The organism is Actinomadura macrotermitis, assembly GCF_009604375.1.
Taxonomy (GTDB): Bacteria; Actinomycetota; Actinomycetes; order Streptosporangiales; family Streptosporangiaceae; genus Spirillospora; species Spirillospora macrotermitis.
In genome coordinates this window covers 394976-449725 of sequence record NZ_WEGH01000004.1, presented here as the reverse complement: position 1 = coordinate 449725, position 54750 = coordinate 394976, and the positions used below count along the sequence as shown (strand labels likewise).

Here is a 54750-nt window from a genome sequence, read left to right as displayed (position 1 = left end):
CTGCCACTTCCACGGCAGGTAGTTCTGCTGGAGCGACGCGCCGCCGTAGTCGAGCAGGTTGAGGAACTTGCCCCGCTGCTGCATGTAGGTGGCGAGGATGCCCTCCTCCAGCGCGACGACGTCGCCGGCGCCGCTGCCGGTCGCGATCCACTGCTGGATGCGCGGCTTGTAGTCGTCCAGCGTGGAGACCTTGCGCTGCTTGATCGTGACGCCCGGGTGGGACGCCTCGTACTGCTTGTAGAGCCCGTCGTAGCCGAACTCGCCGAACACGTCGACGGTCAGGGTGACGGGGCCGGAGTCGGCGTCCTTGCTGCCGCCCCCGCCGTCGCCGCCGCCGCACGCGGCGGTGGCCGCGAGGACCGTCGCCAGTGCCGCCAGCACGGCGATGCGCGGCCGGTTCCGCCCGTTGTCCCGCATGGCGTTTCCTTCCGATCAGAGGTGTGGGAGCGCTCCCACACAGAGAAGACCGTGACCTGGCTCACTGTCAATCCGTCGCAACGCAACCGTTATCAACCGGTTTGCCGGTAATTGGATCGCGGCTGCGCCGGCGGTAGGGGAGCCTGGGGTCATGGATCACACGCTCGTCCGCGACCACACCGTGCTGGCGGTCGTCGTCGGCTCGCGCGCGTACGGCCTCGCGACCGAGGAGAGCGACACCGACCGGCGCGGCGTCTACGCGGCCCCGGCACCGCTGTTCTGGCGGTTCGACAAGCCGCCGACGCATATGGACGGCCCGCTGCCCGAGCAGTTCTCCTGGGAGCTGGAGCGCTTCTGCCAGCTGGCGCTGTCGGCGAACCCGACCGTCCTGGAGTGCCTGTGGTCGTCGCTGGTCGAGTCGGTGACGCCGGTCGGCGAGGAGCTGCTCGCGCTGCGGACGGCGTTCCTGTCGCGGCACGCGCACCGCACGTTCGTCCGCTACGCCGACAGCCAGTTCCGCAAGATCGAGGGCGACCTGCGCAACCGCGGTGAGATCAACTGGAAGCACGTGATGCACATGCTGCGGCTGCTGGCCTCCGGGTGGCACCTGCTGCTGCGCGGCGAGCCGCTGGTGGACGTCGGCGACATGCGCGAGCGCCTGCTCGCGGTGCGGCGCGGCGAGACGCCCTGGGACGAGGTCGTCGCCTGGCGCGCCCACCTCGCCGAGGGCGTCGACAAGGCCCTGGAGAGCACCCTGCTGCCCGCCGAGCCTGACCGTGACCGCGTCGAGGAGTTCCTGATCTCCGTCCGGCGAAGGAGCCTGGAATGGTGACCCTGCCCGAGGGCCTGCTGGGCCGGCTGGACGCCGAGCACCCCCACCCCCGCGCGTTCGTGACGATCAGCGGCGCGCACCTGTACGGGTTCGCCTCCCGCGACTCCGACGTCGACGTGCGCGGCGCGCACCTGCTGCCGGTGGAGCAGGTCGTGGGCCTGGACGTGGGCCGCGAGACCTTCACCTGGATGGGCGACCACGACGGCGTCGAGACCGACATCGTCACCCACGACCTCGGCAAGTTCTGCAAGCTGCTGCTGAAGGGCAGCGGGGACGTGCTGGAGCAGCTCGTCTCGCCGCTGGTGCTGGCGTCCTCGCCGGTCCACGAGGAGCTGCTGGCGCTGGTGCCGCAGGTGGTGACGTCCAACCACGCCCACCACTACGGCGGGTTCGGGCGCGGCCGGTGGCGGGCGTTCGAGGCCGGAAAACGGCTGAAGCCGCTGCTCTACACCTTCCGCTCGTATCTGACCGGGATCCACCTGATGCGGACCGGCGAGGTGCGGCCGGGCCTGCCGGAGCTGGCCGCCGAGTACGGGCCGTCCTACCTGGCCGGGCTCATCGAGGCCAAGGCGGCGGCGGAGCAGGGCGGGCTGCCGGCGGACGCGCCCGGGCACGAGGTGCTGAGCGGCGACGTCGAGGCGCTGTCGGCGCGGCTGGAGGAGGAGCGGGCCGCCTCGTCCCTGCCGCCGCGGCCGGCGGCCTACCCGGCGCTGAACGACCTGGTCGTCCGCACCCGCCTGGGGAAATGAGTTCTTTTGTCCCGCTTCGCGGTGGGTAGAGCAACGGATGAGCGGCCTTGTCGCCGAACCGACGAGTGGGGGGAACTCATGTCGAAGAAGCACAAGACAGCGGAAGAGAAGATGCGGCAGCACCGGTACAAGTCGCCGTCCCCGGTGAGCGAGAACACGCAGGCGCCCGGTGAGGCGCACAACATCGGCGGCGGGGACGACCCCGGCCGGGCGGGCACCAAGGGGCCCGGCAGCATGGGGTACCGCGACCGCGGCAACGCCATCTGAGGCCGCCCGGGCGCAGGAGGCGGGCCCGCCGCGCAGGCCCGCCTCCTGTGCGATGGGTCACACCCGGGCTCTCCGGCCGCCCTCTGATCGTCTGAAGCAACAAGAGCCGATCCCAGAGGAGGCCCTGTTGAGCACTGTTCAGCCGACCACCGGTGAGCCGACCACCGGTGAGCCGACCACGGGTGAGCCGACCACGGGCGACCGCCCGGCGAGCGACCTCGTCCCGGTCCAGGCCGCCCGGTCGGGCCCGCTGCGCAAGGCGGCGGTCGCGGTCGCCGGCGTCCTCCTGATCCTCGCGGGCATCGTGATGATGGTGCTGCCCGGGCCCGGCGTGGTGGCGATCCTGGCCGGCCTCGGCCTGCTCGGCACCGAGTTCCCCGCCGCGCGCCGCGTCAGCGACAAGCTGAACGGCTACGCCCGCACCGCCTGGCGCAAGGTGCGCCGCCGGCCCTAGCCCGCCGGGGCGAGCGCGGGCTCCTCGGCGGCCGGCTGCTGCGCCGGCTCCCCGGTGCGAGCCGCGCGCCGCCACCGCGTGATGGCGGCGACGACGGCGACCGCGAGGGCCAGCAGGACCGCGGCGACGACCCCGTCGAGCCAGTAGTGGTTGGCGGTGACGACGACCACCAGCACCGTGACGGGGGCGTGCAGCGCGACGGCCCAGCGCCACCGGCTGCGCGACACCCGCAGCACCGCGACCGCCACGACCAGCGCCCAGCCGATGTGCAGGGACGGCATCGCGGCGTACTGGTTGGCGATCCCGCTCGCCGCCTCCGGATAGGCCGACGGGCCGACCGTCAGCATCGTGTCGACCGCGCCGAGCCCGGCCAGCCGGGGCGGCGCCAGCGGATAGGCCATGTGCACGGCCATCCCGAACGCCGTCAGCGCGACCAGCTCGTTGCGCACCCGCTTGTAGGACGCCCGGTGCCGCGCCCACAGCCAGCCGAGCAGCAGCGTCGTCCCGGGGAAGTGCACGCCCACGTAGTACAGGTTGGCCAGGAACGCGGTGTGGTCCCAGCCGAGCGCCCACCGCTGCACCGCGATCTCGTCGGGCAGCCCGAGCGAGCGCTCGGCGCCCCACAGGTCGGCCGCGTTCCCCATCGCCGTGCCGACGCTGCCCTCGACGAGCTGCCGCCCCCACTTGTACGCGGCGAACAGGACGAGCAGCAGGGTGATCTCGGTCAGCAGCGGGCGCGCCGCGGCCAGGCGTCCGCTCCGCCCGGTTGGTAATGCTTCGTTCGCCATGCCGTCCTCCGTGCTCACCCCGTGCCGCCGGAAACCACCCTGTTCGGCATCGGTGCCGTGAGCAGGGCGGCCGGCATCCCAGTCCCGGCGTGATCGGTCTCGTCTTTTTCGCCGGGAGACCCCCATCGTGTCCCGTACGGCGCCCGGGCGGGCCCGAGCGTCCGTCGATCCTGCCATGGCCGGTGGCCGGCCGGGCGGGTTCACCGGGTTGCCGCCGGGCGCGGGCGAGGCGATCGAATTCCGTTACCGGGCGAGGGCGGCGTCGACGGCCTCGGGGGCCAGGATGCGGTCCAGCACCATCGCGGCGCAGCCGATGAGGCCCGCGGCGTCGCCGAGCCGGCTCGGCTCGATGCGCAGCCGGCTGGTGGCGAGGGCGGTGGCGCGCTGGTAGACCACCTCGCGGACGCCCGCGATCAGCGGGTCGTAGGCGCCGGTGAGGTCGCCGCCGAGGACGACGACCGCCGGGTTCAGCAGGTTGACGGCGGTCGCGACGACCTCGCCCAGCCGGCGCCCCGCCTCGCGGATCAGCGCCACGGCCGCCGGGTCGCCGGCCCGGGCGAGGGCGGCCAGCTCGCCGAGGGTGGCGGCGGGGGAGCGGGCGAGCAGGGCGGCGCCGCCCGCGACCGCCTCGACGCAGTCGAGGTTGCCGCAGCGGCAGGGGACGCCGCCGCCCCCGGTGACCGGGACGTGGCCGAGCTCGCCCGCCGCGCCGAGCGCGCCGCGCTGGATCCGGCCGCCCATGACCAGGCCCGCGCCGATGCCGGTGGAGACCTTGACGAACAGCAGGTCGGGGTCGCGGTGCCCGGCGTGGTGCTCGCCGAGCGCGGCCGCGTTCACCTCGTTGTCCAGGTGCGCGGGCACGCCGAAGCGCGCGCGGACGCAGGCGTCGTCCCACTCACCGGGCTGTGCCGCGCCCGGGACGCCGAGGCCGACGCCGCGCACCGCGGCCTGGGACAGCCCGGCCTCGGCCAGGAGCGCCTCCCACTGGTCCAGCAGGCGGGGGAGCGGCTCGCCGGCGGCCGGCAGGTCGGCCTCGGCCTGGGCGAGCAGGGCGCCGGACAGGTCGCAGACGGCGAGCTGGCCGCGCGACTGGCCGAGGTTGGCGACGAGCACGGCGCCGCCCGCGGCGTTGAAGGCCAGCCGGGCCGGGGGACGGCCGCCGGTGGACGGCCCGTCCGCGCGCTCGGCGACCAGGCCGTGCTCGATCAGCTCGGTCACCCGGGCCGCGACGGCCGGGCGGGACAGGCCGGTGAGGCGGCCGAGCTCGGCGCGGGTGGCGACGCCGTCCTCGCGGATCAGGCGCAGGACGTCGCCGCTGGTGGAAGGGCGACGGGGCATCCCGACAGTCAAGCATGCGGCTGTTCGGCACGTCGAGTTGGCTCAACCGGCGGAGTTTTGTCATCAAAGCTTCATAAGTAGGCTTGTCCGGGTTGCCGATCTCGGGATAGTTTGCCGATTCGTCGTCCCCGGCCATGGAGCGTCCGATGACCCACCCCGTCCTCGCGCAGGTGACCGAGCGCATCGCCGCGCGCAGCGCGCCCCGCCGCGCCGCCTATCTGCGGCGCATCGGGGAGGCGCGGACGGCCGGCCCCGCCCGGGGCGGCCTCGGCTGCGCCAACCTCGCGCACGGCTTCGCCGCCTGCGGGCCGCTGGAGAAGCTGCAGCTGCGCGGGAACGCCACGCCGAACATCGCGATCGTGTCGTCCTACAACGACATGCTGTCGGCGCACCAGCCGCTCAAGGACTACCCCGACCGGCTGAAGGCCGCGATCGCGGCGGCGGGCGGCACGGCGCAGTTCGCCGGGGGCGTGCCCGCCATGTGCGACGGCGTCACCCAGGGCCGCGCGGGCATGGAGCTGTCGCTGTTCAGCCGGGACGTGATCGCGATGGCGACCGCCGTCGCGCTCAGCCACGACATGTTCGACGGGGCGCTGCTCCTCGGCGTCTGCGACAAGATCGTGCCGGGGCTGGTGATCGGCGCGCTGGCGTTCGGGCACCTGCCCGCGATCCTGGTCCCGGCCGGGCCGATGGCCTCGGGGCTGCCGAACGCGCAGAAGGCGCAGGTCCGCAAGCGGTTCGCGGCCGGGGAGATCGGCCGCGAGGAGCTGCTGGAGGCCGAGGCCGCCTCCTACCACTCGGCGGGCACCTGCACCTTCTACGGGACGGCCAACTCCAACCAGCTGCTCATGGAGGTCATGGGCCTGCACCTGCCGGGCGCCAGCTTCGTCCCGCCGGGCACGGAGCTGCGCGACGCGCTGACCGACGCCGCCGGGCGCCGCGTGCTGGAGCTGACCGACCTCGGCGACGGCTACACCCCGGCCGGCGAGCTGCTGGACGAGCGCGCCTTCGCCAACGGCGTCGTCGCGCTGCTGGCCACCGGCGGCTCCACCAACCACACACTGCACCTGGTCGCCATGGCCGCCGCCGCGGGCATCGAGCTGACCTGGGACGACTTCGACGAGCTGTCCAAGGTCACGCCGCTGCTCACCCGCCTCTACCCGAACGGCACCGCCGACGTGAACCACTTCCACGCGGCGGGCGGCACCGCGTTCCTGATCGGCGAGCTGCTGGACGCCGGGCTCGTGCACGCCGACGCCCGCACGGTCGGCGGCGCGTCGCTGGCGGAGTACCGGAACGCGCCGGTGCTGGAGGACGGCGCGCTGACCTGGCGTCCCGTCGCGGCCGAGTCCGGCGACACCGCCGTGCTGCGGCCGGTGCGCGACCCGTTCGACGAGCACGGCGGCCTGCACACCGTGAACGGCAACCTCGGCCGGGCCGTGGTGAAGGTGTCGGCCGTCGCGCCCGAGCGCCGCGTCGTGGAGGCGCCGGCGCGCGTCTTCGACTCCCAGGAGGCGCTGCAGGAGGCGTTCGCCGCCGGCGAGCTGGACCGCGACGTGGTCGCCGTCGTCCGCTACCAGGGCCCGCGCGCCAACGGGATGCCCGAGCTGCACCGCCTCACCCCGCCGCTGTCGCTGCTGCAGGACCGCGGACACAAGGTCGCGCTCGTCACCGACGGGCGGATGTCGGGCGCGTCGGGCACCGTCCCCGCCGCCATCCACGTCTCGCCCGAGGCCGCCGCGGGCGGGCCCCTCGCGCGCGTCCGCGACGGCGACGTGGTCCGGCTCGACGCCGACAAGGGCCTGCTCGAGGTGCTGGTGCCGGACGAGGAGTTCGCCGCGCGGGAGCCCGACGGGGGCGCACCCGGCGTCGAGGAGTGGGCCGGCACCGGCCGCGAGCTGTTCCAGGCGTTCCGCCAGGCCGTCGGCCCGGCCGAGCGCGGCGCGGGGGTCTTCGGATGACCTGGCTCGTCGCCGACGTCGGCGGCACCAACGCCCGCTTCGCGCTGGTCGAGGACGGGCAGACGACCCGGGCGGCGTCGCTGCCGACCCGCGCCCACCCCGGCCTCGCCGAGGCCGCCGCCGCGTACCTGGCCGCGCACGCGCCGGACGCGCGGCCGTCCGCGGCGTGCCTGGCGGTCGCCGGGCCGGTCGCCGGCGGCCGGTTCCGGCTGGTCAACGCGGGCTGGGGCGCCGACACCGCCGAGCGCGTCCGCGACCGGCTCGGCCTCGCGCACCTGGAGATCCTCAACGACTTCGAGGCGCTGGCGTACGCCCTGCCGAGCCTCGGCCCCGACGACCTGATTCCGATCGGCGGCGACGCCCTCCCCGGCAACGACGGCACCCTCGCCGTGCTCGGCCCCGGCACCGGCCTCGGCGTCGCGGGCCTGGTCCCCACGCCCGCCGGATGGGTGCCGCTGCCGAGCGAGGGCGGCCAGGTGGACGTCCCGGCCGGCACCGACCGCGAGGTGCAGATCATGCGGCTGCTGCGCGCCGAGCGCGGCTCGGCCGCCGCCGAGGACCTGTTGTCGGGCGACGGCCTGGCCCGCACGCACCGGCTGCTCACCCTGATCCACGGGGCGCCGGCGCGCGAGCCGCTGCGCGCCGCCGAGATCTGCGACCGGCCGGACGACCCGGTCTGCGCCGAGGCCGTCGAGGTCTTCTGCGCGCTGCTCGGCTCGCTGGCCGGCAATGTCGCGCTTACCCTGGGGGCACGCGGCGGTGTCTACCTCGGCGGGGGCATCCTGCCGCGCATCGCGGGCGTGCTCCAGGCGAGCGCGTTCCGCGCGCGGTTCGAGAGCAAGCCGCCCGTGGAGGACTACCTGCGGGCGATCCCGACCGCGCTGATCGTCCATCCCGGCCCGGCGCTGGTCGGCGCCGCCGCCCGGCTCGCGCAGAGCCTTTCCGATCTGGAGCCCGCATGAACGCCGACGAACTGCTGAACCTCGCCCCGGTCGTCCCGGTGGTGGTGCTGGAGGACGCGGCCGCCGCGGTGCCGCTCGCCAGGGCCCTGGTCGCGGGCGGCCTGCCGGTGATCGAGGTGACGCTGCGCACGCCCGCCGCGCTGGAGGCGGTGCGCCGCATCGCCGCCGAGGTGCCGGACGCCGTCGTCGGCGCGGGCACCGTAGTGCGGCCCGAGGACGCCGAGCGCTCGCTGGACGCGGGCGCCCGCTTCCTGGTCAGCCCCGGCTGCACCGAGGCGCTGCGGGCCGCGATGACCGCGACGGGCCTGCCGTTCCTGCCGGGGATCGCGACCGCCTCCGAGGCGATGGCGCTGCTGGAGCGCGGCGTCACCGCCATGAAGTTCTTCCCCGCCGAGGCGTCCGGCGGAGCCGGCCTGCTGAAGTCGCTCGGCGGCCCGCTCCCGCAGATCCGGTTCTGCCCGACCGGCGGGATCACCCCCGCCAACGCGCCCGGCTACCTGGCCCTGGACAACGTCGGCTGCGTCGGCGGGTCCTGGCTCACCCCGGCGGACGCCGTCCGCGCCGGGGACTGGGCGCGGATCGAGGAACTCGCGCGGCAGGCCGCCGCGCTGCGCTGAGTGGAGGCCGTATGAAGGGGACCGGGACCGCCGAGGACGCCGTCGTCGACGACACCGCGCGGCTGCTGGTCGAGGCCGCGCGGCGGCACGGCACCAGCGCGCGGGCGCTGCTGCGCGGCATGCCGGACGAGGTGCTGGAATCGATCTTCCGCCGGGTGCGGGTCAGCGCGGAGCCCGGCGGGCCGCCGCCAGCCGCACCACCCCTCTGACGATCCAGATCAGCAGCGCCACCTGGAACAACGTGAAGAACGCCGCGCCGGGACCGGCGGTGAACGCCACGGCCGCGAACAGCGCGAGCAGCAGCGGGAACGCCGGATGCCGCCGCCCGTGGTGGTGCCGCGGGTGGTGGTGGTGCCGGCGGCCGGGGTGGAACGCCATCGGCGGGACGAGCGCGCGCTCCGGCTCGGGCAGCCCGTTCGGTGCGGGCAGGTCGCGGACGACCTCTTTCAGGTGGCCCCGCGTTTTGGCGGCGAGCACGGAATCCAACCGCTCGTCCAGTTCGGCGGAGTCCAGCCGGCCCTGCGCGTAGTGGTCGCGCAGGGCCGCGGCCACCGCGTCGCGCTCGGCGTCGCCGATGCGCAGATCGTTGGTGGTCATCGTCACTCCTCCGAAGCGTCGCCCGTGGTGGGAGTCGTGTCGTCGTCGGCCAGGAGCCGGTACAGGTCGCGGCGCGCCTCGGCCAGGATGCGCGCGGCCCGCGTGACCTGGTCGGCCGAGCCCGAGTGCACGATCTGCATGACCGCCGCTCCGGTCTGCGCGACCTGCTTGAACAGGTCGGGGACGCCCTCGCCGTACTCGGGCGTCATCTCCGCCCACGGCTCGCGCACCTCCTCGGGGTGCTCGGCGACGTAGGCGCGGCCCTCGTCGGTGAGGCTGAAGACGCGCCGTCCGGCGCCGTCCTCGCCGATGATCAGCCCCTCGTCGGCGAGCTGCTGGAGCGCCGGGTAGACCGCGCCGGGGCTCGGCCGCCAGGCGCCGCCGCTCCGCCCGGCCACCTCCTGGATGATCTGGTAGCCGTTGCGCGGCTCCTCGGCGAGCAGGGCGAGGATCGCCGCCCGCACGTTGCCCTTGCGGGCCTTCTGCCGCGCCCACGGCGGGCCGCCGGCGCCGAACGGGCCGGGCCCGCCGGGACCGAACGGCCCGGGCCCGCCGCGTCCGAAGGGGCCGCCGCCGAACATCCCGGCGAAGTCGCCGTGCGTCCGCGGGCCGTGCGCGTGGGTGTGCGCGTGCCGGGCCGCCTTGGCGCCGAGCGCGGCCGCCGCGAGGGCCCAGCCGAGCTCGGGCCCGTGACCATGTGTGCCTCGCATGTTCGCCACCACCTTCTGAGAGATCTCTTTGACCTCTCGCGATACGACAACGATATATCGAAGACGTACGGTAGGACCAGATGGTTCCCGGGCTCGGGTCGCACGGAGGCAATGAGTTTCATGCGTTCTGTTGGGGTTTGCGTGGTTATCGCGCGCGCCGTCCCTTGATGAACTGGGCGGACGGGTGAAGGGAAGGGCCGATGAACGCAAAGAACAGGTCCGCCGCCGCACTGCTGCTCTGCCTGCCGCTGTTCGCCCTCGGAGCCTGCGGCGTCGGCAGAGAGGACGCGCAGCGGGCCGCCGGGAACGCCACCGCCGCCACCCAGACGGTCACCGAGCAACCCCCGCGGACGGTGACCAAGACGGTCAGCCCGGAACCGGCGCCGACCGTCACCAGGACGCACGTCGACCGGGACCCCACGCCGGCCCCCGCCGACCCCGGGCAGTCCTTCGTCGCCGCCTACGAGAGCGCCGGCATCACCGCGCCGCCCGGCTGGGCCGACGAGACCGCCGTGCAGGTCTGCGACGCCTGGCAGTCGGGGCGCTCCACCGACGACACCGACGCGATCCTGCTGGACGGTGGCATCTACGCCAACCACGTGCGGGTGTTCAGCGACATCATCGAGGCCTGGTACTGCCCCGGCGACCAGCCCTGACCCGGGGTCCGCTCAGCGGCTCGCGGCGGCGAGCCCGTCCAGCAGCGCGGCGACGGCCGGCGGGCGCGGCCCGGCCGGGACGACGGCGGCGACGCGGCGGGTGCCGAGCTCGGGCGCCGGCACCACCGCCACGTCCGGCTCGTGGTGCAGCGCGAATGCCAGGCCGGGCAGCGCGGTGACGGCGAGACCGCGCGCGACGAGGCGCTGCACGGCGACGTGGTCGTCGGTCGCGAACGCGATGTCCGGCGTGAACCCGGCCTGCGCGCACGCGTGCAGCAGATGGCCCCGGCAGCGCTCGCACCCCGACGCCCACGTCTCCCCGGCCAGCTCGGCGAGCCGCACCGACGCCGCGCCCGCCGCCCGATGGCCGGCCCCGACGGCGACGTGCACCGGGTCCACGCACAGCTCGATCTCCCGGAACCGGGCGTCGGCGCCCGGCGGGTCGTGCGGGTAGGCGAACACGACGGCCAGATCGACCTCGCCCGCGCGCAGCATCGCCAGGGCGCCCGGCGGCTCGGCCTCCACCAGCGTGACCGCGACGTCCGGGGCGCGGTCGCGCAGCCCGGCCAGGGCGTCGGGCAGCAGCGCGGCGGCGGCCGTCGGGAACACCGCGACGCGGACCCGCCCGGCGCGCAGCCCGGCGATGGCGGCGATGCGCTCCTGCACGTCGGCGGTCCGCGCGAGGACGTCCGCCATGTGCTCGGCCAGGATGCGGCCCGCCTCGGTGAGGCGCACCCCGCGCCCGTGCCGGATCACCAGCGGCGTGCCCGCCTCGGCCTCCAGCCGCGCGATGTGGTGGGACACGGCGGGCTGGGTGTAGGACAGGGCGCGCGCGGCGGCGGACATCGAACCGAGCCGCGCCACCTCCAGCAGGACGCGCCCGCGATGCAGGTCCAGCATCCCGGCAAGGTATCAACCGTTTTGATGGGGCCGCCAGAAAACAGGACTTTGTCCTATGGGCCGCCGCGTCCGATGATCGAGGGCATGAGCATGCCGATCAGCGCAGCACAGCAGGAGTTCTCCGCCGACGTCGCCTACCTCAACACCGCCACCTACGGGCTGCCGCCGCGCGCGGCGCACGAGGCGATGCTGGCCGCGGAACGCGACCGCGCGGCGGGGCTGCTGGTCCCGGCCGCGCTGGACGAGGCGGTGACCCGGTCCCGCGCGTCGTTCGCCCGCCTGCTCGGCGTCCCGGCCGAACGGGTCGCCGTGGGCCCGCAGGTGTCGTACTTCGCCGGCCTCGTCGCGGCGTCGCTGCCCGCCGGGGCGACGGTGCTGGTCGCCGACGGCGACTTCACCTCGCTGCTGTTCCCCTTCGCCGCCCGTCCCGGCCTGACGGTCCGGTCGGTGCCGCTGGAGCGCATGGTGGACGCGGTGGACGGCGGCGTCGACCTCGTCGCGGTGTCGGCGGTGCAGTCGGCGGACGGCCGCGTCGCGCCCATGGCCGACCTGATCGGCGCGGCCCGCGCGCACGGCGCCCGCACGCTGCTGGACGCCACCCAGGCCGCCGGCTGGCTGCCCCTGGAACAGCCCGACCTGCTGGTGTGCGGCGGCTACAAGTGGCTGCTCGGCCCGCGCGGCACCTGCTTCCTGACCGGCACCGCCGAGGCCCTGGCCGCCCTCCCGGCGATCGGCGCCGGCTGGTACGCGGGCGACGACGTCTGGGACTCCATCTACGGCCTGCCGCTGCGGCTCGCCCCCGACGCCCGCCGCCTGGACCTGTCCCCGGCCTGGCAGTCCTGGGCGGGCCACGCGCCCGCGCTGGAACTGCTGGAACAGGTGGGCGTCGCGGCGATCCACGAGCACGACGTGGCCCTGGCGAACCGCTTCCGGACCGGCCTCGGGCTACCGCCGGGCGACTCGGCGATCGTGTCGGTCCCGGTCCCGGCGGGGACCGCCGAACTGCTGCGCGAGCACGGCGTGATCGCCTCGGTCCGGGCCGGTGCGCTGCGTTGCGCCTTCCACCTGACCACGACCGAAGCCGACGTGGACCGCGCCCTGGACCTCCTCACGGACCGGGTCGAAATCCCTGTCTGACGCAGTCGCGCGATACCTCCGTCCCAGCCGAAGGCGACCCGCACCGAGCCACTGCGAAGCGAGCCCATGAGCGGGGCCGCAGCGAACACGGATGCGGGGCGGGCCTCTGGCCATGATCGCCATCAACAAGGCCGCCGAGCGAGCCCTTGAGCGGGGCAGTGAACACAACCACTAGCGAGGTCCCCGGCCAGGACGTGCCGTTGCGCGGACGCAGGCGCCATCAGCGCAGCCCCGGGCGAGGTGCCTGTGCCAGGGGCCATCACACAGTTGCTAGGTGAGGTACCTGGATCGTGATCGCTATCAACACAGCGGTCGGGCAAGGCTCAGGGCCGGGGTGGGTTCAACGCAGCCGTCGACTGGGTCATCGCTCGGCGCCGAGGACGGGCTTGAGGTCAATGACCGGCGTGCCGTCCAAAGCTTCTAGATTCCGCACGTGAAGCCGGGTTCCCTCGATCGCCAGGATCGTCACGCGGTGCAGCCCGATCGGGTTCGGACGATCGGGGGAGCGGGTGGCGAACACGCCCGTCTCGGGCCGGGACGCGTCGCCGCGCGGGTGCACGGCCAATACGTCACGGCGGGCGCGGTCCAGCCAGGTCAGCACGAGCACATCGGCCCCGATAGCGAGGCCGTGCAGGGCCGCTCGCGCTCGCGGATCGATCACCAGCCAGGCGTCGGGTGCGCCCTCGTCCCCCTGCAGGGGCGCGGCGGCCCGGTCGGTGAGCGGCGACTCGACTCTGCCGACCGGCCGCAGGACGTACTCCTCGGAAGTCGTCATGGTCCCTCTCTACGCGATGTCGGCGGCCGGTGTCACAAGGAGGCGGCCCGGTGGGTCATTCCTGTGACACGCCCCGACGAAGGAAGGTGACCGATGGAGGAGAGCGACTTCCTGGCCGAACGCTTCGAGGCGCACCGGACCCGTCTGCGGACGGTCGCCCAGCGGATCCTCGGCTCGTCCGCGGAGGCCGACGACGCCGTCCAGGAGGCGTGGCTGCGGCTGGACCGCGCGGGCGCGGACGGCGTGGACAACCTCGGCGGCTGGCTCACCACGGTCGTCTCGCGGGTGGCGCTGAACATGCTGCGCTCGCGCGACACCCGCCGCGAGGACCCGTGGCAGGACGGGCCGCCCGGCCGGCCCGACGGCGCCGACCCCGAGGAGCACGCGCTGCTCGCCGACTCGGTCGGGTTCGCGCTGCTGGCCGTCCTGGACACGCTGGGCCCGGCCGAACGCCTGGCGTTCGTGCTGCACGACCTGTTCGCGGTGTCGTTCGAGGAGATCGCGCCGATCGTCGGCCGGACGCCGGCCACGGCCCGCAAGCTCGCCAGCCGCGCCCGCCACCGGGTGCGCGGGGCGCAGGCGCCCGCCGCCGGCGACGCCCGCCGCCGGGAGGTCGTCACGGCGTTCCTCACGGCCGCGCACGACGGCGACTTCGCTGCGCTGCTCGGCCTGCTGGGCCCCGACGTCCGGCTGCGCACCGACGACGCGGCGGCACGCGCGGGCGCGTGGTCGGCATTCGGCGCGGCGGCGGTGGCCGAGGTCTTCTCCGGCCGGGCCCAAGCGGCGCGACCCGCGCTCGTCAACGGCGCCCCCGGCCTGATCTGGTCGCAGCGCGGCCAGACCCGGATGGTCTTCGAGTTCACCATCATCGACGGCCGGATCACCGCGATCGACCTGCTGGCCGACCTGGAGGACGTAGAGGTAGAACCACTGGACACCTGAACCCCGAAGGGAACCGCACACCACGCCCGACCCCCGCCGCACACTGCGCACGTCCCCCTGTGCCCGCCGCGCACGCCCTCTCCGCGCTGTGGCAGTCTCCGTCGTGCGCTGCACATGCCTCCTTCCAGGGAATGGCCGGCCTCCTTCGTGCTTGTGGTCAGGTGGACTGGATGAGGCCGATGGTGTTGCCGTCCCTATGACCCGCGCCACCGGGCGAGTGTGACCGGTCCTCAACGACATGCGACGCCGGTCGCACCGGAAGGTCTGTACCGGGGGGTGACGCGGGTTACATCGCAGGCCGGCGATGCTCAACCCATGGAATCGATCCTCAGACCTCTGGTCATGCCGCTCCCGGTGCCCACGGCCGTTTCCTACAAGACGACCCGCCTCGCCGGGACGAGGATGTGGAGGCATGAGCATCGACCTTGTCGCAGCAGAAGCCTTCATGGCCACGCACGCACGTGTCCTGGACCGTCGCCGCTTCGAGCTGCTGATGAACCCGTCGTCGGACCCCGCCGCCGTGCTGGCGGCCCTGGACGGCTACCGCAATCCCGACGGCGGCTACGGCTGGGGCCTGGAGGCCGACCTCCGTTCCCCGGAGAGCCAGCCGGGGGCCGCGCTGCACGCCTTCGAGGTGTTCGAGGAGATCGCCCCGGCCACCGCCCCGCAGGCGGCGGCGCTGTGCGACTGGCTGGACTCGGTGGCGCTGCCCGACGGGGGCGTGCCGTTCGCGCTCCCCCTGACGATCACCGCGGGTACGGCGCCCTGGTGGCAGGGCGCCGACCCGAAGGCTTCGGCGCTGCAGATCACCTCCGTGACGGCCGCGGCGGCCTGGCGCGTCGCCGCACACGATCCGGCCGTCGCCGCCCACCCCTGGCTGGAGCGGGCCACCCGCTACTGCCTGGCCGAGATCGAGGCGATCGACCGGGCGCCCCACGCCTACGTCCTGGCCTTCGCGATCCGGTTCCTGGACGCCGTGCACGACATCCGCCCCGAGGCGGCCGGCCTTCTGCGCCGTCTCGCCGAGCACCTGCCCTCCGACGGCCGGCTGCACGTCGAGGGCGGCACCGAGGAGGAGGCCCTGCACCCGCTCGACTTCGCCCCTGCTCCCGGCAGGCCGGCCCGAGAGCTGTTCGACGCCGGGCTGGTCTCCGCCGACCTGGACCGGCTGGCCGCCCAACAGCAGGAGGACGGCGGCTGGACCGTCGACTACGCCAAGATCTCACCGGCCGGCGCCATGGACTGGCGCGGCTACATCACCGTCCGCGCCGTCGAGATCCTCCGCGGCAACGGCAGGCTCTGAGGAGGTGACGCACAGCGGGCGGGTGCGGCGCTGGTAGGACCACGCGGCGATGCCGAGCGCGATCCCGTAGGGGCCGAACGCGCCGAGTCCGCAGGCCGCGATGAGCCAGCCGTTCCAGCCGGTGGTCAGGCCGACGTCGGGCAGGTCGGCCAGGCCGAGCACGGGCGGCAGCAGATAGCCGATCCCTGCGATGACCCCGTAGGGAGCGAGCGTCATGGTCCCGAGCCAGGCGGGCGTCAGCGGGAGCCAGCGCGGCACCCGGCGCCCGGTCAGGCCGGGCGCCCAGCGGGGGAAGACCTGCCCCCACGAATGCGTCAGCCCCATGAGGAGGAAGATGCCGAGAAGCGCCGACAAGGTGGTGAAGTCCAGCCCGTACCGCTCCAGCGTCAGGACGAGCTCGGAGGCTCCGTTGCGCTTGAACTCCGCGACGGCCTCATCCGCGGTCACCCCGGCGAAGGAGCCGCCAAGCGCCCAGGTGGACTTCCAGTAGATGTACGGCAGAAACGCCAGCGTCCCCACCCAGGCCGCCCGGCGCACCGCGCGCGGTGCGGGCGCCGGCGGCGGCGCGACCTTCATGGTGCCGGTCTGCGCGTGCACCCGGCCGCACAACGCGCAGGCGCCCGCCGTGCCGCGCTGGAAGGCCAGCGCGGCCCCGGCGAACAGGACCGTGCCCACGGCACACAGGAGCTGCACGGCGAACACCGGTCCGTCATCGACCTCCCCGGCGAACACCAGCATCACGACGTTCATCACGAAGCCGAACGTGCCGACTCCAGCCAGCGCACAGCAGAACCACAGGCCCACCACCGTCCACCGGCGCGGCGGCCGCCGCCCACCCGTCCGCATGCTCGCCACCGCCAGCACCCCGCCGACCGCCAGGAGCACAGCCACGACCCCCGCCAAGCCCCGGCCCATCCGCACATCGCCGAGCGGATATCCGACCTGTCCACCCGCCGCCCAGTACAAGGCCAGGAGAACCCCTGCCGCAGACCAGCCACCCGCCGCATAACCGGCCCACTCGGGCCACCGTCCCGCCACCCTCGCCACCGTCGACCTGTCCGCTACATGCGCGCTCATCGGCACTCCTCTCCGTCGCCCCGACTCTCACGCGCCCGACCCCACCGCCGACTCCCCCGAAGGAGTGATCACCATCCATCCCGCAGGCGAGAGCCCCGCCGTTCCCCACCGAGAAGCGAGGCTTCGGTTGTATGGGCCGTGGTTCGGCGGTGGGAGGCGCGGCGGTGATCGCTTCAGCGGGCATGCCTCTGTGCGCTCGGTCATCGGGTGGAGGGCGGGGTTCAGTCGGCGGTGAGGAGGGCGGCGATCTCCAGGAGGGTGGTGCGCTGCTGGGGGGAGAGGCGGTCGGACAGGTGCTCGCGCACCGCCGCCGCGTGGACCGGGCGGGCGCGCTCCAGCATGCCGCGGCCCTGCTCGGTGAGGACCACGTCCGTGCCGGCGGGGGTCTTCTCCCGGCGGACGAGGCCCCGGGCGGTCATCCGGGTCAGCTGGTGGGACATCGCGCCCTTGGTCAGCTGCATGGAGACGGTGAGGTCCTGCTGGCGCATGCTCCCGCCGTGGTCGTCCAGCCGGTAGACGACCCCGTAGTCGGCGCCGGACAGGCCGGTGCCGGCGGTGATGTCGGCGATGACGCGGCGGGCGACCAGGGTGCCGAGCGCCTTGCAGGCGTGCCAGACCGCGAGTTCGTCGCTGCTGAGCGGTTCCATGGCAGCAGCATAGGTTGTCATGGCAACCCGGTGTGTGCTTGGCTGGTTGTCATGACAACCACGGTGATCGTGACCGGCGGTTCGTCCGGGCTCGGCCGCGCCGTCTGCGCGCGCCTCGGCCGCGGCGGGCTGAACGTGACCGTCGGCTACCTCAGCGACCCGGCCGGGGCCGAGGAGGTCGCGGGGGAGATCGAGGAGGCGGGCGGCGCGGCCATCGCCGTCCGGGCCGACGTCACCCGCCGGGCGGGCTTCGGCGTCCTGTTCGACCGCGCCGAGCAGGCCTTCGGCCCCGTCGACGCGCTGGTCAACGGCGCGGGCGTCAGCGCCGCCGCCCCGATCGCCGACACCGGCGACGCCCTGATCCGCGAGCTGCTCGACGTCAACCTGCTGGGCTCCCTCTACGGGATGCAGGAGGCCGCCGGGCGCCTGCGCTCCGGCGGCTGCATCGTCAACGTCTCCTCGTCGGCCGTGCCCGCGGGCTTCCCCGGCCTCGGCGTCCTGCTGGCCGCCAAGGCCGGGGTCGAGGCGCTCACGCGGGTGCTGGCCAAGGAGCTCGGCCCGCGGGGGATCCGCGTCAACGCGGTCGCTCCCGGCCTGCTGGACACCCCCACCTTCCGCGGCGGCAAGAGCGACCGGGACGTCGAGCGCCTCGCCGCCCAGATCCCCCTGCGGCGCCTCGGCGACCTCCAGGAGGCCGCCGCGGCCGTCGCCTACCTGCTCGGCGCCGACGCCTCGTGGGTCAACGCCCAGGTCCTGCGCGTCAACGGCGGCTTCCTATGACTCCCGCAGGTCCTCGGCGGAGGGGACGGGCCCGCCGCCCTCGGGGATCCAGCGGCCCGAGTCGCGCCACTTCACCGCCTCGTGGAAGCCGTGCTCGGCCGCGAACTCCTGGAACCAGCGGCCCTCGGGGGAGTGCCGGGTGATGCCGTCGAACAGGGTGGCCAGGAGCTGGGTGCCGTGCAGGCCCATGTTGTCGTAGGCCTGGTTGATCATCATCTTCTGCATCGCGAGCTGGTTCACCGGCACGCCGGCGATCCGGTCGGCGAGCCGCTCGACGGCCGCGTCCAGCCCGGCGGCCGGCACCGCCTCCAGCACCAGGCCCCACGCGGCGGCCTGGGCGCCGCTGACGGTGTCCCCGGTCAGCAGCATCCGCTTGGCGCGCTCGGCGCCGAGCCGGTACACCCACATGGCGGTCGTCGGGCAGCCCCAGACGCGCGCCGGCATGTAGCCGATGCGGGCGTCGTCGGCCATGACGACCAGGTCGCACGACAGGGCGATGTCGCTGCCCCCGGCCACCGCGTACCCGTGCACCTTGGCGATGGTCGGCTTGAGGGAGCGCCACAGCGAGAAGTAGTCGTCGGTGAAGCCCTTCATCGCCGCGAAGTCCTTGACGGGATCCCACACCGGGCTCCCGCCGCCCGCTCCCTGGGTGCCCTGCCCGTCCTCGGCGGACACCTTCAGGTCGTAGCCGGAGCAGAACGCCCGGCCCGCGCCCTGCAGGACGATGACGTGCACGCCGGGGTCGGCGTTGGCGCGCTTGACGGCCGCCGCCAGGTCGCCGGGCATGTGGAAGTCGATCGCGTTCAGCCGGTCGGGGCGGTTCAGCGTCAGGTACGCCTTCCGGTCCCTGGCCTCGTACAGCACGGTGGGTTCGCGGTCGTCGGCCATCGGGCCTCCTCAGGGGGTGGACGTCGTCGCGCGCCGCCGCCGGGTTGCCCGGCTCGTGGGCTTCGGGGGGATGTCTGCACCGCGGCGGGGGTCAGGAGCGGGTCAGGCGCTGCGAGCCGGAGACGGTGGTGAAGGACGCCGCGCGAGTGGCGGTGGCGTCGCGGCGGGTGCGGTCGGACACGAAGAACCAGTCCATGCGGGCCCGCTCGCGGCGCAGGTCGAGCACGCCGTAGCCGTGGGAGTCCAGCTCCGACCAGCGCACGTGCGGGTTGGTCGCCGCCAGCACCGCCTCGGCGGCCAGCGACACGGTGCGCGCCGGGACCCTCAGGATGTCGTCGATGTTGTCGCTGGTCACCGAGGGGACGACGAACTCGGTGGCGACCGGGGGCGTGGCCGGGTACCGGCCGGCCCGCAGCGGCACGTCGTTGGCCCAGCTGGTGTGGATGTCGCCGGTGAGGAAGACGGTGTTGGTGATCTTGTGGTCGTGCAGGTGGCCGAGCAGCTCGCCGCGGTCGGCGGTGTAGCCGTCCCACTGGTCGGCGTTGACGGCGAAGCCGCCCGCCGGGACGCCGAGCAGCTTGGCCAGCGGGCCGAGCACGTCGGCGGTGACCGCGCCGATCGCGACCGGGCTGATCATCACCGAGTTGCCGACGAGCCGCCAGCGGGCCCGGCTGGCCGACAGGCCGTCCTTCAGCCAGTCCATCTGGGCGCGGCCGGTCATGGTGCGGGCCGGGTCGTCGACCGCGATACCGCTCGCCTGCTTCGACCGGTAGCTGCGCAGGTCCAGCAGGAGCAGGTCGGCCAGGCGGCCGAACCGCAGCCGCCGGTAGATGCGGTCGCCGGGGCCGAACCGCACCGGCATCCACTCGACGTAGGCGCGGTGCGCGGCGGCCTTGCGCGCGGCGAACGGGCCCTCGGTGGCGGGGTCGTGGTTCTGCGCGCCGTCCGACCAGGAGTCGTTGGCGATCTCGTGGTCGTCCCAGACGATCATCCAGGGGTGGGCGGCGTGCAGCGCCTGCGCCTCGGGGTCGGACTTGTGCAGGGCGTGCCGCTGCCGGTAGTCGGCCAGGCTGAGGATCTCGTGCGCGGGCAGCGTCGGCCGGACGACCCGGCCGCCGGCGGTGAACTGGCCCGTCCCGTACTCGTAGATGTAGTCGCCCAGGTGGAAGACGCCGAACAGGTCCTCGCGGGCGGCCAGGTGTCGGTAGGAGGAGAAGTAGCCCCCCTCCCAGTTGGAGCAGGAGACCACGCCGAACCGCAGCGAGGCGACGTCGGCGTTGTGCGCGGGGGCGGTCCGGGTGCGTCCCACGGGGGAGGCGACACCGTCGAGGACGAACCGGTAGTAGTAGGTCCGGCCCGCCGCCAGGCCCCGCACGTCGACCTTGACGGTGTGGTCGCGATCGGGGCCGGTGGACACGACGCCCGAGCGCACCACCTGGCGGAACCCGGTGTCGGCGGCGACCTGCCAGGTCACCGAGGTGGCGGGGCCGGCGCCGGTGCCGGGCAGCGAGTCGGGGGTCGGGGTCACCCGGGTCCACAGGATGACGCCGTCGGGGAGCGGGTCGCCCGAGGCGACCCCGTGCCGGAAGAACGGTGCGGGCGCGGCCTGCGCGGTGCCTGCGACCACGGTGGCCGCCACCAGGCCGGCGCCGCCGGCCTTCAGCGCGTCACGACGATTCAGTTCGATCACGACTCATGAAAGTATTTCGCGCCGGGCCCCGGTGCCAGGCCGGTCGCCGAACGTCATCCGTTGTTCATGGGAAAGCCCAGGTGGGCCGGGGCCGCGCTGTCCGCTTCAGGCCAGCAGGCCGGCCCTGGCCCAGACGTCGCGGGCGCGGCCGTCCAGGAAACCGACCTCGTCGAAGAACGCCGTGCACTTGCCGAACGCCCACGCCATCGTCGCGCGGCGGTGCGGGCTGCGGGCCGCCACCTGGCGGGCCAGTTTCGGGTCGAGGCCGACGGCTGTGTAGCAGGACGGGTGGACGAACTGCCCCATCAGCATCCGGGTCCCCTGCGCCAGCATGTAGGCGGCCAGCCGCCGCCGGACCGGGGACGACCCGGCCGCCAGCCGCTTCATCTCCTCGCGGGCGTACCTGATGTGCCGGGCCTCCTCGATCACGTGGATGCGGGTGACCTGCCGGACGAGCGGCTGGATCTCCTCGTCGGGGAAGGTCAGCCGCTGGAAGGCGTCGGTGAACTCCTCCACCACCAGCGTCCCGGCGAACATCGGCATCGGGTCGTAGACGACGCCCGCCAGCTTGCCGGCCTGGTACTCCAGGCCGCGCATCCGGGTGGTGCGCAGCCCGCAGGCCCGCACCATCCGGCCGAACATGACCGAGTGCCGGCACTCGTCGGCGATCTCGGTCAGCGCGTACGCCACGTGCCCGCTGTCGTAGCGCTGCCGGTAGGCGTGCTGCACCAGCGCCTGCATGAGCTGCAGCTCCGACCAGATGCCGAACGAGGCGATGCTGCACATCTCCTGCTTGGACAGCTCGACCCGCTGCCGGTGGGTGAGCCCGTCCCACAGCGGCGTCTCGTAGAGCGACACCAGCCGCGGCGGGAGGTAGAAGCGGTCGGGGTCCTGCGGGGCGTCCCAGTCGACGTCCACGTCGGGGTCGAACGAGTGCTTGCGGGAGGTGCGCAGCAGCCGCTCGGCGACGACCTCCCGGTCGGTGAGCTCCAGGGTGTGGTCGCCGTCCTTGCAGCGGACCTGCGCCTGCCAGGTGAGGGGACGGGCCTTCGTCGGGACGGGAGCGGTCATGGGGGTGACTCCTTTGCGCCGGCTGCGCGGGTGTCCTCCGTCGGCACGCACGGACGTACGTTGTACGTCCGACGTACGTTGTACGTACCGTGTCATGGTCCACTTACCGTGTCAATGGGGCCCGTTCAGGTGGCCAGGGGCTTCACCCAGCGGCCCCATTCCGGCTGGCGCCGGTACCCCGCGGCGGCCCAGGCGCGGTGGGCGAGGTCGTTGTCGTGCAGCACCATGGCGTCGGCGCGGAAGGCGCCGAAGCCGCGGAAACGCTGCTCGGCCTGGGCGATCAGCGCACGGGCGATGCCCCGGCGGCGATGCCCGGGATGGACGGCCAGGCGGTAGAGGTGGGCCCGCCATCCGTCCCAGCCCGCGATGAGCGTGCCGACGAGGAGGCCGTCGATCTCCGCGAGGAGCAGGGCCTCGGGGTCCCGTTCGATCAGGGCGAGGCAGGCCTGCGGTGAATCGTGCCGGTCCGTTCCCTCGGCGGCCGACTTCCAGAACCGCAGCACCGTTTCGACGTCGCCGGTGTGCCCGTATCGGATCTTCAGCTCTGTCACGGCGGCCCAGTGTATCGCCGCCTGATCGTCAGTAAGGGTTATAGTTCACATATAAGCCTTACTGAAGGGGGGAAGCGTGCGGATACCTCTTGCCGACCATGTGCCAGGAGCGGTGATGGCGACCGATCTGGTCAACACCTCGCCGACCGTGCGGGGCGAAGAAGCGCTCCCCGACCCGGGCGCGCTCGCGGGTTTCCTGGACGGGCACGGCGTCCACCTTGAGGCCGGAGCGCCGTCCGGCGACGACCTGCACCAGGTGCGGCTGCTGCGCCGCGAGGTGCGCGGCATCATGGAGGCCGGCTCCGAGGAGTACATCGTCGCGGGCGCGTCGGTACTGGTCGGGCGGGCCGGGCGTGGGCCGGTGCTCGGCCGCGACGACGACGGGCGGTGGCGGTGGCTGGTCCCGACCGCGCCGGACGCGCCGCTCGCCGACGAACTGGCCGCGTTCATCGGCATCGCGCTGCTCGGCGCTGTCCGGGCGCTCGGGCATGAGCGCTTCCGCGGCTGCGAGGCTCCGGGCTGCCGCGGCGTGTTCGTCGACATCAGCCGCGCCGGTCGCCGCCGCTACTGCAGCCCCGAGCGATGCGGCAACCGCGTCAACGTCGCCAACCACCGCGCCCGGCTGCAGGCGGAGGTGACCTGGTGAACGCGCCTCCGCTGCCCGGCGCCATCCGGCTCCCCGACGGAACCTGGGTCCGCGGCCGGGGCCTGCGTCATCCGCTGCCGGAGGGGCCGGCACCCGATTTCGGCCTCTATCTGGGGACGGGCCGGCTCCGCGACCGCCACGACGGCGAACTGCGCTGGCCACACGAATGGGTCGAATGGCCCGACTTCCGGCTGCCCCGCGACTCCAGGCTGGCCGCCCGGCGCATCCGCGCGCTGCACGAACGGGCCCAGGCAGGGGAGGCGGTCGAGGTCGCCTGCGGAGGCGGTATCGGCCGCACCGGCACCGTCATCGCCTGCCTGGCCGTGCTGGCCGGGGTGGACCCGGCGGGCGCCGTCGCCTGGACGCGGGAACACCATCACCCCCGGGCCGTCGAAACCCCCTGGCAGCGCCGGTGGGTGACCCGCTTCAGGTGAGCGCCAGGTAGACCGCGTGGCCGAGATCCAGCGCGAGCACGGGGCCGGCGAACGCGAAGGGGAACGCCGCCCAGCCCGTGATCTGTGACCGGCGCGCCGCGACGGCGCAGCCGGCGAGCAGCGCGAGCGTGCCCAGCATGGCCGCGATCCACGCGCCGAGGCCGATGCTGCTCGCCGTGCCCCACGCCGAGCAGCGGCGCTCCCACTCGGCATCGGGCATCGGCATCGGCGCGCAGCCGCGCGGGGTGTTCGCGGACAGCAGGAAGAACAGCGACGCCGCCCCGAGGAACAACAGGATCACCGTGGCGGCCTCGGCCAGCGCCCGGCTCAACTTCGGCGACGCGGAGGCCTCGGCGCCGGGCGCGCGGCTCTCGGACCGCGCGCACAGCAGCACCGCCCCCGCCGCCAGCGCCAGCAGCAGCGTGGGCACCCCGGGAACCCGCCAGGATGGAGGGGCCGAGACGCATCCGAGCACGAGCAGGAGCAGCAGCGCGATCGCCGCGCCGCCGCGCAGCCGGGCGCGGCGGAGGGCGGTCATGGTCGGGTTCATGATCGTTCAGACGACGCCCGCCCGCGCCCGGTCGCACCGTCAGGCGGGGGCGCGCCTGGTGATCTGGTAGGTCTTGCGCAGGGTCTCGTGCACGCGCCAGACGGTCTGCGCGCCCTCCCGCAGCACGCCGAGGGAACCGGGCCCGAGCTCCAGGACGGGCCCGCCGGCGACCTCGACGGTGGCGCGGCCCGACAGGACCGTGAACATCTCGTCGGCCTCGACGTCGGTGACCGTGCCCGGCGTGATCTCCCAGACGCCGCGCTCCACGTGCTCGTCCTCGTACAGGACGGCGGCGCGGGTGGCGGGGGCGCCGGCCAGGATCTCGCCCCCGATCGGGCAGGGCTCCAGCTCGAGCGCGGCGGGGTCGACGCAGAAGGAACCGGCGGGCGGCGAAGCGGGCATGCGGGGCTCTCGTTTCCAGGTCAGCGGCGTCCGCGCCCTGTCGGCGCGGATTCCGGACGCCACCCAACAAGACGCCGGACCACGGCGTCAAGCCGGTCCGGCGGCCCAGTGGCCGGGCGGGGGCAGGGCGCGGCCGGCCCCGTCGGGGCGACGAGCCCGCCGGCCGGGCCGGCGCGCAGTCCGCAGGGCCCGGCGGCGTCCGGGCAGGCCCCTCCTTGTGCTTCGTTATCCGAAGCATTAGCATCGCCGCAATGCTTCTGTTTTCGAAACGCCGGAGGGCTCAATGCCGCGCATCCCCCCGCTCGAACCGCCCTATCCCGCCGAGGTCGGCGCCCGGCTGACCGGCATGATGCCGCCGGGCGTCCCGCCGATCGCCCTGTTCCGCACCTTCGCCCGCAACCTGCCGATGACCGATGCGATGACCGGCTGGGGCCGCTACGAGCTGGGCCGCCGGCTGTCCCTCGGCCTGCGGGACCGGGAGATCCTGATCGACCGCACCTGCGCCCGGTGCGGCTGCGAGTACGAGTGGGGCGTCCACGTGCTGATGTTCGCCGACCGCGCCGGCCTCACCCCGGCGCAGGTCGCGTCCCTGACCCACGGGACGGCGGACGACGGCTGCTGGACCACCGACCGCGACCGCCTGCTCGTCCGCGCCGCCGACGCCCTCCACGACACCGCCGACGTCGACGACGCCCTGTGGGCCCGCCTCGAGAAGGCCTTCGACGAGAAGGAACTCCTCGACCTGCTCCTGCTGTGCGGCTGGTACCACGCCATCAGCTTCGCCGCGACGGCCGCCCGCGTCCCGCACGAACCGGCCGCCCCCCGCTTCGCCGACGTCCTTCCCCCTGCGCCGTCGTGACGGCGTCGGTAGGGTGCCCGGCATGACCGCTTCGCCGCGTGTGCTCGTCGTCGTTCACGTTCCTGAGTTCCGGGACCACGAAGAGGACGCGAAGTGGGAGGGCGACATCATGGCGGTCAGCCACGCGATCGACCGGGCCGGGGTGAACTCCACCGTCGCCTTCGGGCTGTCGGACCTCGCGGCCGAGACGAGGAGCCGCCCCTACGACGCGGCGGTGGTGGACCTGGCGTGCCCGGAGGTCGACGCCTTCGTCACGCGGCTCGTCGCGGAGACCCCCCGCCCCCTGAAGCTCGCCTCGATGCGCTTCTGGACGCCGGTGCCCGACTCCCTTCGGCCGTCATGGGCGATCCGTCACATCGACTACGGCCACGCCGAGCAGTTCGGAGCCGAGCTGCGCGCCCTCGCGGACGCGTGACCGGAGCCGGGCGGCCGGGGTGCCGGTTCATCGAAAAGAAGGCATTCATTGACCGCGGTGACGGAATATGTCGGCCGTCCCGTCATGGTCAAGCGGTTCGGACTCGCGGGTCAGCCCATGGGTTAGGGGAAAGCAAAGTCCATTGACTTCGCCGGGCGGCGGGCGTGGAATTCCTCAGTGTCCGGCTCGCCCGGAACGGTGACGCGCGTCATTCGTCCGGCCGCCATCCGGCCGGCGGGACCGGTCGCCTTCCCGGACGGGCTCCGTTCCGCCTGGAGGGGTCTCGTCGTGGTCGTGTTCCAACGCCGTCAGGAGGATCAGCCGGTCGCCGACCGGCTGCTGCGGGCCGGCCGGTTCCTGCGGCGCGCCGAGACGACGCCGGACCTGCGCGCGGTCTACCGGCTGGACCAGCAGGTGAACGACCGCCCCTACCGGGAGCGGTGGGCGCACGACCGGGTGGTGCGGTCCACGCACGGGGTCAACTGCACGGGCTCGTGCTCGTGGAAGGTGTACGTCAAGAACGGGCTGATCGCCTGGGAGACGCAGCAGACCGACTATCCGAGCGTGGGGCCCGACCGGCCCGAGTACGAGCCGCGCGGCTGCCCGCGCGGGGCGTCGTTCTCCTGGTACACCTACTCGCCCACCCGCATCCGCTACCCGCACGTGCGGGGCGTGCTGCTGGAGATGTACCGGGAGGCCAGGGCGCGGACGGGCGATCCGGTGGCGGCCTGGGCGGAGGTCACCGGCGATCCGGAGCGGCGGCGGCGCTACCAGTCGGCGCGCGGGCGCGGCGGGCTGGTGCGGGTCTCCTGGGCGGAGGCGCTGGAGATCGCGGCGGCCGCGCACGTGCACACGATCGCCGAGTACGGCCCGGACCGGGTGGCGGGGTTCTCGCCGATCCCGGCGATGTCGATGGCCTCGCACGCGGTCGGGGCGCGGTTCATGGCGCTGCTCGGCGCGCCGATGCTGTCGTTCTACGACTGGTACGCCGACCTGCCGGTGGCGAGCCCGCAGGTGTTCGGCGACCAGACCGACGTGCCCGAGTCGGCCGACTGGTGGGACGCCGCCTATCTGGTGCTGTGGGGGTCGAACGTCCCGGTGACGCGCACACCGGACGCGCACTGGATGGCCGAGGCGCGTTATCGCGGCCAGAAAGTGGTGGTGGTCTCGCCGGATTACTCCGACGCCACCAAGTTCGCCGATGAATGGCTGCACCCGCATCCGGGGACCGACGGCGCGGTGGCGATGGCGATGGGCCATGTCGTGCTTCGCGAGTTCTTCGTGCAGCGCCAGGTTCCGTATTTTGTGAATTACGTGCGAAAGTTCACCGACCTGCCGTTCCTGGTCGTGCTGGAGCCGGGCGCGGACGGCGAGCTGACGCCGGGCCGCTTCCTCACCGCGGCCGACCTGGCGGACGGCGCCCCCGCCGCGGACGACCCGCGCCACTGGCAGCCGGCCCTGATCGACGCCCGCACCGGCGCGCCGGTGGCGCCGAACGGCACGCTCGGGCACCGCTGGAGCGCCGAGGGCGCCGGCCGCTGGAACCTCGACCTCGGCGGCGTCGAGCCGCGGCTGACGCTCGCCGACGAGCCGGGCTTCCAGGCGGCCGAGGTCCTGCTGCCCCGGTTCGACGCGCCGGAGGGGACGGCGCGGCGCGGCGTCCCGGTGCGCGAGATCGGCGGGCACCTGGTCACCACGGTGTTCGATCTGCTGCTGGCGCAGTACGGGGTGGCCCGCGATGGGATGCCCGGCACCTGGCCGGAGGGGTACGACGACGCGGCCGGGCCGTGCACGCCCGCCTGGCAGGAGCAGCTCACCTCGGTGCCCGCCGACCGGGTGGTGCGGATCGCGCGGGAGTTCGCCGCCACCGCCGAGCGCACCGAGGGCCGCGCGATGATCGTGATGGGGGCGGGCGCCAACCACTGGTTCCACTCCGACACCATCTACCGGTCGTTCCTGTCGCTGCTGATGCTGACCGGCTGCCAGGGCGTGAACGGCGGCGGCTGGGCGCACTACGTCGGGCAGGAGAAGGTGCGGCCCTACACCGGGTGGCAGCAGCTGGCGACCGCCGCCGACTGGGTGCGGCCCTCGCGGCAGATGCCCGGCACGCCCTACTGGTACCTGCACACCGGGCAGTGGCGGTACGAGCGGTTCTCCGCCGCGGCGATGGCCGCGCCGACCGGGCGCGGCCGGTTCGCCGGGCGGCACACCGCGGACCTGGTGGCGCAGTCGGCGCGGCTCGGCTGGATGCCGTTCTATCCGACGTTCGCCGCCAACCCGCTGGACCTCGGCCGCCGGATCGCGGACGCCGGCGCGGCCCCGGGGCGCTGGGTGGCGGACGAGGTCGCGGCCGGCCGGCTGTCGTTCGCCTGCGAGGACCCCGACGCGCCGCGCAACTGGCCCCGGGTGCTGACCGTCTGGCGCGCCAACCTGATCGGGTCGTCGGCCAAGGGCAACGAGTACTTCTTGCGCCACCTGCTGGGCGCGGACGACAACGCCGCAGCCGAGGAGGCCGCGGCCGGCGAGCGGCCGCGCGAGGTCACCTGGCGGGAGGAGGAGCCGCGCGGCAAGCTCGACCTGCTGATGGCGCTGGACTTCCGGATGACCTCCACCACGCTGTACGCCGACCTGGTGCTGCCCGCCGCGACCTGGTACGAGAAGCACGACCTGTCGTCCACCGACATGCACCCGTTCGTGCACGCCTTCTCGCCGGCGATCGACCCGCCGTGGCAGGCGCGCACCGACTTCGAGATCTTCCACGGGCTGGCCCGGGAGTTCGGCAGGCTGGCGGCCGGGCGCCTGGACACCGCCCACGACCTGGTGGCCACCGCCGCGCTGCACGACACCCCCGGCGAGCTGGCCACGCCCGGCGGGCGGGTGGCCGACTGGCACGCCGATCCGCAGGTCCGCCCGGTGCCCGGCCGCAACCTGCCGGCGTTCACCCTGGTCGAGCGCGACTACACCGCCGTGGCCGACCGGCTGGCCTCGCTCGGGCCCGAGCTGGAACGGCTCGGCATGACGGTCAAGGGCGTCACCGTCCGGCCCGGCCCCGAGGCGGCCTGGCTGGCCGAGCGCTGCGGCACCGCCGCGGACGGGGCGGCGCGGGGGCGTCCCCTCCTGGACACCGACGTCAAGCTGTGCGAGGCGATCCTGGCGCTGTCGGGCACCACCAACGGCCGGATCGCCGCCGAGGGCTTCACCCGGCTGGCCGAGCGCTGCGGCGCCGGGTCCGGGCTGGAAGGGCTGGCCGCCTCGGTGGCCGAGCGCCGCGTGGTGTTCAGCGACACCCAGGACCGGCCGGTGCAGGTCGGGGCGAGCTTCGAGTGGTCGGGCAAGGAGGCGCCCGACCGCCGGTACGCGCCGTTCACCATCAACACCGAGCACGCCAAGCCCTGGCACACCCTCACCGGGCGGCAGCACTTCTACCTCGAGCACGACTGGATCGCCGAGTGCGGCGAGCAGCTGCCGGTCTACCGGCCGCCGCTGGAGATGGCCGCGCTCGGCGAGGGCCCCGGCGGCGCGGAGGCCGGCGTCACCGTCCGCTACCTCACCCCGCACTCCAAGTGGTCGATCCACTCGGAGTACCAGGAGAACCTGCTGATGCAGACGCTGGCCCGCGGCGGCCCGGTGATCTGGATGAGCGTGCCCGACGCCGAGCGCATCGGCGTGGCCGACAACGACTGGATCGAGGCGGTCAACGGCAACGGCGTGGTGGTGGCCCGCGCGGTCGTCTCGCACCGCATGCCGCAGGGCACGGTGTTCATGTACCACGTGCAGGAGCGGCTGGTGAACGTGCCGCGCTCGCAGGCCACCGGGCGGCGCGGCGGCGTGCACAACGCGCTCACCCGGCTGCTGGTCAAGCCGACGCACCTGATCGGCGGGCACGCGCAGCTGTCGTTCGCGCCCAACTACTACGGCCCGACCGGCAACCAGCGCGACGCGGTGACCGTGATCCGGCGCCGCGCCCAGAAGGTGGAGTACTGACATGCGCGTCATGGCGCAGATCGCAATGGTGATGAACCTCGACAAGTGCATCGGGTGCCACACCTGCTCGGTCACCTGCAAGCAGACCTGGACGAACCGGGCGGGCACCGAGTACGTGTGGTTCAACAACGTCGAGACCCGGCCCGGCCAGGGCTACCCGCGCCGCTACGAGGACCAGGAGCGCTGGAAGGGCGGCTGGAGGCTGGACCGCCGGGGCCGGGTGACGCCGCGCGCGGGCGGGCGGCTGCAGCGCTACACGCGGCTGTTCGCCAACCCCGACATGCCCTCCCTGGACGACTACTACCAGCCCTGGACCTACGACTACGAGAACCTCACCGCCGCGCCGCTCGGCGACGACGTGCCGACCGCGCCGCCGCGCTCGCTGATCGACGGCGAGCCGGCCGCGGTGACCTGGGGCCCGAACTGGGACGACGACCTCGGCGGCGGCCCGGAGCACCTGGCCGGCGACCCGCTGCTGCAGCGGATCGGCGACGACGTGCGGCTGGAGTACGAGCGGGCGTTCATGTTCTACCTGCCGCGCATCTGCGAGCACTGCCTGAACCCCTCGTGCGTGGCCGCCTGCCCGTCCGGCGCGATCTACAAGCGCGTCGAGGACGGCATCGTGCTGGTGGACCAGGACCGCTGCCGGGGCTGGCGGATGTGCGTGTCGGGCTGCCCCTACAAGAAGATCTACTTCAACCACCGGACCGGCAAGGCCGAGAAGTGCACGATGTGCTACCCGCGCATCGAGGCGGGCGAGCCGACGGTGTGCTCGGAGACCTGCGTGGGGCGGCTGCGCTACCTCGGGGTGATGCTCTACGACGCCGACCGGGTCGGCGCGGCCGCCTCCGTCGCCGACGACAAGGACCTGTACCCGGCGCAGCTGGAGTGCTTCCTGGACCCGGCGGACCCGGAGGTGGCGGCCGCCGCCGAGCGGGCCGGGATCCCGCACGACTGGGTCGAGTCGGCGCGGCGGTCGCCGGTGCACGCGCTCATCGCCGACTACCGGGTGGCGCTGCCGCTGCATCCGGAGTACCGCACGATGCCGATGGTCTGGTACGTCCCGCCGCTGTCGCCGATCGTGGACGCGCTCGCCGGGACCGGCCACGACGGCGAGGACGCCGCCAACCTGTTCGGCGCGATCGACACCCTGCGCATCCCGGTGTCGTACCTGGCGGAGCTGTTCACCGCGGGCGACCCGGCGCCGGTCGAGGCGGCCCTGCAGCGGCTGGCGGCGATGCGCGCCCACATGCGGCGCGTCAACCTCGGCGAGGAGGCCGACCCGGAGATCGCCGCGAGCGTCGGGATGGGCATCGGGCGGATGGAGCGGATGTATCGGCTGCTGGCGCTGGCCAAGTACGACGAGCGCTACGTCATCCCGACCGCCTACGACGTGGGGGAGCGGGACGGCGCGGCGGACCTGGGCTGCGGGCTGGAGCACCCCGGCGGACCGGGGATGTTCGAGAACATCCCCGACCTCTCCCCGGAGCCGTCGGTCCCGGCGCCCGCGCGCCCGGCGGACGAGCGGCTGCGCGGCCGGGTCAACCTGCTGAACTGGAACGGCCGCGGACGCCCGGCCGGCCTCTTCCCCGAGCCTGGAAAGGACGAGGCGTGAACGATCCGATCATCTGGCAGTCCGCGGCGCTGCTGCTGGACTACCCCGGGCCCGGCTGGCCGGACACGCTCGGGCTGGTCGAGACGGCGGTGCGGGACCGTCCGGGACGGGCCGGCGACCATCTGCGCGCCTTCCTCCAGGAGATGCGGCCGGTATCCGCCATGCAGGCCGCCGAGCGCTACGTCACCACGTTCGACCGGAGCCGGCGCCGCACGCTCTACCTGACCTACTACAGCCACGGCGACACCCGCGGGCGCGGCGAGGCGCTGATCTCCATCAGGGAGCGCTACGCCTCCTACGGGTGGGTCGGCGACGAGGCGGAGCTGCCCGACTACCTGCCGATGATGCTGGAGTTCACCGCCCGCTGCCCGGCGGCGGGCCGGGAGCTGCTGGCCGAGCACCGCGCGGGCGTCGAACTGCTGCGCGACGCGCTGCGCGAGCACCGCAGCCCGTACGTGCGGGTGGTGGAGGCCGTCCGCAGCACGCTGCCGGGACCGGGCCGGGCCACGCAGGCGCTGGTGCGCGGGCTGGCGCGCACCGGCCCGCCCGCCGAGTCGGTGGGTCTGCAGGACGAGGGGACGCGGCGATGAGACACCTGCACGTCGCCCTGTGGGGTGTGCTGCCGTACGTCGTGCTGGTGCTGTTCGCCTCGGGGACGGCGTGGCGGTTCCGCTACGACCGGTTCGGCATCACCACCCGGTCCAGCCAGTTGCACGAGAGCCGTCTGCTGCGCGTCGGCAGCCCGCTGTTCCATACGGGGCTCTTGCTGGTCGCGGGCGGGCACGCCGTCGGCCTGTGCGTCCCGGAATCCTGGACCGAGCGGCTGCACGTCTCGGAGTCGCTGTACCGGCTGAACGCCCTGGCGGCCGGAGGCGTCGCCGGCGTGGCCGCCCTCGCCGGGCTCGGCGTGCTGCTGTGGCGGCGGATCCGGGTGCGCGCGGTCCGCCGGGCCACGCGCCGCGACGACCGGCTGATGTACCCGGTGCTGGCCGCCGCGCTCGCGGCGGGGCTCGCCGCGACGCTGCTCGCCCCGGTCTCGGACGGCTACGACTACCGGCTGGGCGTGTCGGTGTGGTTCCGCAGCCTGTTCGAGCTGAGCCCGGACGTGTCCGCGATGGCGCACGCCCCGCTGGTCTACCAGGCGCACGCGCTGCTCGGCATGGCGCTGTTCGCGCTGTGGCCGTTCAGCCGGCTGATGCACGCCTTCGCCGCGCCGCTCGGGTACGCCTTCCGCCCCTACATCGTCTACCGCTCGCGCGGCCGGGCCGTGCCGCCGCCCGCCCCCCGCTCCCTGACGCGGCGATGACCCGGCTCGACGACCAGCGCACCGCCAGGGCGCCGGGCCACCGCGCCGGCCGGAGGCGGGCCCCGGCCGCGGCCTGGTGCGTCCCGCTGGCGGCGGTGTGCATCGCGCTGCCCGCCGCCCTGGCCTGGTGGCTCCGGCAGCCGCTGGTGTTCCCCTCGCTCGGGCCCACCATCTTCCTCGCGCTGACCGGCTCGGCCGACGTCGCGGCGTGCCCGCGCAACACCCTGCTCGGGCACCTGGTCAGCGCCGCCGCCGGATATTCGGCGCTCGCCGTCACCGACCTGGCCCGGACGCCGCCCGACCTGGCCCACCCCGACGGCCGCCGCGTGCTCGCGGTGGCCGTCGCGCTCGCCCTGACCTGCGCCGGGATGACCGCGCCGCGGTTCCGGCACCCGCCCGGCGGGGCCACCACGCTCATCGTGGCGCTCGGGCTGCTGCGCACGCCCGCGCAGCTGGCGGACCTGATGGCGGCGGTCGCCCTGACCACCGTGCTGCTCGTCCTCGCGAACCGGTCGCTGCGCCGCCCCTACCCTCTGTGGGCGCCGCGCGGCCGTGCGGCGCCCACGGCCGATCTCATCCGGGAGCGACCATGACCACCCTCCCCCCGCCCCCCGTCCCCGTGCCGCGGCGCCGGATGACGGCCGCCTGCGTCGGCGTCGTCGCCCTGGTCGCCGTGCTCGCGGCGCTGCTGCTGAGCGGGCTGGTCCAGCGCCTCTACCGCGACGAGGCGATGATCGCGCTGGAGCAGCGCACCATCACGCTGCTGGACTCCGGCGCCCGCCCCGCCTCGCAGCCGGGCGTCGTGGCGGCCCTGGCCCCCGCCGCCGGCGGACGGCGCCTGGCCGGGGACGTGCCGGGCGCCGCCCCGATGCCCGGCGGGCCGCCGGCGGGCACCGTCGAGGACGGCCAGCTCACCCTCACCGCGCGCACCTCCGCCGCCGGGGTGCTGCGCATCGCCGAACCGTACGCGCCGGTCGTCCGGCGCACCTACGACACCTGGGGCCTGATCTGGACGGGCGTCCTCGCCGCGATCCTGCTGTCCCTGCTGGCGGCGCGGTGGACCCAGCGCGCCTTCATCCGGACGCTGGCGCAGACGGGCACGCTCGTCGAGCGCGAACGGGCCTTCAGTGAACACGCCGCGCACCAGCTCCGCGCCTCGGTCACCGCCATGCTGCTCGGCCTGGAGGCCGCGCTGGAGCGCTCGGGCGGCAACCTGACCGCCGCCGTCCGGACCGCCCTGCGCCGCGGCCACCGCGCCACCGCCTCCATCGACGACCTGCTCGCGCTGGCCCGGGGACGCCGCACGCGCGCCGTCCTGGAACCGCGCCGGCTGCTGGAGGAGGTGCACGACACCTGGGCGGCCAAGGCGCAGGCCGCCGGGCGGCGGCTGACCGTCCGGGCGGGCGCGCCCCTGCCACCGGTCGTCGCGGCGCACGCGGCCGTGCTCCACATCCTGAACGTGCTGGTGGACAACGCGCTCACCCACGGCGAGGGGGAGGTGACGCTGGCCGCCGCCGCGACGGGCGGCCACGTCGTGTTCAGCGTGCGCGACGAGGGACGCCTCGCCCGCCCGCACACGCACGACGGCACCGGGCTGGCCCTGGCGCGCGCCCTGGCCGAAGCCGAGGGGGCGCCGCTCCGGACGGTGGCCGGCGGCTCCACCACCTTCGCCCTGGAACTGCCGGCCGCTCAGCCCACCAGCCGGTAGCCGCGCCCCCGCACCGCCACGATCCCGGCGGCGCCCGCGACCTTGCGGCGCAGCGCGGAGACGTGCACGTCCAGCGTCTTGTGGTCCCCGAACCAGTCCGCGCCCCACACCTGGTCCATCAGCCGCTGCCGGGGCACCACCTCGCCCGGGGACGACATCAGCGCCAGCAGCAGGTCGAACTCGCGCGGGCGCAGCGCGACCTCCCGCCCGGCGGCGAACACCCGCCGCGCCGCCGGCTCCACCCGCAGTCCTCCCACCTCGGCCACCGCGAGCTCCGCGGCCGGGCCGGGCGGGTGCCGCCGCAGCTGTGCCCTCGCCCGGGCGAGCAGCTCGTTCAGCCGGAACGGCTTGACCATGTAGTCGTCCGCGCCGCGGTCCAGGGCGCTGACGACCGACTCCTCCCGCGAGCGCGCCGTCAGCACCACGATCGCCATCCGGAGCGCCCGGTTCCGCAACTGCCCGCACAACTCCACGCCGTCGACATCGGGCAGTCCCAGATCCAGGAACACCAGGTCCGGCGTCCGCCGCTCGACCTCGCGCACCGCCTCGTGCCCCGTCGCCGCCAGCACCGCGGCGTAACCCCGCTCGTTCAGCACGGTGACCAGCTCGCGGCCGGTCTCCGGATCGTCTTCGACCACGAGGAGTTTCGCGACTGGCACGCCACGAGCCTAGTGCCGCGCGGTCCTCCCGCCTCCGGTGCCCCGCACCGGCCGAAGGCCGTGTCGGCAGATGTGAGGATGAGGGACGTGAGCAGCGGGGGTGCCGGTCCGGTCGAGGGCGGGGCGTGGACGGCCGGGCAGGTGGCCCGGTACCTGGGGATCGCCGAGTCGACGCTGCGGTCGTGGCATCTGCGTTACGACATCGGCCCGCCCAACCCCGTGCCGGGGCGGTACCGCCGCTACGGCGCCGCCGACGTCGCCCGGTTGCGGCGGATGCGCGACCTGGTGCGCGCGGGGATGCTGCCATCGGAGGCCGCGCGCGCCGTGTCCGGGGCCCCGCGGCAGGGCCGGCCGGCCGAGCGGGCGCTGGCCGGGCTGCTGGACGCGGCGCGGGCGCTGGACACCGGCCGGTGCGCCGCCCTGGTCGAGGACGCGCTGGCGCGGTGGGGCGTCGTGGCCGCCTGGGAGGGGCTGTGCCGGCCGGCGCTGGTGGCCGTCGACGCCGACCAGCGCGACGAGCCCGACTGCGTCGACATCGAGCACGCGCTGTCGTGGGCGGTGGCGGCCGCGCTGCACCGGCTGCCCCGGCCGCCGGCCGCCTCCGGCGCGGCGCCGGTGCTGCTGGCCTGCACCGATGGCGAACAGCACACCCTGGCCCTGGAGGCACTGGCGGCGGCGCTGGCCGAACGGGAGGTCCCGGTGCGGATGCTGGGCGCGGCCACCCCCGCCGCCGGGCTGCTGCGGGCGGTGGCGGCCGTGCGGCCCGCGGCGGTGGTGCTGTGGTCCCAGCGGCCGGCCACCGCACGGCCCGCGACGCTGCTGGCCCTGGCCGACCACCCGGTGCTCCGGATCACCGCCGGGCCGGGCTGGGCGTCCCCCCGGCCGGCGGGCGTCCGGCACGCCGCCGGCCTGGCGGAGGCGCTGGCCCTGACGTCCCCGGGCCCTCCGGGCTGATCGCCACGTGGCGGCGCGCTTTCGGCGCGGGGTGTGTAGGGACCCGCGCACCGGGTAGCGCTGAGGCAACGAGCGTTGCACAACCGTTGCAACCAGAGGGGCGGCAGGACATGCACACCGGAACAGGGAACGGCGCGCAGCCAGGCGCGCGCACGAAGGTGCAGTGGGCGGCGCTGGTGGTGGGCGCGGTCTTCGCGCTGGTCGGAGTGCTCGGGTTCATTCCGGGCATCACGACCGGCTACGACACGATGAGCTTCGCCGGTCACCATTCCGATGCCCAGTTGCTGGGCATCTTCAACGTGTCGGTGCTGCACAACATCGTGCACCTGCTGTTCGGCGCGGCCGGGCTCGCCGCGTCCCGCCAGGCCGCCGCGTCCCGGCTGTACCTGATCGCCGGCGGCGTGATCTACCTGGTGCTGTGGCTGTACGGCCTGGTGATCGACAAGCACAGCGGGGCCAACTTCATCCCGGTCAACAGTGCCGACGACTGGCTGCACTTCGTGCTGGGCGCCGGCATGATCGCCGCCGGGATCGTGCTCGGCCGGTCCCTCGGCGCCCGTCCCGGCGCCGGCCGCTGACCCGGCCGGCCCACCGAGGAGAAGAGGACGCATTGTCCCGGCTCGGCCGCCATGCCCGCTGGCTCGTCCCCGCCCTGATCCTGCTGGTCTGGTTCGTCGGAGTCGGGCCTTTGGGGAAGTACACCGGGATGCTCGGCGACGTCCAGCGCAACGACGAGACCTCGTTCCTGCCCGCCGGCGCTGAGTCCACCCGGGTGGGGAAGCTGGAGAAGGGGTTCACCGACCCGGGCGTCGTCCCGCTGATCGTGATGTGGGAGGCCACCGGCCCGGACCGGCTCACCGCCGGGCAGCGCGACGCCGCCGGGCGCGCCCTGCAGGCCGTGGGGCGGCTCGGCGTCACCGCCGAGCCGCCCTCGCCGCCGCTGCCCTCGCCCGACGGCAGGGCGCTGCAGGCCGTGGTCCCGCTGCGCCAGGGCGGCGAACCGGACCAGGTGGTCGAACGGATCGACGGGGCGCTCCCGGCGGTCCCCGGTACGCGGACCTACCTGGCCGGGCCGGCCGCGGCACGGGCCGACCTGTCCCGCGCGTTCGCCGGCATCGACGGCATCCTGCTGATGGTGGCGCTCGGCGTGGTGCTGGTGATCCTGCTGCTGGTCTACCGCAGCCCGGTGCTGCCCCTGGTCGTGATCGCCGGCGCGGTGCTCGCGCTCGCCCTGGCCGGCGCGGTGGTCTACGCCCTGGCCGATCACGGCGTGCTGGACCTCAACGGCCAGACCCAGGGCATCCTGTTCATCCTGGTGGTCGGCGCCGCCACCGACTACGCCCTGCTGCTGGCGGCGCGGGCCCGCCAGGAGCTGGCCACCGGGGTCGGGCGGTGGGCCGCGGTCGGCACCGCCTGGCGCCGCTCGCTGGCCCCGATCACCGCCAGCGCCCTCACCGTCGCCCTCGGCCTGCTGACGCTGCTGTTCAGCGATCTGAACTCCAACCGGGCGCTCGGCCCGGTGGCCGCCATCGGCGTGGCGTGCGCGCTGGTGTCGGTGCTGACGTTCCTGCCCGCCGCGCTGGTGCTGCTCGGCCGCTTCGCCTACTGGCCCGTCCACCTGCGGACCGCCGGCCCGGGCGACGCCGCGGGGTCCGGGGTCTGGCGCCGCGTCGCCGCGCTGATCGCCCGGCACCCGCGCCGGGTCTGGGCCGTCACCGCCGTGGTGCTGGTCGCCTGTGCTCTGCCGCTGCCCACCCTGAAGGCCGGCGGCATCGCGCAGAGCGAGGCGTTCTTGAACCCCGAGCCCTCGGTGCGCGGCCAGCAGGCGCTGGCCCGGCACTTCCCCGCCGGCACCGGCGACCCGGCCGTCATCATCACCCGTGCGTCCGCCGCTCAGCAGGTCGCCGAGGCCGCCCGGCGGACGCCCGGCGTCTCCGCCGTGCGTCCCGTCACCGAGGGCGGGCACGCCGGCCCGCCGGGCGCCCCCAAGGTCGTCGGCGGCCGGGTCCAGTTGGAGGCCACGCTCACCGAGCCGCCGGACAGCGTCGCCGCCAACCACACCGTCCGGCGGCTGCGCGACGCGGTGCGCGGCGTGCCCGGCGCGGACGCGCTCGTCGGCGGCTACACCGCCACCCGGTACGACACCCAGGCCGCTTCACGGCGCGACCGGCTGGTCGTCATCCCGATCGCCCTCGTGGTGATCACGCTGATCCTGGCGCTGCTGCTGCGGGCCCTGGTGGCGCCGCTGCTGCTCGTGGCCACCGTGGTGCTGTCCTTCGCCGCCACGCTCGGCGTCTCCGCGCTGGCCTTCAACCACCTGTTCGGCTTCCCCGGCGCCGATCCCGCGGTGCCGCTGTTCGGGTTCGTCTTCCTGGTCGCGCTCGGCGTCGACTACAACATCTTCCTGATGACCCGCGTCCGCGAGGAGGCGCACCGCCACGGCACCCGGGAGGGCGTGCTGCGCGGCCTGGTCGCCACCGGCGGGGTCATCACCTCCGCCGGCGTGGTCCTGGCCGCCACCTTCGGCGCGCTCGCCGTCATCCCCCTGATCTTCCTGGCCCAGATCGCCTTCATCGTCGCCTTCGGCGTCCTGCTCGACACCCTGGCGGTGCGGTCGCTGCTGGTGCCCGCGCTCGTCCGCGACCTCGGCGAACGCACCTGGTGGCCGGGGCGTCCCGCCGGGCCGGCCGGACCGCCGCACAGGTAACTTGATGTCGAGATAAATCGGAGATAGCTTGACGTCGAGAGAAAAGCTGCGGAAGTTAGGCGGACCTGAGTGCCGGGCAGGGGCTTGACTACGGCAGGATGCATGGGGGAATAGAACCCCCGCCCCGACCTCGCGCGGGGACGGGCCCGCGCCCACCGCGGCCGGGTCACTACAGACAGTTAGCGCCAATGCCGTGCCGTCATGTCCCGGACCGGACGCGCGGTGGCGACGGAGGAGGAGTCCGTGTCCGCGAACAGCTTCGACAGCCGCAGCACGCTGCAGGTGGGCGAGAAGTCCTATGAGATTTACCGGCTGGACGCCGTCGAGGGCTCGGCCCGTCTCCCGTACAGCCTGAAGGTGCTGCTGGAGAACCTGCTGCGCACCGAGGACGGCGCGAACGTCACCGCCGACCACATCCGCGCCCTGGCCGGCTGGGACTCCCAGGCGCAGCCGAGCAAGGAGATCCAGTTCACCCCGGCCCGCGTGATCATGCAGGACTTCACCGGCGTGCCGTGCGTGGTGGACCTGGCGACCATGCGCGAGGCCGTGCGCGACCTCGGCGGCGACCCGACGAAGATCAACCCGCTGGCGCCGGCCGAGATGGTCATCGACCACTCGGTCATCGTGGACTACTTCGGCACCCCGCAGGCCTTCGAGCGCAACGTGCAGGTCGAGTACGAGCGCAACAAGGAGCGCTACCAGTTCCTGCGCTGGGGCCAGACCGCGTTCGACCAGTTCAAGGTCGTCCCGCCCGGCACCGGCATCGTGCACCAGGTGAACATCGAGCACCTGGCCCGCGTGGTGTTCGACCGCGACGGCGTCGCCTACCCCGACTCCTGCGTCGGCACCGACTCCCACACCACGATGGAGAACGGCATCGGCGTGCTCGGCTGGGGCGTCGGCGGCATCGAGGCCGAGGCCGCGATGCTCGGCCAGCCGATCTCCATGCTGATCCCGCGCGTGGTCGGCTTCAAGCTGACCGGCGAGCTGAACCCCGGCACCACCGCCACCGACCTGGTGCTGACGATCACCGAGATGCTGCGCAAGCACGGCGTCGTCGGCAAGTTCGTGGAGTTCTACGGCGAGGGCGTGGCCGCGCTGCCGCTGGCCAACCGCGCCACCATCGGCAACATGAGCCCCGAGTTCGGCTCCACCTGCGCCATCTTCCCGATCGACGGCGAGACCCTGTCCTACCTGCGCCTCACCGGCCGCAGCGAGGAGCAGATCGCCCTGGTCGAGGCGTACGCCAAGGAGCAGGGCATGTGGCTCGAGCCGACGGCCGAGCCGGAGTTCTCCGAGTTCCTGGAGCTGGACCTGGCCACGGTCGTGCCGTCGCTGGCCGGCCCGAAGCGCCCGCAGGACCGCATCTCGGTGTCGGAGGCCAAGCAGACCTGGCGCCGCGACGTGCAGAACTACGTCACCAGCGTGCAGGGCCCGGTCGACGAGTCGGTCGACGAGTCCTTCCCCGCCTCCGACTCCCCGGCCGTCGGCCACGGCTCCAACGGCGACAAGCCGCGCGAGTCGGTCACCGGCGACCAGGGCCGCCCGCACAAGCCGGTCACCGTCACCATGGAGGACGGCTCCAGCTTCGAGCTCGACCACGGCCACGTCGCGGTCGCCGCCATCACCTCCTGCACCAACACCTCCAACCCCTACGTCATGATCGGCGCCGGCCTGCTGGCCAAGAAGGCGGTCGAGAAGGGCCTGACCCGCAAGCCCTGGGTCAAGACCTCCATGGCGCCCGGCTCCCAGGCCGTGACCGACTACTACGAGCGGGCGGGTCTCACCCCCTACCTCGACAAGATCGGCTACAACCTGGTCGGCTACGGCTGCACCACCTGCATCGGCAACACCGGCCCGCTGCAGCCGGAGATCTCCAAGGCGATCAACGACAACGACCTCGCGGTCACCGCGGTCCTGTCGGGCAACCGCAACTTCGAGGGCCGCATCAGCCCCGACGTGAAGATGAACTACCTGGCCTCGCCGCCGCTGGTCATCGCCTACGCGCTCGCGGGCACGATGGACATCGACATCCTCAACGACCCGATCGCCGAGGGTACCGACGGCCCGGTCTACCTCAAGGACATCTGGCCGGCGCCCGAGGAGGTCGCCGCGATCGTCGAGTCCTCGATCGGCCAGGACATGTTCACCAAGAACTACGCCGACGTCTTCAAGGGCGACGAGCGCTGGCGCGGCCTGGACATCCCCACCGGCAACACCTTCGAGTGGGACGAGTCCTCCACCTACGTCCGCAAGGCCCCCTACTTCGAGGGCATGCAGACCGAGCCCGCCCCGGTCACCGACATCCACGGCGCCCGGGTGCTGGCCAAGCTGGGCGACTCGGTTACCACCGACCACATCTCCCCGGCCGGCTCCATCAAGGTCGGCACGCCCGCCGCGCAGTACCTGCAGGACAACGGCGTCGCGGTGAAGGACTTCAACTCCTACGGCTCGCGCCGCGGCAACCACGAGGTGATGATCCGCGGCACGTTCGCCAACATCCGGCTGCGCAACCAGCTGCTGGACGACGTCGAGGGCGGCTACACCCGCGACTTCACCCAGGACGGCGCGCCGCAGTCCTTCATCTACGACGCCTCGCAGAACTACCAGGCCGCCGGCATCCCGCTGGTCGTCATCGCGGGCAAGGAGTACGGCTCGGGCTCCTCGCGCGACTGGGCCGCCAAGGGCACCGCGCTGCTCGGCGTCCGCGCCGTCATCGCCGAGTCCTACGAGCGCATCCACCGCTCGAACCTGATCGGCATGGGCGTGCTGCCCCTGCAGTTCAAGGACGGCGAGTCCGCCGCGTCCCTCGGCCTGACCGGCACCGAGACCTTCGACATCACCGGTGTCGAGAAGCTCAACGAGGGCGGCGTCCCGCGCGAGGTGACGGTGAAGGCCGACGGCAAGGAGTTCACCGCCGTCGTCCGCATCGACACCCCGGGCGAGGCCGACTACTACCGCAACGGCGGCATCATGCAGTACGTGCTGCGCAACCTGCTGCGCAAGTAAGCAGGAGCGGTCACCGGGCCGCCTCCTCCCACCGGGAGGGGGCGGCCCTTCGCGTGCAGGTGGCCGCGGGGCCGGGAGAAGCGGCGCACACCCATCGGCGGGAACAATGGGCCTCGCTCCCATAGCCGCCGGCAACGGCCGGGTTTCTAATTTGGAACTACCTCGGCCCCACCCCCGGCTTTCCGTCCGCCCGACCGAGTCGCATGAGCCGTTTTCCTCATGGGGGCGCTGACGGACAGGAGAATTCGATGCTGCGTTCCACCCCCGCCGAAACGAAGCGGCCCCCCGGAAGGGGCGGGCACGGACGGTACGGCCTCCTGGCCGGCGTGCTGTCGGCCGGCACGGCCGCGCTCGCCGCCGTCACGGCGTTCGCGGCGCCGTCCGTCCCGGCCGCCGCCGCACCCGTCCACGACCCGGTCATCATGATCCCAGGCATGACCGGCTCCCCGTCCAACATGGAGCCGATGAAGAGCAGCCTGCAGTCCAACGGCTGGCCCGCGAACCGCCTGTTCACCTGGACCGACAGCAGCAGCATGGAGCAGGACCTGGCGGCGGCGGCCAGGGAGCTGGGCGCCGAGGTCGACCAGGTCCGCTCCCAGACCGGCGCCGCCCGGGTGGTGCTGGCCACCTGGTCGGCCTCCACCCTGGCCGCCCGGTACTACATCAAGAACCTGGGCGGGGCCGACAAGGTGTCGCAGTACATCGGCTACGCCGGCCCCCAGCACGGCACCACCAACAACGGCTGCCGGCAGTACGTGTCCTGCCAGCAGTTCGGCGACGCCGGCTCGGCGTTCCTGAAGGCCCTCAACTCCGGCACCGAGGTGCCGTTCCACGACAGGGTCGCCTACATGACGGTGCGGTCCGTCAACGACACCAACGCCGCTCCCTACGACACCGCCAAGCTGGAGGGCGCCGACGAGAACCTCCTGCTGTCGGGGCCCATGGCGCCCACCCACTTCACGATCATCTCCGACGGCACCGCGCTGGCCGGGATGCGCAGGTTCATCCTCGCCCACGAGGACGGCGCCCCGCCTCCCACCTCGCCGCCCCCGACCTCTCCGCCGCCCACCACCCCGCCGCCTTCGGGCGCCTGCTACACCGCCAGCAACTACGCCCACGTCCAGGCGGGCCGCGCGCACGACTCCTCCGGCTACGCGCTGGCCAACGGCTCCGACCAGTCCATGGGCCTCGACGTGGTCTACGGCACCACCAGGCTCCGCCAGACCGGCCCCGGCTACTACGTGATCGACAACAGCTGCGCCTAGCGGGGCGCATGACCTGGGCGCTAGCGCTGCGGCTCCTGCTCGCCGGCCTTGAGGAGCCGCAGCGCGATGTGCACCTCGAGGAGGTGGTCGGCCTGGCGCCAGGACTCGCCGAGCAGCCGGGTGATGCGGTTCAGGCGCTGGGTGACGGTGTTGGCGTGCAGATGGAGCGCCTGTGCGGTGTTCTTGGTGTTCTGGTTGTTGGCGCAGAACACCTCCAGCGTGTGGAGCAGCTCGGAGCGGTGCGCGCGGTCGTAGTCGAGGACCGGGCCGAGCGTGGTGCGGATGAGGGCGCCGATGTCGGGCCGCCCGTTGAACAGCGTCCCCACGAAGCCCAGGCCGCGGGCGTCGGCGATGTCGCCGACGCGTCCGAGCGCCAGCAGCGTGCGCATGCACCGGGCCGCCTCCTCGTAGGCCGCCGCGATCCGGGTGACGTGCGCGGCCCGCGCCGTGCCGGCGGTGACCGGGTGGTGGCAGGCGCGCGACAGCTCGCGCACGGCGGCGCGGGCGACGGCGTGCGGGTCGTCGCCGGGCAGCAGCAGCACCACCGCCCCCTCGTGGTGGGCCGCCAGGCCGCCCTGGCGGCGCGCCAGCGCCGCGGTCAGGGCGTGGACGCGCACGGGGGAGGCCCCGTCGGTCTGCGCGACGATCATGTTGCGGCAGGCGCCGAGGTCGACGCCGAGGATCCGCGCCCGGTGCTGCAGCAGGTCGTGGTCGCGCGGCTCGGTGGCCAGCAGCTCGGTGAGCAGCTCGCCGCCCACCCGCGCCTGCGCCTCGGCGATGCGCCGGCGCGTCACCAGGACCAGCGAGGCCGCCAGCGCGGCGCGCTCCAGGATGCGGCGGTCGGTGTCGCCGGGCGCCGCCCCGCCGAGCAGGAGCACCGCGCCGAGGTCCTCGGACTCGGTGATCAGGGGAACGGCGCACAGGCCGTCCTGGACCAGGGTGCGCCCGGACGCGCGGGCCCGGGCGCTGACGGCGGCCAGCTCCTGGGCGGCGGACGCGGTGACGGCGCCGGTGGCGGTGATCACCCCGCCGTGCTCGTCGACCACGACCACCTCGCCGGGCAGCGCGTCCGCGGCGGCGCGGGCGACGTCGTCGACGCCCTTGCCCCGCAGGACCAGCCTGGTGAGCCGTTCGTGGACGTCGGCCGCGCGCTCCAGGTCCTGCACGTAGGAGCCGATCGTGGCGTTGGCGGTCCGCAGGTCCGCGACCGCGGACCGCGCGGCGGCCAGCAGCCGCGCGTTCTCGATCGCGACCGCCGCGTGGGCGCCCAGCATCGCCAGCGCGCTGATGTCGTGGCCGGTGAAGGCGCGCACGCCCCGGTGCGCGGCGAGCAGGACGCCGATGACCTCCTGTTTGATCTTGAGCGGGACCCCGACCAGCGAGTCGATGCGCTCGGCGACCACGGTGCGGTCGATCTCGGGGGTGCGCACGATCGACTCGTCGGACATGTAGCAGGAGGCGCTGTAGGGCTCGCCGGTGCGCGCGACCAGGCCGCCCACCCCGGTGCCCTTGGGCAGCCGCAGCTCGTGCAGCAGGCCGGAGATGTTGCCCGAGGCGGCCTTGATGTAGCAGTCGCCGCGGTCGCGGTCGCTCAGGCTGATGTAGGCCAGGTCGCAGTCCAGCAGCCGGCGGGCGCGGTCGGAGATCGCCCGCAGGATCGAGTCCAGGTCGCGCATGGAGGCCAGGTCGTTGGCGGTGTCGTTGAGCAGCTGGAGCTCGGCCTCGTTGCGGCGGTGCCGGGCCAGCAGCTCGCGCAGGCGCAGCGCGACGGCCCGCTCCCGCTCCAGGTGGGCCAGCCGCTCTGGCCGGGCGCCCGCCGCGCGGGCGTCCTCCACCGGCGCGTCGAACGCGGCGACGCCGGCGTCGTCGAGGAGCAGCCGGAGGAACGACTCGTCCGCGGCCATCGCCGTCACCTCATCGCGTCGCCGGGGCGGGGGCGCCGGAGCCGGCCGCCGCCGGTCCGGCGAGATTGCGGCGGATGCCCGCGCTGAGGCGCCGCGCGACCTCGGCGTCCCGGCCGGGCGGCCAGGGCAGCAGGCCCGCCCCGCAGGAGCGTCCCCGGCGGCCCTCGCCCAGCGGCACGTCGATGCCGGGGAACGCCCCGGTGTCGCTGGACAGGTGCGGCGCCAGGCTGCCCAGGATGTCGCGGGTCAGCTCCAGGCCGATGTAGTCGGCGTTCTCCATCGGCCCGACGGCCGACCAGCGCAGCCCCAGGCTGGAGCGCATGACGGTGTCGATGGTCGCCGGGTCGCAGACCCCCTGGTCGAGCAGGTGCAGCGCCTCGCGCACCAGCGCGAACTGCAGCCGGTTGCCGACGAAGCCGGGCACGTCGCGCCGCAGCCGGACGGTGGTCCTGCCCATCGCGGCGAGCAGGGCGCAGGCCTCGTCGACGAGGCGCCGCTCGGTGCGGGCGCCCGGAGCCACCTCCACCAGCGGGACGAGGTAGGGCGGGTTCCACCAGTGCACGCCGACCAGCCGCCCCGGGTGCGCCATCCCCTCGGCCACCCGCGTGATCGACAGCACCGAGGTGTTGGTCCAGACCGGCGTCCCGGGCGCGGCGAGGGACTCCAGCGCGGCCAGCACCCGGTGCTTGACCTCCAGCCGCTCGGGCACCGCCTCCACGATGACGTCCGCGTCCCGCACGAGGTCCCCGAGCGCGGGCGCCGCGGTGACGCGGGCGGCGGTCCGCTCGGCCTGCGGCCCGCCGGCCCCGCATTCGGCCAGCGCCCGGCGGACCCGGGCGGGGAGGGCGGCCAGGGTCCGGGGGTCCACGTCGTGGACGGCGGCGGCATGGCCCGCCCGCGCCAGTGCCACGGCGATCCCGTGCCCCATGAGGCCGCCGCCGACGATGCCGAACCTGGTCATGAGCCGAGCCCCGTTTCCGTTGGCCGATGGTGGGTCCACACGGTAGGTCGGCGGCGGGGCCGGTTCAATGTGGATCGTCCACACCGCTGTCCGCGCGGGGTGTGGCCGGTCGCCGGTGTGGGAGAGCGCCATCCGGTGATCGCCGATTGTGTGAGCGGGGTCCATGGAAGGCCCCGGGCAGGGGACCTCTAATGGTCGGCGTCCCGGGCCAGCCGCCCACCCGACCGACCCATGGAGCAGAGCCGCATGGACAAAGTGATCGCAAGCGCCGCCGAGGCGGTGGCCGACATCGGGGACGGGGCGTCCCTGGCCGTCGGGGGGTTCGGCCTCTGCGGCGTCCCCGAAACGCTGATCCGCGCCCTGCTCGGCCACGGCGCCGGCGGGCTGCGGCTGGTCTCCAACAACTGCAGCGTCGACGACCGGGGCCTCGGCGTCCTGCTGCGGGCCGGCCGCGTCGCCCGCGTCACCGCCTCCTACGTGGGCGAGAACAAGGAGTTCGCACGCCAGTACCTGGCCGGCGAGCTGGAGGTGGAGCTGATCCCCCAGGGCACGCTGGCCGAGCGGCTGCGCGCCGGGGGAGCGGGGATCCCGGCCTTCTACACCCCCGCCGGCGTCGGCACCCCGGTCGCGGGCGGCGGGCTGCCCTGGCGCCACGACGCCCACGGGGCGGTCGCCGTGGCCTCCCCGCGCCGGGAGACCCGGGTGTTCGACGGCCGCGAGCACGTCCTGGAACGGGCGATCACCTGCGACTTCGCCCTCGTGCACGCCGCCCGCGGCGACCGGCACGGCAACCTGGTCTTCCACCGCTCGGCCGCCAACTTCAACCCGCCGGCGGCGATGGCCGGGCGCGTCACCGTCGCCGAGGTCGAGGAGCTGCTGGAACCGGGGGAGATCGATCCCGACCAGGTCCACCTGCCGGGCGTCTTCGTGCAGCGGGTGGTGGCGCTCACCCCCGCGCAGGCCGCCGACAAGCCCGTGGAGCGCCGCACCCTCGCCGAGAGGACCCCGCTCTGATGCCCTGGACCCGCGACCAGATGGCCGCCCGCGCCGCCGCCGAGCTCACCGACGGCGGCTACGTCAACCTCGGCATCGGACTGCCGACGCTCGTGCCCGAGCACGTCCCGGCGGGTGTGCACGTCGTGCTGCACTCGGAGAACGGCATCCTCGGCACCGGCCCCTACCCGGCCGAGGACGAGGTCGACCCCGACCTGATCAACGCGGGCAAGGAGACCGTCACCGCGCTGCCCGGCGCCGCCTTCTTCGACTCGGCGCTGTCGTTCGCCATGATCCGCGGCGGCCACATCGACACCGCGATCCTCGGCGCGATGCAGGTCTCGGCACGCGGCGACCTGGCCAACTGGACGATCCCGGGGAGGATCGTCAAGGGCATGGGCGGCGCGATGGACCTGGTCCACGGCGCCCGCCGCGTCCTCGCGCTCACCGAGCACACCGCCCGCGACGGCAGTCCCAAGATCGTCGCCGAGTGCACCCTGCCGCTCACCGGCGTCGGCTGCGTGCAGCGGATCATCACCGACCTCGGCATCCTCGACGTCACCCCCGGCGGCCTGCGGCTCGCCGAGACCGCCCCCGGCGTCACCCCGGGCGACGTCGCGGCCGCCACCGGCGCGCCGGTCGCGCTCACCTGACGGCCCGTAGAGCCTCCGACCCACCCGACGGCGACACCGCGGGGGCTCTACGGGCGCCACACGGCGCCGGAGGTGTGTGCGCCGCACACCGCACCGCGGGCGAAATGTGGGTTCCGTTCACGTGGTCACCGGTCCGGCCGCCACCTAGCGTTCCCTGTCACAACCCTCCGAGTGGCGTGGATCACAGCGCCCTCCTTGCAGGAAGCAGCCCTCCCATGACCGACGCCAGCAGCTCCGTACCGCCGCCGGCCCGACCGGGCGGCATCGCCCGCATCGTCGGCGCCTCCCTGATCGGCACCACCATCGAGTGGTACGACTTCTTCCTCTATGGCAGCGCCGCCGCGCTCGTGTTCAACAAGCTGTTCTTCCCCACCGGCGACCCGCTGACCGGCACGCTGATCGCGTTCCTCACCTATGCGGTCGGCTTCGCCGCCCGGCCGCTCGGCGGGGTGGTGTTCGGCCACTTCGGCGACCGGGTGGGCCGCAAGAAGCTGCTGGTGGTCAGCCTGCTGATGATGGGCGGCGCGACGTTCGCGATGGGCCTGCTGCCCACCTACGCCACGGCCGGCGTCCTCGCCCCGGTCCTGCTGACCGCGCTGCGCCTGGTGCAGGGCTTCGCGCTCGGCGGCGAGTGGGGCGGCGCGGTCCTGCTCGTCTCCGAGCACGGCGGCGCGGACCGGCGCGGCTTCTGGGCCTCCTGGCCGCAGTCGGGCGCCCCCGGTGGGAACCTGCTGGCCACCGGGGTGCTGGCGCTGCTGGCGGCCGTGCAGTCCGACGCGGCGTTCCTGTCCTGGGGATGGCGCGTGCCGTTCCTGCTGTCGGGCGTGCTGGTGGCCGTCGGGCTGTGGATCCGCGTGACGGTGTCGGAGTCGCCGCTGTTCCTGGCGGCCAAGGCCCGCGCCGAGGCCGGCGGGAAGGAGGCGGCCCCGGTCGTGGAGGTGTTCCGCACCGGCTGGCGGCAGGTGCTCGGGGCGATCGGCACCCGGTTCGGGGAGAACATCTCCTACTACATCCTCACCTCGTTCCTGCTGGTGTACGTGACCACCCACCTGAAGCTCGGCAAGGGCACCGCGCTGAACGCGGTCCTCATCGGCTCGGCCGTCCACTTCGTCACGATCCCCGCCTGGGGCGCGCTGTCGGACCGGATCGGCCGCCGCCCGGTCACCCTGATCGGGTCGGCCGGCATGGCGGTGTGGGCGTTCGCGTTCTTCGCCCTGGTCGACACGAGGTCGTTCGCCGTCATCACCGCCGCCGTCACCGTCGGGCTGCTGCTGCACGGCGCGATGTACGGGCCGCAGGCGGCGTTCGTGTCGGAGATGTTCGACACCCGCGTCCGCTACTCGGGCGCGTCGATGGGGTCCCAGCTCTCCTCCATCGTCGCCGGTGCCCTCGCCCCCGTCATCGCCGTCGAGCTCCTCAAGGACTACGGCTCGGCCACCCCGGTCGCCCTGTACGTGTCCCTGGCCGCCATCGTCACCACCGTCACCGTCGCGCTGATCAGGGAGACGCGCGGCCGCGACCTGGACCGTCCGCTGGCCGGCGCGCACGCCACCGTCGCGCCCGCCCGGCAGCCGGTCGCCGGCTCGTGACGCGCCCCCCAGGCCCCCCGCTCGGAAAGGCCGCCATGAACCGAGGCAGAACCCTGGTCGCCGGAGGCGCCGTCATGCTGGCGGCCGCGATGGCCGGCCCCCTGCGAGCCGCGCCGGCGTCCGCGGCCGAGACCTGCGCCGGGCTGGACGGCCTGGCCGTCCCCGCCTCGGCGATCGGCCTGCCGACCCGCGGCGGGCAGGTCCGCCAGGCGGTGCTCGTCCCCGCCTCCGGGCAGGGCGCCACGGCCGTCGGCGAGTACTGCCGGGTGGAGGCGGCCCTGCACCCGGTGGATCCCGCGGCGCCCGACATCCTGATGCGGATCGCCCTGCCCACGGCCTGGAACGGCAAGACCATGATGTTCGGCGGCGGTGGATACGACGGCACGATTCCCAACATCGCCGGGAACGTGCCCTACGGCCTGCCCGACCGGCCCACCCCGCTCGGACGCGGCTACGCCACCTTCGCGAGCGACTCGGGGCACCAGGCGGCCCCCGGCTTCCAGCCCGCCACGTCGCTGGACGGCTCGTTCGCCGTCAACGACGAGGCGCTGCGCAACTTCGCCGGCGACGCCCTGAAGAAGACGCGGGACGCCGCCGTCCACCTCATCGGCCGCCGGTACGGTGGGGCCGTGCCCGCCCGCGGCTACTTCGCCGGGGGCTCGTCGGGCGGACGCGAGGCGCTCGCCGTGGCGCAGCGCTGGCCCCGCGACTTCCAGGGGGTCATCGCGGCCTACCCCGCCTGGAACGCCGCGGCCCTGGACCTGTTCTTCGGGTACGAGGCCCAGATCCTGTCGCGGCCGGGGGCCTTCCCCGGGCCGGCCGAGCAGGACCTGCTCCACCGCAGCGTGATCGCCGCCTGCGACGCCGGCGACGGCGTCCGGGACGGCATCGTCTCCAACGAGCGGGGTTGCCGTTTCGACCCGCGCGTCCTGCGCTGCGCCGGCCGCCACCACGAGGCGGGCACCTGCCTGACGGACCGGCAGATCCGGGCCGTCCGGGCGCTGTCCGCCCCGCTGCGGCTGCCCTACCGGATCGCCAGCGGCGAGACCGGATACCCCGGCTTCCCGTTCCTGTCGGGCGCCGCCATGACCACGCCGCTGCTCGGCATGGGCACCGCGGCCCCGGCCGACCCGATGCCCAAGTCCGGCGGTTACGGCGTCCAGTTCTGGGACCAGTGGATCCGGTACGCCGTCACCAGGGACCCCGGCCACGCCTCGCTGGCGGTCGACCCGCGCCGGCCCGGCCGGTGGCGCGCCCGCATCAGCGAGCTGTCGGCCCTCCAGGACGTCAAAGACCCCGACCTGCGGCGCTTCGCCGCCGCCGGAGGCCGCCTCCTCCTCGTCCACGGCCTGGCCGACGAGCTGGTCAGCCACCGCTCCACCGCGCAGTACTTCGCCCGGGTCCGCGCGACCATGGGGGCGCGGGCGACGAACGGGTTCGCCCGCTTCTACACCGTGCCCGGTGCCAACCACGCCAACGTCAAGGCCGATTTCACCGCCGGCTGGGATTCGCTCACCGTCCTGGAGGACTGGGCCGAGAACGGCGCCCCGCCCAGGGACCCCGTCGTGCGCGACACCGGTCCGGCCGCGGCGGGGCGCGCCCGGCCCCTGTGCGAGTACCCGGCCTGGCCTCGCTACAAGGGCTCGGGCGATCCCGGCGACGCCGGCAGCTTCACCTGCCGGGGTGGCTGATCAGCGGCCGGTGGCCAGGGACAGGCCGCCGTTGACCTCGATCACCTGCCCGGTCATGAAACCGTTGGCGGTGGTCAGCGCGACGGCCTGGGCGACGTCCTCGGCCTGCCCGATCCGGCCGACCGGCAGCGCGGCGGCGTGCTCGGCGAACATCGCCTCCCGCTGCTCGGCCGGCATCGCGTCCCACCACGGCGTCGCGATGACGCCGGGGGAGACCGCGTTCACCCGGCGCGGTGCCAGCTCGGCGGCGAGCGGGCCCACCATCGCCTCCAGCGCCCCGTTGATCGCGGCGAGGCCGGCGGTGCCGGGCAGCGCCGCGCGCGCCGAGGACGCGGTGATGAAGGTGATCGAGCCGTCCGCGGCGAGCCGGGGCAGCGCGGCCTGCAGGATCCGCAGGTGCAGCCAGAACTTGCCCTCGAAGCCGCCGCGCAGCTCGGCCAGGTCCAAGGTGGCGATCGGGCCGGCGCCCGAGCCGCCGCTGAGGGCCAGCACGAGGGCGTCGTAGGTGGTGTCCTCGGCGAAGAACGCGGTCAGCGCGGCGTCGTCGGCGGCGTCCACCCGGCGGGCGGTGACCTTGCCCTCGATGCCGGCGGCGGTGGCGGCGAGACGGGCCTCGTCCCGGCCGGTGATCACCACTTCGGCGCCCTGCGCGGCGAGCAGTGCGGCGGTGGCCGCGCCGATCCCCGAGCTGCCGCCCAGTACCAGCACGCGTCGTCCGGTCAGTGTCATGTCGGCTCCCCATTTATCGAGACCTTCTGTCTCGACAAGTATTTGCCGAGACTCCCGGTTTCGTCAAGTGGGTAGGGTGGGGACATGGAGCACGAGGAGACCGAACGCCGCCCGCATACCGGGCGGCGGCGCAACGAGGCCGCCCGGCGGGCCATCCTGGACGCCGCGGTCGAGCTGCTCGGCAGCGCCGACGAGGGGCCGGTGACCATCGACCGGATCGCCGCCGCCGCCGGCGTCGGCAAGCAGACGATCTACCGCTGGTGGCCGTCCAAGGGCGCGGTCCTGCTGGAGGCGCTCGGCGAGCGCGCCGAGACCGACGTGCCGGCCCCGGCGACCGGCTCCCTGGGGGGCGACCTCGCCGCGTTCGTCGCCGCGACCTTCCGGGCCGCCGGGAACCCGCGGATGGCGGCGGCACTGCGCGGGGCGATGGCCGAGGCGCAGCGCGACGAGCCGGCCGGTGAGGTGATGCGCGCGTTCATCGCGCGCCGCAGGCAGGCGCTCCGGGAGGTCTTCGAGCGGGCCGACCTCGCTCCCGGAGCCGACGTCGAGCTGCTGATCGACCAGGTCTACGGCGTGCTGTGGTACCGGATCCTGGTCGGCCACGCCCCGCTCGGCCCCGCGCAGGCCGCGGAGCTGGCCCGCTCGGTCGCCGCGCTAGCCCTCGGCCGCCAGGCGTAGCCCGAAGCCGATGAAGGCCAGGCCGGTGACCTGCTGGACCCGGCGCCGGACGGCGGGCCGGGCCAGCATCCGGCGGGCCGCGCCCGCGACGCCGACGACCAGCCCGAACCACAGCAGGCCCTGCACGGCGTGGATCGCGGCGAACAGCAGGCTCGTCCAGAACACCGACGCCCCGTCCGGCACGAACTGCGGCAGCAGCGACATGTAGAAGACGCCGATCTTGGGGTTGAGCAGGTTGGTGTCGAAGCCGGTGCGCAGCGCGGCACGGCCCGTCATCGGCCCCTCCTCGGCGGGCGCCTCCGCGGTGGCCCGCCGGGCCGTCCACAGGGCGCGGGCGCCGAGCCACAGCAGGTAGCAGGCGCCCGCGACGCGCAGCGCGTCGAAGGCCAGGCGGGACGCCGACAGCAGCGCGGTCAGCCCCGCCGCGCTCGCCACCGCCCATGCCAGGCAGCCGGCCGCGACGCCGAGCCCGGCGACGTAGCCGACGCGGCGGCCGCCGGTCACGGTGGCGCGCAGCACGAGCATGGTGTCGAGGCCGGGGGTGACCGTCACCAGCAGGGCGACGGCGGCGAAGGCGAGGCAGGCGGTCAGCACGCCCACATGCTTGCACAACGGGCATCGGGGCGGCGGTGGTGATCTCCGGGAGCGATGCGGGAAGGGGAACGGCACGGAATATCGATGATCGGAAGGGAATTGTGGCTGGCATGGCCCACCTCACCAGCAAGATCGGTTCGCTCGGCGTCTTCCCGCTGTCGCTCGGCGGCAACGTGTTCGGCTGGACCGCCGACCGCGACGCCTCCTTCGCCGTGCTGGACGGCTACGCCGAGGGCGGCGGCAACTTCGTCGACACCGCCGACGTCTACTCGGCCTGGGTGCCCGGCCACCGCGGCGGCGAGTCCGAGGAGGTCCTCGGCGCCTGGCTCGCCGCCCGCGGCAACCGCGACGACGTCGTCATCGCCACCAAGGTCGGCGGGCACCCCGAGTTCAAAGGCCTGGCCGGCCCGAACATCAAGGCCGCCGCCGAGGCGTCGCTGCGCCGCCTCGGCACCGACCGCATCGACCTGTACTACACCCACTTCGACGACACCTCGGTCCCGGTCGAGGAGATCATCACGGCGCTGGACGCGCTGGTGCGCGAGGGCAAGGTCCGCGAGATCGCGGCGTCCAACATCTCGCCCGAGCGGCTGGAGGCCTCGCTGGCGTTCAGCGAGCGCGAGGGCCTCGCCGCCTACGTCGCCCTGCAGCCGCACTACAACCTGGTGTCCCGCGACACCTACGAGGGGGAGCTGCGCGACGTCGCCGCCCGGCACGGCCTGGCCGCGGTGCCCTACTACGGGCTCGCGTCGGGGTTCCTGACCGGCAAGTACCGGCCGGGCGCGCAGGTCGACAGCCCGCGCGCCGGCCGCGCCGCCGAGCACCTGGAGAGCGAGCGGGGCCGCAAGGTCCTGGCCGCGCTGGACCAGGTCGCGCGGGAGCGGGACGCCGAGGTGGCGACCGTGGCGCTCGCCTGGCTGGCGGGCCGGCCGACCGTCGCCGCGCCGATCGCGAGCGCCCGCAGCGTCGAGCAGCTCCCGCCGCTGCTGGCGTCGGCGACGACCCGGCTGACCGACGCCGAGACCGCGCTGCTGGACGAGGCCTCCGCCTGACCGGGATGTAGCCTTCCGTCCCGTGCCTGTTGATTTCCTGCTGGCCGGCGGGCTGGCCGTGCTGGTCGGCTCGATCGTGCAGGGCAGCGTCGGCCTCGGCGTCGGGCTGGTCGCCACGCCGGTGGTGACGCTGCTGTTCCCGTCGCTGATGCCGGGCGCGATCCTGGTGGCGGCCGCGGTGCTTCCGCTCGCCACCCTCGCGGGCGAGGCCCGGCACGCCGACCTGCGGGGCCTCGGCTGGGCCTTCGGCGGCCGCGTCGCCGGGACGCCGCTCGGCGTCTGGGTGGTCGCGGCCGCCCCGGCCCGCGCCCTCGGCGTCGGTGTCGGCGCGGTCGTGCTGGCCGCGCTCGGCGCCACCGTCTGGGCCGGGACGGTGCCGCGCAACCGGACCACTCTCGCGGCCGCCGGGCTTGTCGCCGGCGCCACCGGTACCGCCTCGGCGATCGGCGGGCCGCCGCTCGCGCTGCTCTACCAGCGCGAGAGCGGCCCGCGGGTGCGCGCGACACTCGCGGTGTTCTTCACCGGCGGGGCGCTGCTGTCGCTGGTCACCCTCGCCGCGCTCGGCCAGCTGCCGGCCCGGCAGGTGGTCGCCGGGCTCGCGCTCACCCCGTTCGTGCTGGCCGGCTTCCTGCTGGCCGGCCCGCTCCGCCGGTACCTGGACGGCGACCGGCTGCGCCTGGCCATCCTGGTCGTGGTGGGCGGCTCCGCCGTCACCCTGATCGTGCGTAACCTGGTCTGATGCGTCCCACCAAGGCCGATCTGGAGGCCGCCCGCGACCGCCTGGTCCCCGATGTCCTGCCGCCCGAGGGCACGTTCTTCCGGGTGCTGTTCTGCGGGATCAACCCGGGCCTGTACTCGGGGGCGACCGGCCGCCACTTCGCCCGCCCCGGCAACCGCTTCTGGCCCACCCTGCACCGCTCGGGGTTCACCGACCGGCAGTTCTCGCCCGCCGAGCAGCACCTGCTGGCCGGACTCGGCCTCGGCATCACCAACCTCGCGCCCCGCACCACCGCGCGCGCCGACGAGCTGACCGCCGAGGAACTGCGCGAGGGCGGCAGGCGGCTCGCCGAGCTGGTCGAGCGGCGGCGGCCCGCCTACCTCGCCGTCGCGGGCGTCACCGCCTACCGGACGGCCTTCGGCAAACCGCACACCCAGATCGGCCCGCAGGACGAGACGTTCGGTCCGGCGCGGCTGTGGGTACTGCCCAACCCCAGCGGGTTGAACGCCAGCTGGCCGATCGACCGGATGGCCGCCGAGTTCGCGCGGCTGCGCGAGGCGGCCGAC

The 54750-nt window shown here is 74.2% G+C and carries 56 protein-coding genes (2 of these 56 only partly in view); 36 read left to right on the top strand and 20 right to left on the bottom strand.

What is annotated here, in order from left to right; translation table 11 throughout:
• On the bottom strand, window positions 1-417 hold the beginning of the coding sequence (locus tag ACRB68_RS30610; RefSeq protein ID WP_153538632.1) for an ABC transporter substrate-binding protein. 903 nt of this gene lie to the left of the window's left edge; only the first 417 of its 1320 coding nucleotides appear in the window; the start codon lies at window positions 415-417; its stop codon lies off the left edge, out of view.
• 151 nt (window positions 418-568) lie between these two features.
• On the opposite strand from ACRB68_RS30610, the gene ACRB68_RS30605 reads away from it, so the two are divergent.
• The 4 genes from ACRB68_RS30605 to ACRB68_RS30590 all read left to right on the top strand — a co-directional run bounded on the left by ACRB68_RS30605 (window position 569) and on the right by ACRB68_RS30590 (window position 2719).
• Complete coding sequence (locus tag ACRB68_RS30605) at window positions 569-1249, top strand: nucleotidyltransferase domain-containing protein (protein WP_153538630.1); 681 nt, start codon at window positions 569-571, stop codon at window positions 1247-1249.
• A complete protein-coding gene (locus ACRB68_RS30600; protein ID WP_153538628.1) occupies window positions 1243-1998 on the top strand; it encodes a nucleotidyltransferase domain-containing protein in 756 nt (251 codons plus the stop codon). Before ACRB68_RS30605 ends, ACRB68_RS30600 begins: the two co-directional genes overlap by 7 nt.
• Before the next feature lie 78 nt (window positions 1999-2076).
• Window positions 2077-2265: a hypothetical protein gene (locus ACRB68_RS30595; RefSeq protein WP_153538626.1), complete on the top strand. Its 189-nt coding sequence runs from the start codon at window positions 2077-2079 to the stop codon at window positions 2263-2265.
• A gap of 127 nt (window positions 2266-2392) precedes the next feature.
• A complete protein-coding gene (locus tag ACRB68_RS30590) occupies window positions 2393-2719 on the top strand; it encodes a PGPGW domain-containing protein (RefSeq protein WP_235960416.1) in 327 nt (108 codons plus the stop codon).
• Here the strand turns inward: ACRB68_RS30590 and ACRB68_RS30585 are convergent.
• Both ACRB68_RS30585 and ACRB68_RS30580 read right to left on the bottom strand, forming a co-directional pair.
• The gene (locus tag ACRB68_RS30585; RefSeq protein WP_153538622.1) at window positions 2716-3507 is read right to left on the bottom strand and encodes a phosphatase PAP2 family protein; all 792 of its coding nucleotides are present in this window, start codon (window positions 3505-3507) and stop codon (window positions 2716-2718) included. The genes ACRB68_RS30590 and ACRB68_RS30585 overlap by 4 nt on opposite strands.
• 243 nt (window positions 3508-3750) lie before the next feature.
• Window positions 3751-4845, bottom strand: a complete 1095-nt coding sequence (locus tag ACRB68_RS30580) for an ROK family transcriptional regulator (protein ID WP_153538620.1) — start codon at window positions 4843-4845, stop codon at window positions 3751-3753.
• Between the two features lie 146 nt (window positions 4846-4991).
• Between ACRB68_RS30580 and edd the strand changes: the two genes are divergently transcribed.
• The 4 genes from edd to ACRB68_RS30560 are packed head-to-tail and all read left to right on the top strand — an operon-like array spanning window position 4992 to window position 8594.
• A complete protein-coding gene (gene edd, locus ACRB68_RS30575; RefSeq protein WP_153538618.1) occupies window positions 4992-6806 on the top strand; it encodes a phosphogluconate dehydratase in 1815 nt (604 codons plus the stop codon).
• Entirely contained in the window at window positions 6803-7768 is a 966-nt protein-coding gene (gene glk, locus ACRB68_RS30570) for a glucokinase (RefSeq protein WP_153538616.1), read from the top strand. Before edd ends, glk begins: the two co-directional genes overlap by 4 nt.
• Entirely contained in the window at window positions 7765-8385 is a 621-nt protein-coding gene (eda, locus tag ACRB68_RS30565; RefSeq protein ID WP_153538614.1) for a bifunctional 4-hydroxy-2-oxoglutarate aldolase/2-dehydro-3-deoxy-phosphogluconate aldolase, read from the top strand. The genes glk and eda overlap by 4 nt, the downstream gene beginning before the upstream one ends.
• 11 nt (window positions 8386-8396) lie before the next feature.
• Complete coding sequence (locus ACRB68_RS30560) at window positions 8397-8594, top strand: hypothetical protein (protein ID WP_153538612.1); 198 nt, start codon at window positions 8397-8399, stop codon at window positions 8592-8594.
• Here ACRB68_RS30560 and ACRB68_RS30555 read toward each other — a convergent pair.
• Window positions 8548-8982 (bottom strand): DUF1707 SHOCT-like domain-containing protein, encoded by a 435-nt coding sequence (locus tag ACRB68_RS30555; RefSeq protein ID WP_153538611.1) that lies wholly within the window; start codon window positions 8980-8982, stop codon window positions 8548-8550. The two genes, ACRB68_RS30560 and ACRB68_RS30555, sit on opposite strands and share 47 nt — an antisense overlap.
• Before the next feature lie 2 nt (window positions 8983-8984).
• Entirely contained in the window at window positions 8985-9692 is a 708-nt protein-coding gene (locus ACRB68_RS30550) for a PadR family transcriptional regulator (RefSeq protein WP_153538609.1), read from the bottom strand.
• A 200-nt stretch (window positions 9693-9892) separates the two neighbouring features.
• On the opposite strand from ACRB68_RS30550, the gene ACRB68_RS30545 reads away from it, so the two are divergent.
• Window positions 9893-10348 carry a DUF732 domain-containing protein gene (locus ACRB68_RS30545; protein WP_153538606.1) on the top strand — a complete coding sequence of 152 codons (456 nt, stop codon included), beginning with the start codon at window positions 9893-9895 and terminating at the stop codon, window positions 10346-10348.
• A 12-nt stretch (window positions 10349-10360) separates the two neighbouring features.
• Here the strand turns inward: ACRB68_RS30545 and ACRB68_RS30540 are convergent, their stop codons facing one another.
• Window positions 10361-11248, bottom strand: coding sequence for a LysR family transcriptional regulator (locus tag ACRB68_RS30540; RefSeq protein ID WP_153538604.1), 888 nt, complete (start codon window positions 11246-11248; stop codon window positions 10361-10363).
• 84 nt (window positions 11249-11332) lie between these two features.
• Here ACRB68_RS30540 and ACRB68_RS30535 point away from each other — a divergent pair, with 84 nt between their 5' ends.
• Window positions 11333-12385 (top strand): aminotransferase class V-fold PLP-dependent enzyme, encoded by a 1053-nt coding sequence (locus ACRB68_RS30535; protein ID WP_235960413.1) that lies wholly within the window; start codon window positions 11333-11335, stop codon window positions 12383-12385.
• Between the two features lie 361 nt (window positions 12386-12746).
• Here ACRB68_RS30535 and tsaA read toward each other — a convergent pair whose 3' ends face one another.
• The gene (gene tsaA, locus ACRB68_RS30530) at window positions 12747-13160 is read right to left on the bottom strand and encodes a tRNA (N6-threonylcarbamoyladenosine(37)-N6)-methyltransferase TrmO (protein ID WP_153538600.1); all 414 of its coding nucleotides are present in this window, start codon (window positions 13158-13160) and stop codon (window positions 12747-12749) included.
• A gap of 93 nt (window positions 13161-13253) precedes the next feature.
• Between tsaA and ACRB68_RS30525 the strand changes: the two genes are divergently transcribed.
• Both ACRB68_RS30525 and ACRB68_RS30520 read left to right on the top strand, forming a co-directional pair.
• Window positions 13254-14102 carry a sigma-70 family RNA polymerase sigma factor gene (locus tag ACRB68_RS30525; RefSeq protein WP_153538598.1) on the top strand — a complete coding sequence of 283 codons (849 nt, stop codon included), beginning with the start codon at window positions 13254-13256 and terminating at the stop codon, window positions 14100-14102.
• A 412-nt stretch (window positions 14103-14514) separates the two neighbouring features.
• Window positions 14515-15405 (top strand): hypothetical protein, encoded by an 891-nt coding sequence (locus ACRB68_RS30520; protein ID WP_153538596.1) that lies wholly within the window; start codon window positions 14515-14517, stop codon window positions 15403-15405.
• Here the strand turns inward: ACRB68_RS30520 and ACRB68_RS30515 are convergent.
• Window positions 15325-16296, bottom strand: a complete 972-nt coding sequence (locus ACRB68_RS30515; RefSeq protein WP_153538594.1) for a hypothetical protein — start codon at window positions 16294-16296, stop codon at window positions 15325-15327. The genes ACRB68_RS30520 and ACRB68_RS30515 overlap by 81 nt on opposite strands.
• A gap of 407 nt (window positions 16297-16703) precedes the next feature.
• A complete protein-coding gene (locus tag ACRB68_RS30510) occupies window positions 16704-17129 on the bottom strand; it encodes a MarR family winged helix-turn-helix transcriptional regulator (RefSeq protein WP_194293517.1) in 426 nt (141 codons plus the stop codon).
• A gap of 51 nt (window positions 17130-17180) precedes the next feature.
• Here ACRB68_RS30510 and ACRB68_RS30505 point away from each other — a divergent pair, with 51 nt between their 5' ends.
• Window positions 17181-17909: an SDR family oxidoreductase gene (locus ACRB68_RS30505; protein ID WP_153538590.1), complete on the top strand. Its 729-nt coding sequence runs from the start codon at window positions 17181-17183 to the stop codon at window positions 17907-17909.
• On the opposite strand, the gene ACRB68_RS30500 is transcribed toward ACRB68_RS30505, so the two are convergent.
• The 4 genes from ACRB68_RS30500 to ACRB68_RS30485 form a co-directional block, all read right to left on the bottom strand.
• Window positions 17904-18797: a crotonase/enoyl-CoA hydratase family protein gene (locus tag ACRB68_RS30500; RefSeq protein WP_153538588.1), complete on the bottom strand. Its 894-nt coding sequence runs from the start codon at window positions 18795-18797 to the stop codon at window positions 17904-17906. The genes ACRB68_RS30505 and ACRB68_RS30500 overlap by 6 nt on opposite strands.
• Before the next feature lie 91 nt (window positions 18798-18888).
• Window positions 18889-20487 carry an alkaline phosphatase D family protein gene (locus ACRB68_RS30495; RefSeq protein WP_328594980.1) on the bottom strand — a complete coding sequence of 533 codons (1599 nt, stop codon included), beginning with the start codon at window positions 20485-20487 and terminating at the stop codon, window positions 18889-18891.
• Window positions 20488-20592: 105 nt separating this feature from the next.
• Window positions 20593-21558 carry an AurF N-oxygenase family protein gene (locus ACRB68_RS30490; protein ID WP_153538586.1) on the bottom strand — a complete coding sequence of 322 codons (966 nt, stop codon included), beginning with the start codon at window positions 21556-21558 and terminating at the stop codon, window positions 20593-20595.
• Window positions 21559-21683: 125 nt separating this feature from the next.
• Window positions 21684-22109, bottom strand: a complete 426-nt coding sequence (locus ACRB68_RS30485) for a GNAT family N-acetyltransferase (RefSeq protein ID WP_328594979.1) — start codon at window positions 22107-22109, stop codon at window positions 21684-21686.
• Window positions 22110-22224: 115 nt separating this feature from the next.
• On the opposite strand from ACRB68_RS30485, the gene ACRB68_RS30480 reads away from it, so the two are divergent.
• Together ACRB68_RS30480 and ACRB68_RS30475 are read left to right on the top strand one after the other, a co-directional pair.
• On the top strand, window positions 22225-22755 hold the full coding sequence (locus tag ACRB68_RS30480; RefSeq protein WP_153538584.1) for a CGNR zinc finger domain-containing protein: 531 nt from the start codon (window positions 22225-22227) through the stop codon (window positions 22753-22755).
• The gene (locus tag ACRB68_RS30475; protein WP_328594978.1) at window positions 22752-23189 is read left to right on the top strand and encodes a protein-tyrosine phosphatase family protein; all 438 of its coding nucleotides are present in this window, start codon (window positions 22752-22754) and stop codon (window positions 23187-23189) included. The genes ACRB68_RS30480 and ACRB68_RS30475 overlap by 4 nt, the downstream gene beginning before the upstream one ends.
• Here ACRB68_RS30475 and ACRB68_RS30470 read toward each other — a convergent pair.
• Complete coding sequence (locus ACRB68_RS30470; RefSeq protein WP_153538580.1) at window positions 23182-23727, bottom strand: hypothetical protein; 546 nt, start codon at window positions 23725-23727, stop codon at window positions 23182-23184. The genes ACRB68_RS30475 and ACRB68_RS30470 overlap by 8 nt on opposite strands.
• A 51-nt stretch (window positions 23728-23778) precedes the next feature.
• Window positions 23779-24141: a cupin domain-containing protein gene (locus ACRB68_RS30465; RefSeq protein ID WP_153538578.1), complete on the bottom strand. Its 363-nt coding sequence runs from the start codon at window positions 24139-24141 to the stop codon at window positions 23779-23781.
• 283 nt (window positions 24142-24424) lie between these two features.
• Here ACRB68_RS30465 and ACRB68_RS30460 point away from each other — a divergent pair, with 283 nt between their 5' ends.
• The 8 genes from ACRB68_RS30460 to ACRB68_RS30425 all read left to right on the top strand — a co-directional run bounded on the left by ACRB68_RS30460 (window position 24425) and on the right by ACRB68_RS30425 (window position 34028).
• Window positions 24425-25000 (top strand): carboxymuconolactone decarboxylase family protein, encoded by a 576-nt coding sequence (locus ACRB68_RS30460; RefSeq protein ID WP_153538576.1) that lies wholly within the window; start codon window positions 24425-24427, stop codon window positions 24998-25000.
• A 22-nt stretch (window positions 25001-25022) separates the two neighbouring features.
• Window positions 25023-25415, top strand: coding sequence for a hypothetical protein (locus ACRB68_RS30455; RefSeq protein ID WP_153538574.1), 393 nt, complete (start codon window positions 25023-25025; stop codon window positions 25413-25415).
• 294 nt (window positions 25416-25709) lie between these two features.
• Window positions 25710-29399, top strand: coding sequence for a nitrate reductase subunit alpha (locus ACRB68_RS30450; RefSeq protein WP_328594977.1), 3690 nt, complete (start codon window positions 25710-25712; stop codon window positions 29397-29399).
• 1 nt (window position 29400) lies between these two features.
• Window positions 29401-31014 (top strand): nitrate reductase subunit beta, encoded by a 1614-nt coding sequence (gene narH / locus ACRB68_RS30445; protein ID WP_194293516.1) that lies wholly within the window; start codon window positions 29401-29403, stop codon window positions 31012-31014.
• Complete coding sequence (gene narJ, locus ACRB68_RS30440; RefSeq protein ID WP_328594976.1) at window positions 31011-31604, top strand: nitrate reductase molybdenum cofactor assembly chaperone; 594 nt, start codon at window positions 31011-31013, stop codon at window positions 31602-31604. The genes narH and narJ overlap by 4 nt, the downstream gene beginning before the upstream one ends.
• Window positions 31601-32320 (top strand): respiratory nitrate reductase subunit gamma, encoded by a 720-nt coding sequence (narI, locus tag ACRB68_RS30435; RefSeq protein WP_153538570.1) that lies wholly within the window; start codon window positions 31601-31603, stop codon window positions 32318-32320. The genes narJ and narI overlap by 4 nt, the downstream gene beginning before the upstream one ends.
• The gene (locus ACRB68_RS30430) at window positions 32317-32913 is read left to right on the top strand and encodes an HPP family protein (RefSeq protein WP_153538568.1); all 597 of its coding nucleotides are present in this window, start codon (window positions 32317-32319) and stop codon (window positions 32911-32913) included. The genes narI and ACRB68_RS30430 overlap by 4 nt, the downstream gene beginning before the upstream one ends.
• Window positions 32910-34028 carry a sensor histidine kinase gene (locus ACRB68_RS30425; protein WP_153538566.1) on the top strand — a complete coding sequence of 373 codons (1119 nt, stop codon included), beginning with the start codon at window positions 32910-32912 and terminating at the stop codon, window positions 34026-34028. The genes ACRB68_RS30430 and ACRB68_RS30425 overlap by 4 nt, the downstream gene beginning before the upstream one ends.
• Here the strand turns inward: ACRB68_RS30425 and ACRB68_RS42645 are convergent.
• Window positions 34010-34687 carry a response regulator transcription factor gene (locus ACRB68_RS42645; protein ID WP_328594975.1) on the bottom strand — a complete coding sequence of 226 codons (678 nt, stop codon included), beginning with the start codon at window positions 34685-34687 and terminating at the stop codon, window positions 34010-34012. The genes ACRB68_RS30425 and ACRB68_RS42645 overlap by 19 nt on opposite strands.
• Before the next feature lie 87 nt (window positions 34688-34774).
• Between ACRB68_RS42645 and ACRB68_RS30415 the strand changes: the two genes are divergently transcribed.
• The 5 genes from ACRB68_RS30415 to ACRB68_RS30395 all read left to right on the top strand — a co-directional run bounded on the left by ACRB68_RS30415 (window position 34775) and on the right by ACRB68_RS30395 (window position 42622).
• On the top strand, window positions 34775-35641 hold the full coding sequence (locus tag ACRB68_RS30415) for a MerR family transcriptional regulator (protein ID WP_194293515.1): 867 nt from the start codon (window positions 34775-34777) through the stop codon (window positions 35639-35641).
• 110 nt (window positions 35642-35751) lie between these two features.
• Window positions 35752-36219, top strand: a complete 468-nt coding sequence (locus ACRB68_RS30410; protein WP_153538562.1) for a DUF4383 domain-containing protein — start codon at window positions 35752-35754, stop codon at window positions 36217-36219.
• A gap of 32 nt (window positions 36220-36251) precedes the next feature.
• Window positions 36252-38348, top strand: coding sequence for an MMPL family transporter (locus ACRB68_RS30405; RefSeq protein WP_153538560.1), 2097 nt, complete (start codon window positions 36252-36254; stop codon window positions 38346-38348).
• A gap of 243 nt (window positions 38349-38591) precedes the next feature.
• Entirely contained in the window at window positions 38592-41357 is a 2766-nt protein-coding gene (acnA, locus tag ACRB68_RS30400) for an aconitate hydratase AcnA (RefSeq protein WP_328594974.1), read from the top strand.
• A 248-nt stretch (window positions 41358-41605) separates the two neighbouring features.
• Window positions 41606-42622: an esterase/lipase family protein gene (locus ACRB68_RS30395; RefSeq protein WP_153538556.1), complete on the top strand. Its 1017-nt coding sequence runs from the start codon at window positions 41606-41608 to the stop codon at window positions 42620-42622.
• A 20-nt stretch (window positions 42623-42642) separates the two neighbouring features.
• Here the strand turns inward: ACRB68_RS30395 and ACRB68_RS30390 are convergent, their stop codons facing one another.
• Both ACRB68_RS30390 and ACRB68_RS30385 read right to left on the bottom strand, forming a co-directional pair.
• Window positions 42643-44526 (bottom strand): helix-turn-helix domain-containing protein, encoded by a 1884-nt coding sequence (locus ACRB68_RS30390; RefSeq protein ID WP_153538554.1) that lies wholly within the window; start codon window positions 44524-44526, stop codon window positions 42643-42645.
• Between the two features lie 10 nt (window positions 44527-44536).
• Window positions 44537-45487 (bottom strand): 3-hydroxyacyl-CoA dehydrogenase family protein, encoded by a 951-nt coding sequence (locus ACRB68_RS30385; RefSeq protein WP_194293514.1) that lies wholly within the window; start codon window positions 45485-45487, stop codon window positions 44537-44539.
• 246 nt (window positions 45488-45733) lie between these two features.
• Between ACRB68_RS30385 and ACRB68_RS30380 the strand changes: the two genes are divergently transcribed.
• The 4 genes from ACRB68_RS30380 to ACRB68_RS30365 all read left to right on the top strand — a co-directional run bounded on the left by ACRB68_RS30380 (window position 45734) and on the right by ACRB68_RS30365 (window position 50413).
• The gene (locus ACRB68_RS30380; protein WP_153538550.1) at window positions 45734-46501 is read left to right on the top strand and encodes a CoA transferase subunit A; all 768 of its coding nucleotides are present in this window, start codon (window positions 45734-45736) and stop codon (window positions 46499-46501) included.
• Window positions 46501-47133 carry a 3-oxoacid CoA-transferase subunit B gene (locus ACRB68_RS30375; protein WP_153538548.1) on the top strand — a complete coding sequence of 211 codons (633 nt, stop codon included), beginning with the start codon at window positions 46501-46503 and terminating at the stop codon, window positions 47131-47133. Before ACRB68_RS30380 ends, ACRB68_RS30375 begins: the two co-directional genes overlap by 1 nt.
• A gap of 215 nt (window positions 47134-47348) precedes the next feature.
• Window positions 47349-48722: an MFS transporter gene (locus ACRB68_RS30370; RefSeq protein ID WP_153538546.1), complete on the top strand. Its 1374-nt coding sequence runs from the start codon at window positions 47349-47351 to the stop codon at window positions 48720-48722.
• A gap of 35 nt (window positions 48723-48757) precedes the next feature.
• Window positions 48758-50413: a tannase/feruloyl esterase family alpha/beta hydrolase gene (locus ACRB68_RS30365; RefSeq protein ID WP_207709870.1), complete on the top strand. Its 1656-nt coding sequence runs from the start codon at window positions 48758-48760 to the stop codon at window positions 50411-50413.
• Here the strand turns inward: ACRB68_RS30365 and ACRB68_RS30360 are convergent, their stop codons facing one another.
• Window positions 50414-51142, bottom strand: coding sequence for an SDR family oxidoreductase (locus ACRB68_RS30360; RefSeq protein WP_153538544.1), 729 nt, complete (start codon window positions 51140-51142; stop codon window positions 50414-50416).
• An 84-nt stretch (window positions 51143-51226) separates the two neighbouring features.
• Here ACRB68_RS30360 and ACRB68_RS30355 point away from each other — a divergent pair, with 84 nt between their 5' ends.
• Window positions 51227-51820, top strand: coding sequence for a TetR/AcrR family transcriptional regulator (locus ACRB68_RS30355; RefSeq protein ID WP_153538542.1), 594 nt, complete (start codon window positions 51227-51229; stop codon window positions 51818-51820).
• On the opposite strand, the gene ACRB68_RS30350 is transcribed toward ACRB68_RS30355, so the two are convergent.
• Window positions 51797-52414, bottom strand: a complete 618-nt coding sequence (locus tag ACRB68_RS30350; RefSeq protein WP_328594973.1) for a LysE family translocator — start codon at window positions 52412-52414, stop codon at window positions 51797-51799. The genes ACRB68_RS30355 and ACRB68_RS30350 overlap by 24 nt on opposite strands.
• 110 nt (window positions 52415-52524) lie before the next feature.
• On the opposite strand from ACRB68_RS30350, the gene ACRB68_RS30345 reads away from it, so the two are divergent.
• The 3 genes in view from ACRB68_RS30345 to mug are tightly spaced (at most 22 nt apart) and all read left to right on the top strand, a layout consistent with a single transcriptional unit that may run on beyond the window.
• Window positions 52525-53466 carry an aldo/keto reductase gene (locus tag ACRB68_RS30345; RefSeq protein WP_153538540.1) on the top strand — a complete coding sequence of 314 codons (942 nt, stop codon included), beginning with the start codon at window positions 52525-52527 and terminating at the stop codon, window positions 53464-53466.
• Window positions 53467-53488: 22 nt separating this feature from the next.
• Window positions 53489-54205 (top strand): sulfite exporter TauE/SafE family protein, encoded by a 717-nt coding sequence (locus ACRB68_RS30340; RefSeq protein WP_328594972.1) that lies wholly within the window; start codon window positions 53489-53491, stop codon window positions 54203-54205.
• On the top strand, window positions 54205-54750 hold the 5' portion of the coding sequence (gene mug / locus ACRB68_RS30335; protein WP_194293513.1) for a G/U mismatch-specific DNA glycosylase. It continues 21 nt past the right edge of the window; the window shows 546 of its 567 coding nt (coding positions 1-546); it begins with the start codon at window positions 54205-54207; its stop codon lies beyond the right edge, outside the window. Before ACRB68_RS30340 ends, mug begins: the two co-directional genes overlap by 1 nt.

Excerpts from the sequence above, each read along its gene's own strand:
- ACRB68_RS30605 (WP_153538630.1), top strand. The coding sequence starts at position 569 with ATGGATCACACGCTCGTCCGCGACCACACCGTGCTGGCGGTCGTCGTC.
- ACRB68_RS30600 (WP_153538628.1), top strand. The coding sequence starts at position 1,243 with ATGGTGACCCTGCCCGAGGGCCTGCTGGGCCGGCTGGACGCCGAGCAC.
- ACRB68_RS30595 (WP_153538626.1), top strand. The coding sequence starts at position 2,077 with ATGTCGAAGAAGCACAAGACAGCGGAAGAGAAGATGCGGCAGCACCGG.
- ACRB68_RS30585 (WP_153538622.1), bottom strand. The coding sequence starts at position 3,507 with ATGGCGAACGAAGCATTACCAACCGGGCGGAGCGGACGCCTGGCCGCG.
- ACRB68_RS30580 (WP_153538620.1), bottom strand. The coding sequence starts at position 4,845 with ATGCCCCGTCGCCCTTCCACCAGCGGCGACGTCCTGCGCCTGATCCGC.
- edd (WP_153538618.1), top strand. The coding sequence starts at position 4,992 with ATGACCCACCCCGTCCTCGCGCAGGTGACCGAGCGCATCGCCGCGCGC.
- glk (WP_153538616.1), top strand. The coding sequence starts at position 6,803 with ATGACCTGGCTCGTCGCCGACGTCGGCGGCACCAACGCCCGCTTCGCG.
- eda (WP_153538614.1), top strand. The coding sequence starts at position 7,765 with ATGAACGCCGACGAACTGCTGAACCTCGCCCCGGTCGTCCCGGTGGTG.
- ACRB68_RS30560 (WP_153538612.1), top strand. The coding sequence starts at position 8,397 with ATGAAGGGGACCGGGACCGCCGAGGACGCCGTCGTCGACGACACCGCG.
- ACRB68_RS30555 (WP_153538611.1), bottom strand. The coding sequence starts at position 8,982 with ATGACCACCAACGATCTGCGCATCGGCGACGCCGAGCGCGACGCGGTG.
- ACRB68_RS30550 (WP_153538609.1), bottom strand. The coding sequence starts at position 9,692 with ATGCGAGGCACACATGGTCACGGGCCCGAGCTCGGCTGGGCCCTCGCG.
- ACRB68_RS30545 (WP_153538606.1), top strand. The coding sequence starts at position 9,893 with ATGAACGCAAAGAACAGGTCCGCCGCCGCACTGCTGCTCTGCCTGCCG.
- ACRB68_RS30540 (WP_153538604.1), bottom strand. The coding sequence starts at position 11,248 with ATGCTGGACCTGCATCGCGGGCGCGTCCTGCTGGAGGTGGCGCGGCTC.
- ACRB68_RS30535 (WP_235960413.1), top strand. The coding sequence starts at position 11,333 with ATGAGCATGCCGATCAGCGCAGCACAGCAGGAGTTCTCCGCCGACGTC.
- tsaA (WP_153538600.1), bottom strand. The coding sequence starts at position 13,160 with ATGACGACTTCCGAGGAGTACGTCCTGCGGCCGGTCGGCAGAGTCGAG.
- ACRB68_RS30525 (WP_153538598.1), top strand. The coding sequence starts at position 13,254 with ATGGAGGAGAGCGACTTCCTGGCCGAACGCTTCGAGGCGCACCGGACC.
- ACRB68_RS30520 (WP_153538596.1), top strand. The coding sequence starts at position 14,515 with ATGAGCATCGACCTTGTCGCAGCAGAAGCCTTCATGGCCACGCACGCA.
- ACRB68_RS30510 (WP_194293517.1), bottom strand. The coding sequence starts at position 17,129 with ATGGAACCGCTCAGCAGCGACGAACTCGCGGTCTGGCACGCCTGCAAG.
- ACRB68_RS30505 (WP_153538590.1), top strand. The coding sequence starts at position 17,181 with ATGACAACCACGGTGATCGTGACCGGCGGTTCGTCCGGGCTCGGCCGC.
- ACRB68_RS30500 (WP_153538588.1), bottom strand. The coding sequence starts at position 18,797 with ATGGCCGACGACCGCGAACCCACCGTGCTGTACGAGGCCAGGGACCGG.
- ACRB68_RS30490 (WP_153538586.1), bottom strand. The coding sequence starts at position 21,558 with ATGACCGCTCCCGTCCCGACGAAGGCCCGTCCCCTCACCTGGCAGGCG.
- ACRB68_RS30480 (WP_153538584.1), top strand. The coding sequence starts at position 22,225 with ATGGCGACCGATCTGGTCAACACCTCGCCGACCGTGCGGGGCGAAGAA.
- ACRB68_RS30470 (WP_153538580.1), bottom strand. The coding sequence starts at position 23,727 with ATGACCGCCCTCCGCCGCGCCCGGCTGCGCGGCGGCGCGGCGATCGCG.
- ACRB68_RS30465 (WP_153538578.1), bottom strand. The coding sequence starts at position 24,141 with ATGCCCGCTTCGCCGCCCGCCGGTTCCTTCTGCGTCGACCCCGCCGCG.
- ACRB68_RS30460 (WP_153538576.1), top strand. The coding sequence starts at position 24,425 with ATGCCGCGCATCCCCCCGCTCGAACCGCCCTATCCCGCCGAGGTCGGC.
- ACRB68_RS30455 (WP_153538574.1), top strand. The coding sequence starts at position 25,023 with ATGACCGCTTCGCCGCGTGTGCTCGTCGTCGTTCACGTTCCTGAGTTC.
- narH (WP_194293516.1), top strand. The coding sequence starts at position 29,401 with ATGCGCGTCATGGCGCAGATCGCAATGGTGATGAACCTCGACAAGTGC.
- narI (WP_153538570.1), top strand. The coding sequence starts at position 31,601 with ATGAGACACCTGCACGTCGCCCTGTGGGGTGTGCTGCCGTACGTCGTG.
- ACRB68_RS30430 (WP_153538568.1), top strand. The coding sequence starts at position 32,317 with ATGACCCGGCTCGACGACCAGCGCACCGCCAGGGCGCCGGGCCACCGC.
- ACRB68_RS30425 (WP_153538566.1), top strand. The coding sequence starts at position 32,910 with ATGACCACCCTCCCCCCGCCCCCCGTCCCCGTGCCGCGGCGCCGGATG.
- ACRB68_RS30410 (WP_153538562.1), top strand. The coding sequence starts at position 35,752 with ATGCACACCGGAACAGGGAACGGCGCGCAGCCAGGCGCGCGCACGAAG.
- ACRB68_RS30395 (WP_153538556.1), top strand. The coding sequence starts at position 41,606 with ATGCTGCGTTCCACCCCCGCCGAAACGAAGCGGCCCCCCGGAAGGGGC.
- ACRB68_RS30390 (WP_153538554.1), bottom strand. The coding sequence starts at position 44,526 with ATGGCCGCGGACGAGTCGTTCCTCCGGCTGCTCCTCGACGACGCCGGC.
- ACRB68_RS30385 (WP_194293514.1), bottom strand. The coding sequence starts at position 45,487 with ATGACCAGGTTCGGCATCGTCGGCGGCGGCCTCATGGGGCACGGGATC.
- ACRB68_RS30380 (WP_153538550.1), top strand. The coding sequence starts at position 45,734 with ATGGACAAAGTGATCGCAAGCGCCGCCGAGGCGGTGGCCGACATCGGG.
- ACRB68_RS30375 (WP_153538548.1), top strand. The coding sequence starts at position 46,501 with ATGCCCTGGACCCGCGACCAGATGGCCGCCCGCGCCGCCGCCGAGCTC.
- ACRB68_RS30370 (WP_153538546.1), top strand. The coding sequence starts at position 47,349 with ATGACCGACGCCAGCAGCTCCGTACCGCCGCCGGCCCGACCGGGCGGC.
- ACRB68_RS30365 (WP_207709870.1), top strand. The coding sequence starts at position 48,758 with ATGAACCGAGGCAGAACCCTGGTCGCCGGAGGCGCCGTCATGCTGGCG.
- ACRB68_RS30360 (WP_153538544.1), bottom strand. The coding sequence starts at position 51,142 with ATGACACTGACCGGACGACGCGTGCTGGTACTGGGCGGCAGCTCGGGG.
- ACRB68_RS30355 (WP_153538542.1), top strand. The coding sequence starts at position 51,227 with ATGGAGCACGAGGAGACCGAACGCCGCCCGCATACCGGGCGGCGGCGC.
- ACRB68_RS30345 (WP_153538540.1), top strand. The coding sequence starts at position 52,525 with ATGGCCCACCTCACCAGCAAGATCGGTTCGCTCGGCGTCTTCCCGCTG.